The organism is Mesorhizobium sp. C120A (assembly GCF_030323105.1).
In the GTDB taxonomy this organism is placed as follows: Bacteria; Pseudomonadota; Alphaproteobacteria; order Rhizobiales; family Rhizobiaceae; genus Mesorhizobium.
Map to the genome: position 1 here is coordinate 6,347,769 of NZ_CP100476.1, position 57,671 is coordinate 6,405,439.

A 57,671-nucleotide genomic window follows, 5' to 3' on the forward strand; every position below is an offset into this window, starting at 1 on the left:
GGGTCACGATTGGCAATCATCGTGGCGCAGGAAACATAGTCCCCTTCCGGATCGGCGCGCCTTCGAAGTCGATATCTTTCGTGGCCACGCGGATCAACTGAATGGGCGGATAGGCCCGCAGCAATTCTTCGGTTGCGAGCGGGATGCGGTCCGGTTCGCTCCGCAGCAATTGCTGATCTTTGAGGTTGCGTGCGAGGTACGCCAAGTCAAAGCCTATAGCTGCTGCGACCGTGTCGAGCCCAGCGACGAAGACAAGCACGCCGATGCCGCGGACTTGGGTGTCAGTCAGCCGGCGGCCCTCGACCTGTGCCTGCACTATAAAGGTCATGAAATCGTCAACCGCCTCATCGCGGCGCATGGCTGCAAGTTCGTCGATGAATGCCACGATCGTCCGGGCAGCCACAGGTCGTTCCTTATCGTCGCCGTGGAGCAGATCTTTCCCCCAGCCGACGAATGTATCGAGTCGGTCATCAGGCAACCCCAGAAAGCGAAGAAAGGTGCTCACCGCGAAAGGAAAGGCAAAATCCTTCATCACGTCGCAGCTTGTGCGCGACGCGGCGATCCTTTCGATCAGCTCGACCGCCCGTTCGCGGACAGCCGGTTCCAAAGCCAACACCCGCTTTGGCGAAAGCAGCGGATTAAGCAGTGAGCGAAAGACGCCATGGGCCGGTGGATCGAGCTCAAGCGGGATCGTCGGCCAGTTCTCACCCAGTATGGAGGAGAAGATGCTGCGATGGCTGGAAAAAGTCTCTGCGTCCTGCAGCACCTTCCGCTGGTCCGCGGCACGGGTGATGACCCAGGTACCCCGGCCATCTTGCGTGTTGTAGCGGGAGTAAAAGATCGGAGGCCCGTCATGTACGCAAGCGACAGCTGCGTGTGGATCCCCGTTGGGTGTTGGTGGCATCCCTGGCGATGTAAACAGGCTGAAGTCCCTCACCATTTCGGGCGGGACATGATCTGGAACGGGGTTGGTCGCCATTTTGTTTTCTCTACATTGGCGTTCATGGCTCAATTGAGATTGCACCGCTGTTCATAAAGTCGATTTCCAGCATGGGCACGTCTCTTGTCGGGCGCCTTATAGATTCTGTCGCCTGATACAGCCCACCTGCACCAGCGCGGATGAGATGGGTTGCGAAGTCGATCAGAGGGGCATCTCCGCCGCGCTCCGGTCATGAAGCAAAGCGGCCGCTTCCCCGTTAGGGTTGAGAGACTGGTCAATCACCTCTGCCCTGCTGATCAAATTGTCGAAGCAAGTCGCGTGCCGGATAGGGTAGCCATGGCGGTGCACCAAGCAATGCCAGCCTGCGCTGGGTCTGCCGCTGATGATCACCTGTCCATCATTCTTATGACAACGTCCGACAACCGACATCCGTGGTCGGTTTTGTCGAGCCCGCGACATCGGGCTGTTCGGCTTGGCTGTTGCTGCACAGCCTGCCGGTCGACGAGCGAGTAGATCGCTCGCACGGCCCGGATTGAGCAATGACGCGATCCAGCGCAAGGATCGGGTGCGGTCCGAGAAGACCCGACGGCGCTTGCGCGAGACGATCGGAAATATCAAAAAGGTCAAGCCGCGCTTCGGTTCGGCGCTGATGGCGTATGCGTTTTATCGCTCGCAGGCGCTGCAAGGCTTTTCCGGCAGACGGCGATGCACTCGTGCGCACCGGTGCCGACCGGCGACCAGCTTGACTGTATAGATGCGGTCCATTCCGGCGTGCATCACCTGACCATGCGCATGCGCTACGACGGCATCCTTTCCGCTCATGGACCTAGATTTGCTCGCGAGCCGCTGTCGGAACGTGGTGCTGAGTCCTATCGCGGCCAATTCAATCCGAGGACCTGTCGGCAGTCAACACACCCCTGGAGGTCGGACCGGGAACGCGTGGCAGACTCTCGGCCAGAAACCGCCAGTCGCTGCCCTCGCGTTCGCCTTCCTTGCGCGTGCCGAAGAACTGGATGATCATCTTGCCGTCCGCGCCATAGGCTTCAATGGACGTAACGTGACCATCCCTCGTCGGCTTGCGCACGGCCCAGACCTCGCGGATGCGATGGGTCCTAAGATGCAGATGGAAGGTCTCTTCGAGCACATTGATCCGCGGCCCGATCTGCTTGACCGACCTGATCGGGCCGGAATGGATCTGAATGCAACCACGATTGCCGACAAAGCACATGATCGGCATCTCGTCTTCGGCCGCCTGTTGGAACAGGGCGCCAATGGCATCATTGTCGAGTAGCCAGGCGTCATCCTCGTCGGCCATACGCATCGCCTGGCAGCGGCTGAGCTTCAGTGTCTTCAACATATGGTAGAACTGATGCACGTCGCTTAGCCGGCCCCAGTGCTCGCGTAGGTCGTCGACCGTGGTGGCGTGGTCTGGACTCACTGCGTTATCGCGCGCCCCGCTCGCCTCGAGCGATATGATCGGCTCCTGGTCGGGGGATACAAGCTCTGCCGTCAGATCCTGATAGGCCTGCAGGTTCGAGGCGGGCGTGAGATGAGCTTTGTGCATCGCCTCGCCGGTGGCATCAAAGAATTGCAGGCTGCGGCGGATCTCGGCCCCTCGCGCTTCTCGACGGCGAAGCCATACGCCCACGCTTTCGGGAAGATGCGCAGGTCGATCTCGTCGCCGAGCAGTATGGCATGCTGGTTGCCGGTGACCACTTTGCCGTAGACGCCAATCTTTTGGTGCACGGCACTTTCGTTGCTGGTGACCGCCATCACCTCGCCGACCGCTTCGAGGCCGGTCAGCAGATCATCGACGCGCGGCTCGATGCGCACCGCGCCGTGACCACAATGCGCCGCGACCAACTCGGCTTCCGAAATGCCCAATCGAGCGGCGAGATCATGCTCCCGGATCTTCGGATTGTCTTTGCACGCCCGCCGGATTTCGTCGGGCGACGGTTTCTCGCGTTGGTCCATGCTTACCCCTGTTTCTACGACGTGTGAGGATCATCTGCCCTGCCCGGGAATCTTCAGCCGATAAGGCGCGCCGAAATGCTCGATCCTGATCTGCTGCTGGCCCATGAACAAGGTGTCGCTGGACAGCGTGCGCACGGCGTCGCACCGATGCGAAAACCGGCGAGCAGCCACATGCCGATGGCATCCCATCGAGCCGGTCGGCGGCTACTGGGCGGTAGTGAGCCAGTATGGATGTTGTCGCAATCGGCCAAGCGGGCATTCGGATGCCACGAGCGGCGCTGCTTTGCCAACAACGCGTATCTGACCACGGTCCTGACATGTTACTCCCTTGCTTCGCCCCATCCATCGCGATGGCACCCACGGCATGGTTGTGGATCGGCATGCTCTTGCCGTCTCGCCAAACGGAGCTTCAAAAACCGTGCCAATTGCGCCGAGGCAAGCTCAGAAGAAGTTCTGTCCTTGGTGATGTGAGTTCACCCAAGAACTCAGGCCAACATCCCTCGTGCCGGACCCGACAAACCCGACAGCACGTGTCGATTGGCCGACACCTTATCAGCAATCAAGAGGCACCAGTGCGAGAGATGCCGCGCTGTGTTGAAACGTTTTTTGGCTTTGGCACGGTGCATGCAACGTGATGGGCAAGCAGGTCGCGGACTGAGGAGAATGGAGCCATGATTACGCTCACCGACAACGCTGTTGCCGCCTTCAAGACTGCTCTTTGCCGTGCCAGCGAGCCGGCGGAAGGCTTTCGCATTATGGTCGAGGCCGGCGGCTGCGCAGGCTTCAAATACTTAATGGGCCTGGAGAGCGTGTCGCGCGAGGGCGACGCGATCACTGACACAGATGGGGTCAAGCTGTTCGTGGACGCGGGCTCCCAACCCCATGTAGCCGGCATGACCGTCGACTTCCTCACCGGGCTCCAATCTTCCGGTTTTGTCTTCGATAACCCCAATGCGCGCGAAAAGTGCGGCTGCGGCAAGTCCTTCAGTTAAGCGCCCGAAGCGCCTGTGCGGCCGACAGAGTGATTTTGCGGCAGAGGAGACTTATATGGCCGGCACAACAGATGTCCCCGTCCTAAAAAACAAGACAAGGTCAAAGCCGATCTCGGGACTGCCATTCGCTCCCAGTAGGATTCAAAGAACGTCGCCTCCCGAAGCAGCTCGGTTCCTGGTGGCACCCGAGCTGCTTGCGGACAAATCGCGCCGCTGCGCCAAATTCGGCTCATCGGTAGCGTTATCGCGTTCGGGCGTCCTTACCTGCCGGCTGACCTACGGCCACTGCGAACATGTCCATATCGACGGAGATCCGGTTTACGTCAAACACTCCGGGCGCCTGCGCGCACTGCCAGTTCAAATGATCATCAACGGCATGCGCCAGAGGCTCAACGAGTCGGTCTAGCGCTCGCGTCATTCTGTTTAACTGAGGATCGCACCTATGAAGCCTGTCTACCTCGACAACAACGCAACCACACGGGTCGATCCTGAGGTCGTGCAAGCGATGTTGCCGTTCTTTAGGGATCAATTCGGCAACCCTTCGTCGGCACACGCTCTTGGCGCCTCAGTCAGTGCGGCGGTGAGAAAGGCGCGGAGGCAGTTGCAAGCTCTGATCGGCGCGGAGTTCGAGGATGAGATCACTTTCACCTCGGGTGGGACAGAAAGCGACAATGCAGCGCTTCTTTCAGCGCTCGAGGCGGCGCCCAACCGAACCGAGATCGTGACGTCCGCGGTCGAGCATCCCGCCGTGCTGACGCTCTGCGAGCATCTTGAGAAGACCCGCCGCCTCAAGGTGCACAGGATCCCGGTGGATTGCCGTGGTCGGCTCGATCTCGACGCCTATATGGCCGCCCTCACCCCACAGGTTGCAATCGTGTCAATAATGTGGGCGAACAACGAGACTGGTGTGATCTTCCCCGTGGCAAGGCTTTCCGAGTTGGCCAAGGAAGTGGGCGCCCTATTCCATACCGATGCTGTGCAGGCGGTCGGCAAGCTTCCGATGGACCTGAAGTCGACCGCAATCGACATGCTGTCGCTCTCCGGCCACAAGCTGCACGGGCCGAAAGGGATCGGTGCGCTTTTCGTAAAACGTGGCGTCGATTTCCATTCGCTGATCAAGGGGGGTCACCAAGAGCACAACCGGCGTGCTGGAACCGAGAATACGCCCGGCATAGCCGGGCTCGGCACGGCGGCCGAACTCGCCTTGAAATTCATGGACGACGAGACCACACGGGTAAAGTCGCTCCGCGATCGCCTGGAGGGCGGGATCCTCCAGCGCATCCCAAGCACCTGTGTCACTGGTGATCCCTTGCAACGGTTGCCCAACACCGCAAACATCTCCTTCGAACATGTCGAAAGTGATGGAATTCCACTTCTCCTCAGCCGCATTGGCATCGCGTGTTCCTCTGGCTCGGCCTGCACCTCCGGCTCTCTGGAACCAAGCCATGTCCTAAGCGCGATGAAAACGCCACACGCGGCAGTCCGCTTCTCCTTGGCGCGGGACAACAGCGAAGAGGACATCGACCGGGTGCTCGAGGTCATGCCGGGAATCGTGGGGAAGCTGCGCAGCTTTTCCGGTTCTGGGCCGGGTAGTCCGGTCTATGCGTGAGCCGCAGAAGAACAGGCTGCCTGTCATGACCGGTCATGTCTCCCTCAACGATACGACCTTGCGCGATGGCGAGCAGGCGCCGGGCGTCGCCTTCACCACGACGGAAAAGCTGGAGATCGCTGAGTCTCTTGCGGCGGCTGGCGTGACAGAGATCGAGATCGGCACGCCGGTCATGGGCGTCGACGAGATGGAAACAATTCGCGCCGTGGTAGCGCGGCGTCTTCCGGTTCGGCTCATGGCCTGGTGCCGGATGACGTCGTTGGATCTCGATGCAGCGATCGAGAGCGGCGTCCAAGCGGTCAATTTGTCGCTGCCTGCGTCGGACATCCAACTTGCCGCCAAGCTCGGCCTCGACAAGGCGGGAGCGCTCCAGGTCATCGATCATATGGTCAGGCGCGCCGCCGATGCCGGCTTCTTCGTCGCGGTGGGCTGCGAGGATGCCTCGCGGGCCAATCGGGATCATCTCGCCCGCGTCATCGAGACGGCCGCACGCGCCGGCGCAAGCCGCGTGAGGCTGGCCGACACAGTCGGTGTTCTCGACCCGTTTTCGACCTTCGAACTTGTCGCCCAGCTCGTGGTGCAGTCTCCAATCGACCTTGAATTTCATGCGCACAACGATCTCGGACTTGCTGGCGCCAACACGCTGGCGGCGATCCGCGCAGGCGCGCGCCATGCCTCCGTCACCGTCCTGGGGCTCGGCGAGCGTGCGGGCAATGCCGCGCTGGAGGAGGTGGCCGCCGCAATGGCAGTCTTCGACGGCGCAGACACCGGCATTGAGCTGACCGCATTGCCCGGCCTCGCCGCCCAGGTGGCTTGGGCCGCCCGCCGGCAGACCGCAGCCACTAAGCCGGTCGTCGGCGCCGATGTTTTCACCCACGAATCCGGCATTCACGTCGCAGGGCTGCTGAAGGACTCGCGTACTTATCAGGGGCTCGATCCGACTCTCGTGGGCCGCTGCCGGCGGATCGTCATCGGCAAGCATTCCGGCGCGACTGCGATTGCCCATGTGCTGAGCGAAAGCGGTCGCGATCTCGACCCGGATCTGGCAGCCGCGATGGTGGCCCGCGTCCGACGCGAGGCGGCCGAGACCAAATCGACCGTCACTGCAACTCGACTGGTCGAGCTCTACGATGGAATGTGCAGCGAGGCATCCCTCATCGAGCTGTGCGGGTCCAAGTCAGCCGTGCGCGAGCGCACAGAGGCCACAGTTTTGCGACCAGGAAGAATGCAATGAATTGTTCCGCTGACAGCCGCCCCATGGATGTCACCGACATCCTCGCACGACTGAAGCGCTTGTCGGCTGCAGAGGAATTCTTCTCAGTCCTAGGCGTCGCCTATGACCCGAAGGTACTGAATGTCTCGCGGCTCCATATCATGAAGCGTGTGGGCCAATACCTCGCCGAAGAAGATTTCTCCGGTCTGCCCGACCAGGTGATTGCCGCGAGGGTGCGCGCGACGCTCGAACGCGCTTACGAGGACTTTGCGATTTCCTCGCCGCTCACGCATCGGATTTTCAAGGTGCTCAAGGACCACGATCCGAACAAACCTGCCGCGCCGGGTCACACCTTTGTTCCGTTCGACTCGGTACTGAAGCGGTTCGGACGGGAATGATCGGCGACAAGGGTGCGACGCGACAATGTCGAGCAGCCGCCAAATGCGGTCATCACCACAGCGCCGTCAGAAGCAACCAGCCGAAGTTGTAGGAAAGGGGGAGCGCAAGAGACTTGGCACGAATAATGCGGACAAAGGAGATAACCGCAATGCCGGACCCGGACAGGAGCCTAGAGAAACCGCCAATGCACATTGTAATCTGCATCAAGCAGGTGCCGGACTCGACACAGATAAGGGTCCATCCGGTCACGAACACGATCATGCGCCAGGGTGTTCCGACCATCATCAACCCTTACGACCTGTTCGCCCTCGAAGAAGCGCTCAGACTGCGCGACGCACATGGCGGCGAAGTCACTGTGCTCACCATGGGTCCGCCCATGGCAGAGGACGCGCTGCGCAAGGCGCTCGGTTACGGCGCCGACCGAGCGGTGCTCTTGACCGACCGCTATTTTGCCGGCTCCGACACGCTGGCAACCTCGTTCGCCCTTTCCCAGGCAATCGCGAAGATTGGCGAGACGTTCGGCACGCCAGACCTCGTCTTCACCGGCAAGCAGACGATCGATGGCGACACCGCCCAGGTCGGGCCCGGCATCGCCAAGCGCCTCGGACTCCTGCAACTGACCTATGTCGCGAAGATCCCTTCTGTCGACCTTGCTGCACGCGAGATCAAGGTCGAGCGCCGTTCCGAAGGCGGCACACAGATGCTGAAGAGCAGGCTCCCTTGCCTCATCACCATGCTGGAAGGCACAAACGAGATCCGCCGGGGCTCGATCCAGGACGCCTTGTGCGCCGCGCGCAGCCAGGTCTTGAAATGGAGCGCGGCCGACGCCGGCATTGAGGATCTCACCAAATGCGGCCTGCGCGGTTCACCGACGGTCGTCAAACGTGTTTTCGCCCCTCCTGCTCGAGCTGAAAAGGCGGCACAAATCGACACCGCCGAGAAGGCCTTGCGCGATGTCGCTGACGAACTCATCACCGCAATCTTCACCCGCCAGCCGGCGCTGGAACATGAGCTCGCCTTTAACGGCGGCGCGTGATGGCAAGGAGCAAAACGATGTCGACCGCGAACGGAGAAACCCCTCGCCCTGCCGCCGGCCGCGCCGGCATAAAGAAGGAATTGCCCGCCCATTTCAAGGACTATCGGCACGTTTGGGTTTTCATCGAGCTCGAACGTGGCGAGGTCCATCCGGTATCGTTCGAACTGCTCGGCGAAGGCCGCAACTTAGCAGACAAGCTTCAGGTCCAGCTTGCAGGTGTCGTGCTTGGACCGCCGGGAGAGGCCGTGGGGAACGCCGTTGCCGAAGCATTCGCGTATGGCGCTGACCTTGTCTACATCGCCGAGGCGCCCCTGCTCGCCGACTATCGGAATGAACCTTTCACCAAGGCGTTGACGGATCTGGTCGATACCCACAAACCCGAAATCCTTCTTCTCGGTGCCACCACACTGGGCAGGGATCTTGCCGGCTCCGTGGCGACGACCTTGCAGACGGGGCTCACGGCCGACTGCACCGAACTCGATGTAGATACCGACAGTTCGCTCGCCGCCACGCGTCCGACTTTCGGCGGTTCCTTGTTGTGCACGATCTATACGCTCAATTTCCGCCCGCAGATGGCGACCGTGCGGCCGAGGGTCATGCCCATGCCGCAGCGGACGGATAAACCGGTCGGGCGTGTCATCCGGCACAAGCTTTCGCTTGCCGAGGACGAGATCGCTACCAAAGTCCTCGGCTTCCTGCCGGACAATCAGTCGGCGAAGGCAAACCTTGCCTATGCCGACGTCGTGGTTGCGGGAGGCCTTGGTCTTGGCGCGGCGGAGAACCTGCAGCTTGTGAAGAACCTCGCACGAGCAATCGGCGCCGAGCACGGCTGTTCGCGTCCGTTAGTCCAGAAGAGCTGGATGCCAGCTGATCGGCAGATCGGCCAAACTGGCAAGACGATCCGGCCGAAGCTTTACATAGCGGCCGGGATTTCCGGCGCCGTCCAGCATCGGGTTGGCGTGGAGGGGGCGGATCTCATCGTGGCCATCAACACCGACCCGAACGCGCCGATTTTCGGTTTCGCTCACCTCGGAATCGTCACCGACGCGATCCGCTTCCTGCCCGCACTGACGGAAGCCTTCACCCGGCGGCTGTCGCCCCACAGTCGCGATAAGCTTTCGAGCTAAGGGGATGGACATGATCGAGGAAAACTTCGACGCCATTGTTGTTGGGGCAGGCATGTCCGGAAACGCAGCTGCTTACACCATGGCCAGCCATGGCCTGAAGGTGCTGCAGTTGGAGCGGGGTGAATACCCGGGCTCCAAGAATGTCCAGGGTGCCATCATGTACGCGAACATGCTGGAGAAGATCATCCCGGATTTCCGGGATGATGCGCCTCTCGAGCGGCATTTGGTTGAACAGCGGCTTTGGGTGATGGACGACACATCCCATACCGGGATTCACTATAGGTCGGACGACTTCAATGAGGCGAAGCCCAACCGATACACGATCATCCGTGCCCAGTTCGATAAATGGTTTTCGCGTAAGGTGCGCGCGGCCGGCGCGACCGTTCTGTGCGAGACGACCGTGACGGAACTCATCCGTGATGCCAAGGACAGGGTGATCGGCGTCCGCACAGACCGGGCGGGCGGGGCCATCTACGCGGACGTGGTCGTTCTCGCAGAAGGTGTCTGCGGACTGCTTGGCACTCGAGCAGGCCTGCGCGAGATGCCAAAGCCGCAAACCGTCGCCCTCGCCGTCAAGGAAATGCATTTCTTGCCCGAAGAGGTCATTGAGCAGCGGTTCGGCGTAAAGGGCGATGAGGGCTGCGTGATCGAGGCGGTGGGCACGACCTCCCGCAGCATGGCCGGGCTCGGCTTCCTCTATACCAACAAGGAGTCCATCTCACTGGGCATTGGCTGCCTCGTCTCCGATTTTGCCGCGATGGTCGAGAGCCCCTACGTTCTCCTTGATGCCTTGAAGAGCCATCCTTCGATCCGGCCGCTGATCGCCGGCTCGGAAGTGAAAGAATATTCCGCACACCTCATTCCCGAAGGCGGCTACAAGGCTATTCCGCAGCTCTTTGGCGATGGTTGGGTCGTGGTCGGCGATGCCGCGCAACTGAACAACGCGATTCACCGCGAGGGTTCGAACCTCGCCATGACCTCCGGCCGCATTGCGGCTGAGGCAATCGTCGAGGTCAAGAGCCGCAACGGTCCGATGAACAAACGGAATCTCGCCCTTTACAAAGCCATGCTGGACAAGTCCTTCGTGGTCAAGGACCTGAGGAAATACAAAGACATGCCGGCCTTGCTCCACACCAATTCCAGCAATTATTTCACGACTTATCCGCGGTTGATGTCGCAAGCTGCGCAGAACTTCATGCGTGTCGACGGCACGCCGAAGATCGAGAAGGAAAAGGCGACCACGGCGGCCTTCATCAAGGCGCGCTCGCGCTGGGGGCTGGTCAGCGACGCGGTCCGCCTTGCATTGGCGTGGCGCTGAGGGGAGACGATATGACCAGCGCAGCGACGAAGTCACGTGTCGAGGACAAGCTTTACCAGAACCGCTACTTGGTGGATTCCGGCCGCCCGCACATCAAAGTGCGACCGCACCAGAAGCCGAGCGCGAATTTGCTCGCGCTGACCCACGTCTGCCCGGCGAAATGTTATGAGTTGAACGACAAGGGTCAAGTGGAGATCACTGCCGATGGCTGCATGGAGTGCGGCACCTGCCGGATTTTGTGCGAGACGAGTGGTGAGATCGAGTGGAACTATCCACGCGGCGGTTTCGGAATCCTCTTTAAATTCGGATGACCGGCGCACGCACACTTAAGGCGGCGATCATCCAGTACAGCTGAGTCTCGGCCATGCCATTTTGGCTTTAATCGCCAATAAATGAAGAGAAATTGCACGAATACTGTTCTTGCATAATTCAGCCTCAGATAAAAAATGCAGGTTCACTCTGGACGACAACCGCTGAAGTCGTCTCTATGAGCCACCGGGCCGCAGATCGGGTCGACGAGGCCCTGAACCGCCCATCGAGCATGCCCTAAGCAGATACCCGCTCAGGGACTCTACGATATGTGAAGGTGCTGACCGCCCCGAGCGAGCTGGAGATTACGCTCGCCATACGCTGGCCAATTGTCGTGAACGTCCTGCCCACGTTTCTGCAGACGGGTAATTGAGCGATCGTCGTCCTGGACGCTGAAGGAGAGCCGGAGATTGCCGCCACTGCCGGCAATACCCACGCACCTCAATCAGGCACTCGCCGCCTCATATCACAGGCCGTAACAGATCAAGCGAATTGCGGCTGCCGGCCAGTCGCATCGGCGCCTCCGCAGCAAGGTATCTCCTCTTACGGCCGCATCCGAACCATGCCGCTTGTCGCCCGCATCTGACGGCACGCAACCGGCTGATCGACGCGATTGACTAGGCCGGTTGGGTTCTTCCAGGGCGGCTCGTATCCCTGGCCTCACGCCCTGGATAATCGGGTACGCCCTGCGCCGGCATGGTGTCAAGGTTAAGAAATTCGGGACGTCGTGATGACGTCAAGCGTAAGCAGCCCGGAGTGGTCTCGCTCACACTCTGCGCGCCCGAGGCTGCTAGCCTCGCGACCCTATTTGCTTGTCCACTGTCGTAAGCCCGACAAAGGTGTGTCGGAGCAATCCGAAGGAATCTGACACGAGAAGCCTATTCGTGAACCGAAACAGCTCTTTGAGCTGGCATAGCTCTTGCGCTTTGAACTGCGACATCACGCAGCAACGGAGCCGTTCATGTCTGCACCGGCAATTTCGCTTGAGAGCCTCAGCACGACATTCGGTGACCAGTTGCTTGGCACCATGAAACTCGGGGGCTGCGCGTCTTCGTCCTGCGGCTCGTCGACAAAGCCCGACGACACGGATCCGGCTGTCTGGGAGAAGATCAAGGATCACCCCTGCTTTTCAGAAGAGGCGCATCACTATTTCGCGCGTATGCACGTCGCGGTCGCGCCGGGCTGCAACATCCAGTGCAACTACTGCAATCGCAAATATGACTGCGCCAACGAAAGCCGGCCTGGGGTGGCCTCTGAAAAGCTGACGCCCGACCAGGCGCTACGCAAGGTGATCGCGGTCGCCAACGAGGTGCCGCAGCTTTCCGTGCTCGGCATCGCCGGACCGGGCGACGCCTGCTACGACTGGAAGAAGACGAAGGCGACCTTCGCCAGGGTCGCCAGGGAAATCCCAGACATCAAGTTTTGCATATCCACGAATGGGCTGGCGCTGCCCGACCATGTCGATGAGCTTGCTGACATGAATGTCGATCACGTGACGATCACGATCAACATGGTCGACCCTGAGGTCGGTGCAAAGATCTATCCTTGGATCTTTCACGATCATCGCCGCTACGTCGGCATTGAAGCCACCCGGATCCTGCACCAGCGGCAGATGTTGGGCCTGGAGATGCTGACCGCGCGGGGCATCCTCACCAAAATCAACTCGGTGGTGATCCCGGGCGTGAATGATGAGCATCTGATCGAGGTGAATAGATGGATTAAGGAGCGAGGCGCGTTCCTGCACAACCTTATGCCGCTGATTTCGGACCCGGCCCACGGCACGCACTACGGTCTGAGCGGGCAGCGCGGCCCAAACGCAATGGAGATGAAGGCTCTTCAGGATCGTGTCGAAAACGGCGCCCAGTTGATGCGCCACTGCCGGCAGTGCCGGGCAGATGCCGTGGGCCTGCTCGGAGAAGATCGTGGCCAGGAATTCACAGTCGACCGGATTCCCGGCGAGGTCACCTACGATGCCAGCAAACGCAAGGCCTATCGGGAGCTGGTCGCGGAGGAGCGCCGTGATCACGTCGAGGCTAGGAGAGAAGCGATCGGATTGGTCAAGGCAGCGAGCCCCGGCAAGTCCCTTCTCTTCGCGGTGGCGACCAAGGGCGGCGGCCGCGTCAATGAGCATTTCGGCCATGCGAAGGAATTCCAGGTTTATCAAGCCTCGCTGAAAGGGATCAGCTTCGTCGGGCATCGGAAGGTGGACAAGTATTGCCTTGGCGGCTGGGGCGCAGAAGCCGCCCTCGATGGCGTCATCGCAGCGCTTCAAGGCATAGATATCGTGCTGTGCGCCAAGATTGGAAATTGCCCGCAGGATCAGCTCGCGGAGGCTGGAATCAGAGCCACCGACGCCTGTGCCCATGACTATATCGAGACAGCAATCAGCGCGATTTACATCGCCGCATCTGGGACCCCCACACTCGCGGCGACGGCCTGAGCTGTCTCATTCATTCGGACCAGGAGTTAAAATGGCTTTCAAGATCATCGCATCCCAATGCACCCAATGCGGCGCCTGCGAATTCGAATGTCCTTCCGGCGCGATCAAGTTCAAAGGCGAGAGCTACGTGATCGAGTCACAGAAGTGCACCGAATGCGAGGGGGTCTTCGATGCGCAGCAATGTGCCTCGGTATGTCCGGTGCCGAAGACCTGCGTTCCTGCGTAACGGACATTGGACTGCCGACATGGTTGGGGGCTGTCTACGCAGGACGCCTGGAACGCCTTGTTCGGAATCTCAGCCGCAAGAGAAATCAGGGAACGGACATGTCGCTCGGACGCGAAGAGGAGATCGAAATCCGCAGGCCTCCACGATTCATGCCGGGAGAGCGGGTACGTGCCACTCGCCACATAAAGAATGACGGCACCTATCCTGGCAGGGAGATCGGCGAAAATCTCGTGCGGAAGGGGGACGAGGGATATGTGCGCGACATTGGCACCTTTCTCCAGCAGTTCTTCATCTATGCGGTCGAGTGGATCGACCGTGGCACCGTCGTCGGTATGCGAGCGCGTGAACTGATGAGCCTCGACGAGGCCGAGGCGCCCTGCAGTGCTGAAAAGCAATACCAATGAAGGGACGGCCAGATGAAAGTCATGATCCGCAGGACCGATGCTGGTTTGTCGGCGTATGTCCCCAAAAAGGACCTCGAAGAGCCGATCATCAAACTCGAGAAGGAAGAGTTGTGGGGCGGAACGGTCACGCTCAGGAACGGGTGGCGGCTCCTCCTACCCGATCTCCCACATGATACGCGTCTGCCGATCACCGTCGAGGCAAGGAAGATTTCCGAAGAGGGCTGATGCTGCCCCTAGGTGCGTCGCGAGGAAACGAGATGAACACGATCCTGACATCGGGCCACCTCGTCATTGTGCGGGACAGTTTTGCTGAAAAGCTGCTTGACCTGGCGAAGGAAGCGCTCGCCGCCGATGAGGTGATCCCCTATCTCGGTCCGGGTCTTCTTGAGTTGAACTGTGTGGAACCGCCTGTGCCGCATACCCCGGAGGTTGTTGCCGCGGCACTCAATGCACGGGCTCCAGCCCCTTCCAGGATCCGCACCAATATGTGGTCGGTTGCACAGTTCATCGAACAGCGCCGGCATCGCCGGACGCTTCAAGCTTGGATGACCGACATATTCGCAGCGCCGGTGGGGCCGACCCCCTTCCACGCCTGGCTCGCAAGGCTGCCACTCTCCCTCATCATCGACAGCTGGTATGACAGCGCGATGCGCACGGCTCTGGTAGAGACCGGCCGAACGGACGTCGTTGAGATACAAGGCGTCACGCGCGCGAATGAAATCGGCAACATTTGGACGAAAACCTACGATTTGTCCGGGAGGGAGCTCGACCCCCGATTGGGGGCCAAGACGGTTCTCTATTCACCTCACGGGAGTATTAAGCCCGCGCAAAACTTTCTCGTCGCAGATTCCGACTACGTCGAAGTCCTGTCCGAAATTGATATCCAGACACCGATCCCAGACGCTGTGAAGGAACGGCGCATCACCCGTGGATTTTTCTTCGTTGGCTGCCGCTTCAACGATCAGATGCTGCGCACCTACGCCAGACAGATCATGAAGCGCTCCCGCGGTCCCTATTGCACCGTAATGGACGCGGAAACCCTGACCAGAAACGAAGCGCGTTTTCTTGCGGCAAGCGGAATCACGGTGATCGACATGCCACTAAGTCAAGCGGCGGCTCGGCTTGTGGGAACGGGCACGGCTGCAGGTTGAGGACGGGATTAACAATGGCGGATGCCTTTGATGATGTCTGCTTCGGCTTTCCTCGAAGGCGCAAAATGCAGTCGGGAATACACCCGTGAACAGTGAAGCTGTCAGCGGCGCAACGAACGCACTGAATTCGTTGGCCCATGTTGAAGCGGCGCGCTGGGGCCGGGATTTGAGTACGCTGTTGCGCATCACGCGTATGAATCTGCGCCATCCGTGGCAGGTTGCCCTCGCTATGGGCTCGACGATCATGGCGGCAATCCTCCAGTTGCTCATTCCCCAGCTTCTCGGCCGGGCTGTCGACCAGACCCAGACAGCTATCGGGGGCGGTGTCGCGGGGGCTGCGGCAGGACAAGCGCTCTGGGCCCCGGCTCTCCTGCTGCTCGCCGTCAGCGCGCTACGCGGCGTTTTCACGATGGCGCAGAACTATTTTGCCGAAGCCGTCGGGCATCATGTCGCGTACGAATTGCGGCTCGCCTACTACGACAAGATCCAGCGTCTCAGCTTTTCCTTTCACGACCGGGCCCATTCAGGCGATCTGATAACCGCCGGAATGCTCGATCTCGAAGGCGTGCGGATGTATTTTTCCACCGGGCTCATGCGGGTGCTCCTGCTGACGATGCTGATCGGGATTGGCGCTTACATGATGATCTCGACCGATCCCGTGCTCGGCTTGGCCGCGCTCAGCTTCGTGCCTTTTGTCGCTTGGCGCTCATCGACCACACAGCTTAAGCTGCGCGCCACCTGGCTCGACCTCTATGAGCGCCTTTCGGTACTAAGCCGCGTGATGAAGGAAAATCTCGCAGGTATCCGTGTGGTCCGCGCTTTTGCGGCTCAATCCTATGAGATGCTGAAGTTCGACGGCGCTTCCAAGAACGCGCTCGACCTCGCCAACGATCTCGTTGACATCTACGTACCCAACACGTCGGCGATGACCTTGTCCTACTTTTTCGCAATGGGATTGGTGCTTGGGATCGGTGGCAACAAGCTCGTCGCTGGCGAGATCAGCGTCGGAACCATGGCGACCTTCCTGACCTTCATGACCATGCTGCAAATGCCAGTCCGCCAGATCGGTCTCATGGTCAATGCGTTTGCCCGCGCTTCTAGCTGCGGTTCGCGGCTTTTCGGTCTCCTCGATCAGGAGATCACCATCAGGGATGCTCTCGAGGCCAGACCGCTTGAGATAAGTGACGGCACTCTGCGCTTCCACAATGTCTCATTTGCCTACCCCAACGCCGAAAACCGCGCCATTCTGAAGAACCTCAGCTTTGAGGCCCGGAGAGGCGAGACGATCGCGATCGTCGGTCCGCCGGGTTCCGGCAAATCGACGATGGCTCATCTGGTCCCCCGCTTTTACGACGTGACCGGTGGCGCCATCACGTTGGACGGCCAGGACATACGCAATGTCACCCTCGAGAGCCTTCGCAAGGCGGTCGCGATTGTACAGCAGGATGCGTTCCTATTCACCACAACGATCGAGAACAACATCGCTTATGGCGATCCCTGGGCGAAGAGACAGCGAATTGAACGCGCTGGAGAATTCGCCCAGCTCCACGACTACATCCTCGGGCTCCCGGCAGGGTATGAGACGGTCGTGGGCGAACGCGGCGTTTCTCTCTCTGGCGGCCAGCGCCAGCGTCTCACGATTGCTCGCACCATGATGCTGCGCCCCTCCGTCATCATTTTCGACGACTCGATGGCCGCGATCGATGCCGGCACCGAGCTGCGCATTCGCGCGGCGATGCGGCGCTTCGCAAAGGATCGGGTGACGATCATCATCGCGCACCGGCTGAGTGCGCTTAAGCATGCCGATCAAATCCTTTTTGTCGATAACGGCGAAATCGTAGAACGCGGCACGCATGAAGAGCTTCTGGCGAAGCGGGGACGCTACAGGGCCCTTTACGATCTCCAGACGTGCCCGGGTGATAGCATTATTAGCCAGGATGGGGGCGCCCGCTGATGGACCAGGGCCGCGGCGAACTCGAAGCCGAACCTGACGACGGGAGACGCCCTCCGCGCGCGGTCGTCGGCTCGCACCGGATCGAGGAGGAGATGTTCGGCCGGGCTTTCGACAAGAGCATCCTCCGTCGCATCTGGGGCTTCGTCCATCCCTACCGGGCAAAGGTAGTTGTCACGATTGTCGCGATGCTGATCTTCACCGGGACGCAGCTTCTCATCCCCTTGATCATCCGCTACGCGATCGACCTCGGCATGAACCCGGCAAGGCCCGATCGCTCAGCCCAGCTTGCGGCCGTCGGCGCGTTCCTTTCGGCGATTTTGGTCAATTTCGCCGCCGGCTACATGCAGGAAGCCTTGGATGGGAAAATGGCCGAAACTGTCCTGTTCGACATCCGCCGCGCCATGTTTGGCCATCTGCAAAAGGTTTCGCTCTCTTTCATGGACAAGACCGAGGTCGGACGCCTGATGTCGCGCCTGCAAGGCGACGTTAACTCCATACAGGAGTTCCTGGAAACCTCGGTATATTCCCTAGGCGATGTTGCGCTTCTCTTCGGCATCGTTTTCGTAATGCTGTGGCTCGACTTTCGCCTCGGCCTCCTGACGCTATCGGTTCTGCCGATCCTGGTGATCGTCCGCATTGTCTGGTTGCCGCGTGCCCGCGACGCCTTCATGGCTGCACACGAAACCAATTCCGTCGTCAATGGCGCGCTGGCCGAAGCCATTCACGGCGTGCGGACCATACAGTCAATGGACCGCCAGCAGGTGAATTTCAGTCTTTTTGACGATCGGGCCCATGCCAACCTTAGGACCCACCTGATCGCTGCCAGATATGCACTGGTCATGGTGCCCATCGTCGATGGCATCACCGGCCTCGCCTTGGCCGCCGTTATTGTGGTCGGCGGCTCGATGGTCATGAATAGCCGTATAGATGTGGGCGTGTTGGTAGCCTACCTATTTTACATCCAGCGCTTCTTTGACCCGATCCGCTCACTCACCCTGCAATATTCGGTCATGCAGCGCGCCATGGCCTCAGGCAAGCGCCTGACGGATGTGCTCGACGTCAAGATCGATGTTAAGGACAAACCCAATGCCGAGATGCTTTCGCCCGAAATGGACGGCTCGGTCGAGTTTAGGGACGTCACCTTCGGCTACGATCCGAACCGTTCGGTTCTGAAAAATGTCTCGTTCAAGGTCAATCCGGGCGAGACGGTCGCACTAGTCGGACCGAGCGGTTCTGGCAAATCGAGTGCGATGGCCCTGGTCCACCGCTTCTATGATGTTCAGCAGGGTCAGGTGCTGGTCGGCGGACATGATGTACGCGACCTCACCCAGGAATCGCTCGGCCGCCAGGTCGCCATGGTGCTGCAGGAGCCATTCCTGTTCACCGGGACGGTCTTCGAGAACATTCGATACCAGAAGACGGAAGCCACGCGCGACAAGGTGATCGAGGCGGCCAAGGCTGTCGGCGCGCATGACTTCGTCATGAGCCTCGCCGACGGGTATGAGACCCAACTTGGCGAACGCGGCGACAACTTATCTCTCGGCCAGCGCCAGCTTATCAGTTTCGCCCGCGCCCTCGTCGCTGACGCCAAGATCCTCGTGCTCGACGAAGCTACCGCCAATATCGACAGCTACACGGAATTGCAGATTCAGAAGGCTCTGATCAAGCTGCTTGAAGGGCGGACTGGCCTCGTCATCGCCCACCGTCTCGCCACGGTCCGGGGGCCGACCGCATCATCGTGCTTCAGAATGGCCAAGTTATTGCGACTGGCAACCACGATGAGTTAATAGCCATGGGCGGCCTGTATTCCAAACTCTACTATCTCAACTACGCCTCCTTCGACGACCTTCCCGAACACGATACCACCGTCCAAGCTGGCTCTCAGACCTGACATCTTGGCGGCCTTGTGGTAGTGGCGTTGACTTTCGGGCGTGTCGGCAGACCACTCAGGCCACCGCATCCGGCCAGCAGCCAGCATTCAAGAACGAGCACTCCTCGCAATTCCTGAAGACCGGCTGCGAACGATTTCCTCCAGCATCGTATCCGACCGCGGTGCACCACCATCATCGGGCGAGCTCGCTGGAGGTGTTGGCTGGGCGTCGCAAAGCCGCTCGCGAGCGCGCCCTCAATAGCGCCGTAGCGAGTGACGGCTTTGCCACCGACGGGCCGCTGATGAAGCTGGATTAGTGGGCGCCGCACCGACGCCGCCCCGGGCGAGAAGAACCTCCTGCGGCTGGCTATGGGCAACGACTAGCGCCAGCGCGACGAGCAGACGCGTGCCGGCATCGTGACGCGCTCGGCTACCCTCTCCTTAGGATCGTGCATGTTCACACGATGGCCCAGACGCCAGCCAACGCACAAAGCTGGTATTCTGTGCCGCCTGCTCGTCGTCAGTTTGGCCTCCTCCCGATTGCCCGCCCCACCACGTGCAAGCTCGAGCACATGGTCAGCCAAGTCGAGCCATGATTTCGGATTGAATGGTCCTCGCGGTGTAAAGGGAAGCATCTAGCGGCAGATTTCCAAATGCCATTTGACAAAGCAGGTAGTTGGCACCTGCCTCTTCCAACTGATCTAGCAGAGCTTTTCGCACAGACTCTGCTGATCCTACCACGCACAATTCACTCTCGACTGCCGCATCGAAGGTCAGCGGCAAGTTTGGTGGAGTGGGGATAGCGTTAAGCTCGTAAAGGAATTGGAAGCTCTTGAGCCAGCGTGCGTAAGCAGGTGCCGCGAGCGAATAGGCATGTGTGTCACAACGCCCAATCACGACCATGCGGAGCAATCCGACAAATCTCCCTTGATCCTCCCCGCCTGCGTTGTCCTCTCGATAGGCGCGGAACGCATCAGTAGTTTTGCGAACAGAAGAGGAAGGTCCTACACACGCGATATTTGTTCCATTCGCAGCGGCCCAAGCTGTGGACTCGGGTCGATTGGCAGCGACCCATGTGGGCGGATGTGGACGCTGATGAGGTCTTAGCGTCAAAGGAACGTCATTGAGATCAAAATGGCGGCCTTGATAGCATAGCGTGCCGACCTCCCTCGAATTCACAAGTATTTGCATAAGAATTTCGCTGGCTTCGGCATAACGGCCCGGCACCGCGTCCGCACCAATCCCGAAGTAGCCCAATTCGGTCGGGAGAGCACCGCGCCCTATGCCCAGTTCGAGCCTGCCACCGCTCAACTGGTCCAGCATACAGATCTCTTCGAACGCACGCAGCGGATGATAAAGCGCAAGCAGCATCACCAAGGGTCCGAGACGCAAGCGCCGGGTGCGCTGGGCGACGCTCGATAAGAACAGATTCGGCGATGGACCTCTCCCATGGGGAGTACAGTGGTGTTCTGCGAGATGATAGGCATAGAACCCCAGCTGATCGCACGCCTCTGCTAATATCAGGCGATCTTCGTACTGCCGGCCTATATCGCGGCCATCCTCATCCAAATGATCGAAGATGCCGAAAGCCAGGTTTGAAGGAAAGACGTTTGTCACTCTTTAAGTCCCCGATTTTAAAAGCAGGCTGTTTTCTTGCTGGGATCACCAGCAAGTCGGAAGAGATGTGTGTGATCGCCGATTAGCGTCAGCGTAACGAAGAAGCAGAGCCTGACGCTTCCCTGCCTCTGGAGCTTGGCACCGTTAAGCTTCCAGCAATGTCGCCAGCGGCAGCAAGAAATTCATCCATCTGCTCTTTTGTGCCGATGCTGACGCGGATACAGTGTTCCAAGCCTTTGTCCGGAAAAAACGCGACAAGTATCTTTTGCCTCTCCAATGCTGCTTGCCACCATGAGCCGTCCTGTCCCGCGGGCACACGGGCCAGCAAGAAATTTGCGCGGGAGGGTGTTACGGAAAATCCGAGTTGCGATAGTGCAACTGTCACTCGCTCTCGTTCATCCTTGATGTGCTTGTGGTTGTCTGCGTAGGCGCCGCGATGCGCAAGCACGCTGATACCAACGGCATGCCCGATCACGTTCATGTTGAAGACGTTCTGGATGTTTCGCAGCCTTCCAATAATTTCAGGGTGACCGAAACCGAAACCGACGCGAATGCCGGCGGCGGCATAGCTTTTCGAGAATGACCTCAAGATCAGAAGGTTCGAATACCGGTTGATGAGGCGCAGTCCGTGATCGGGTGCAAAGTCGACGTAGGCCTCATCGAGGACAATCAAGCGGTCCGATTGTGCTACGAGGCGTTCGATATCGCTTATCGGGAGGAATGTTCCGGTCGGATTGTTTGGATTGGCCAACATAATAAACTTGGCGTCTTTTGCCGGACCAGAAAGCAATTGCTCCATTGGCAGGGAATGAGCTTGACATCCGATTTCGAGGAACTCAGCGCCCTGGAGCATGGCAAGTTTGCGGTTGAACGAAAACCCTGGCGACATCATCGCAACCTTGTCGCCGGGTGCGAGGAAAGCTCTGTAGATCAGTCCGAGCAGTTCAGACGACCCGTTGCCAGCGATGACCTGATCCCTGGAAACGCCATAGGCGCTGGACGCTGCTTCCCTCAGTCTGAAGTTATCGTCATCCGGATATAGATACTGGCGCTTGAGGGCCGCCACTGCACTTTGCATTATGATTGGCGGCAACGGAAACGGGTTCTCATTCGTATTCAGCTTGATAAAATTTGCGTCCGGCGCTGGTCCGTTGGACGGCAGAGCATCCAACTGTCGTGTCACTTGCGAAAGAGCCGAAAGCACAGTTTGCAGTTTTGCGTCGGACATATTGAACTCCGTTTCAGTCACACAGGGGCATCCGCATGAGCTCGCAACGAGAGCAACATGGCGGACGGGATTGGACGATGGCAGGGTTGCCTTTCACACAATGGTCGCAGCGCCGGCTGACATGGCAATTCAGCCACCTGTCCTCGGTCGAATCGAGTTGACGCGCACGCGGATCTGCATCGCTGCGCGGCGCCAAGGCGCCAAGGCGCTAAGCTGCTCAGCTCATGCCCAGGGTCATGCTTTCAAAGACGCTTGATCTCGACGCCGTATTTCCTCAGCACGTAGCCAATCTGGCGCGGGGTCAGCCCAAGCAAGCGCGCTGCCTTTGCCTGCACCCAGCCACATCTTTCCATGGCAGCAATGACGCGCTCTATATCGGGCGTCCTCGCGCCAATTGGGTGGGTTGCGCCGGCAAGTGGGTTAGTCGCGGCCGAACTGGCGGCCTCGTCCGGGGGCGTGGCCAAATTCGCTGACTCCGGCATGATCGGCGGTGGTTGCAGCGCGGCCTTGCCCGATCTGCACTTCCACAGCGCCTCGGCAAAGCATTGGCCTTGGGAGCAGGCAAAGTCGTTTCTCCCGATTGACAGTCCCTCGGCCAGGATCGCTGTCCGGTGCACGCAATTTTCAAGCTCGCGAATGTTGCCGGGAAACTCACATTTCATCAGCACTTCAATCGCACGCGGATCGAAGGTGAGCGTACAGCCGTTCTCGTCGTTGAACTTCTTGAGAAACTCAGCTGCGAGGAGCGGAATATCGCTGCGCCTTTGGCGCAATGCTGGTACCAGCAAGGGAACCACGTTGATGCGGTAGTATAGGTCGGCGCGGAACTCATTCCTTGCAACCGCCTCTTCCAGGTTCCTGTTCGTGGCGGCAATCACGCGAACATCGACCTTGATGGTCTGATTGCTGCCGACGCGCTCAAACTCCTGCTCCTGCAGCACGCGCAGTAGCTTTGCCTGGAACGAGGCCGAGATCTCGCCGATCTCATCCAGAAACAACGTCCCCTTGTCAGCGAGCTCAAAACGCCCCTTGCGGGAATTGAATGCGCTTGTGAAGGCACCCTTCTCATGACCGAACAATTCGGATTCCAGGACTGTCTCTGGGAGCGCTGCACAATTGAGTTTAACGAAGGGCCGCTTGGCGCGCGGCGACAACTCGTGAATTGCCTTGGCAGCCAGCTCCTTCCCGGTACCGGACTCACCTCGCAACAGAACTGTGGTTTTTGCCTTCGCTACGACCGCGATCTTCTCCAGCAGGGCGCTTATCGCCGGACTGTCACCAATCATCCCCTCGACGTGGACCTTTTTGCGCCGGGGTGCAGGGTGCTTAACATCAGAAAATTTCGTTTGCAGCCGATGTTCCAGCTCCGGCGTTCGCTCGCGGTCGACCGCGGAGAAACGATGCAACTTGACTGTCTGTCCCACCATGTTGGCAATCATGGTAAGCAACCGGACATCATCGTCGAGCCGATAGCTTGACCTGCTTTCCAAAACCCGGTCCAAAGTCAGCGCGCCTATGGCGTTCCCATCAACACGAATGGGAACGCCGATGAACGACACGGTGTCGGAGGCCCCAAGCACCTCGATATCAGCGGCAGTGAAGGTCGGATGCATCACTATGTCGTCGGCGACAAGCGGCGTGTCGGTCGTCACAATCTGGTCGATGGCGTTGCGCGGCAGGCGCGAGCGGGAGGGCTCATTGCCGTTCGTGCCGCAGCCGCTGGCCACTGTGATGTCCAGTCCGCCCTCGGCATCGCAGAGAGCGATGATGCCGTGCCGCATCTGCACAAACGAGTGCAGGAGATCGACTACCTTGGCCAACTTGAGTTCGAGCCGGGCGGCATCGGCGAGTACTTTCGATATTTCGAAGATGCCGGTTAGCGCGCGCTCGTGCAATGCCACACTCGCAGGATTCGTGTCGGACTTTGGACAACCCTTTATCGCATTCGGCAGCGATATGCCGCAGTCGCGGGCATTCTGTTCTGACTTGCTAATGTTGTGGTGCATGTGATCCTCGATCTCGCGCCATCAAATCTAGGCTGGCGGCATGTGCGCCGCGACATCGTGGGCACGCGCGAAAATGCTCCGACGTGAACTCGTGCCGCCGCCGTGTGGTCGAGTGCAAAGCGGGTCTAGCCCTGACGCATCGCTTGGCTACTCCCTCCACGAGGCTTGGCCATGTTATTGGCTTGCCCCGGGCAAACACACGTTGTTTTCAAAAGACTGGAGCGAGGCGGCATAGTCAATCGAGCTTTCTTTCATCTGTGAAAGGAAACCTCGCGGCCTATGATAGGATTCATCAGTTCTATCTTTGCGATGAAGCAGAAATACCTGGGCCGGCCATGCGTTGCCCGAGCGGCTGACCGCGCGGAGTGTAAATGCGGGGCCGTGCCATTCACCAGCGCCCGCGAAGGAGGGTCGGGAGCGATAATAACCGCCAACGGCACTGGTCGGTTGCGGCAACCGCCATCTTTCTCGAGTTGATCAGGCGGCGGCGATGTCGGGTGTGAAGGCGCGAAGCTGGCGTTGAGTACGACTTCCTAGGCGGTGCTCGCAACTTCTGAATCGCATCGTCGTGGTCAGCACCATCACCGGCCTGGGGCCGAAATCGGCGCACTCAATGAGCGTATCGAAAAGTCTGAACAGATTACGATGCGACCGCTTGAAAACGGCTGCCCCTGCTGCGGGCGTTGATTTGCAAAATGGGTCGTCCAAAAGGCCGTCCGAATTTATTCTGTGATTGCAGTGGCTGCATGGTCGTAGGCTGTCTAGAAACGAGCGCTTCCGAACAGGGGTAAGTTAGCCTGTCATCTGGACGGCCTTGAACAGGCGACCTATTGGTACGCGCTGGCGCCAACGATGGGGCCCGGTCCAAAGCCGGCCAACGAGGAACCCACCACGCTCTGTGCAGCAAAACCGCTAGCCAGAGGGATCGACCGGCGGCACTCTGCCACAGACCATCAAGGGCGTTGGGACCGCGGCCTTGCCCGCTGGTCTGACACCGCATTCCTCCATCATTGGCGAGCCCACATCAGTTCAGGTGATCGGATTCATCTGGCATGGGTATTGCGGCGGCGTTGGTGCAGCGTTCGACCGGAGCGCCGCGATAGGGAGAAGCCCGGGAGAAGTCACGCCACCTCGATCCGGTCAGGGAGAGAGAAACAGTGTCAGCTGCACAAGTCCGCGGCGCGAGTCCCGCGCCCCGCAAACCCTTGTACACCAAGCTCTACGCCCAGGTGCTTGCCGCCATCGCGCTCGGCGTCGCAATTGGCTATTTTTATCCGGAGACCGGCGAGAGCCTGAAGCCGCTGGGTGATGCCTTCATCAAGCTGGTCAAGATGATCATCGCGCCTGTCATCTTCCTGACAATTGCGACCGGCATTGCCGGCATGAACGATCTTCATAAGGTCGGCCGGGTCGCCGGCAAGGCAATGGTTTATTTCCTCACCTTCTCAACGCTCGCGCTGATCGTCGGCCTCATCGTCGCCAATGTCGTCCAGCCTGGCGACGGCCTGAACATCGATCCGGCCTCGCTCGATGTCCAGGCCGTGAATACCTATGCCGCAAAAGCCAAAGCGCAGTCGGTCACCGGCTTCCTGATGAACATTATCCCGCCAACGATCGTCGGTGCCTTCGCGGAAGGCGACATCCTGCAGGTGCTGTTCTTCTCGGTTCTGTTCGGCATGGCGCTTGCGATGGCCGGAGAGACGGGCAAGCCTGTCGTTTCCTTCCTCCAGGCGCTCATTGTGCCTGTCTTCAAGCTCGTCGGAATTCTGATGAAGGCCGCGCCGATCGGCGCTTTTGGCGCGATGGCCTTCACCATCGGCAGATATGGCATCGGTTCGGTAGTCAACCTCGCGATGCTGGTCGCGACGTTCTATTTCACCGCCTTCCTCTTCGTGTTCGGGGTTCTCGGCGCAGTCTGCCGTTACAACGGCTTTTCGATTTGTTCTCTCATTCGTTACATCAAGGAAGAGCTGCTGCTTGTCCTCGCAACGTCCTCCTCGGAGGCGGCGCTCCCGTCGCTGATGGAGAAAATGGAGAAGGCGGGCGCCAGGCGTTCGGTTGTGGGTCTCGTCATCCCGGCCGGATATTCGTTCAATCTGGACGGCACGAATATCTACATGACGCTAGCGGCTCTCTTCATCGCACAGGCGACGAACACGGATCTGTCCATCGGCGATCAGGTGCTGCTGCTGCTCGTAGCAATGCTTTCCTCCAAGGGCGCTGCAGGTGTGACAGGTGCGGGCTTCATCACCCTGGCGGCTACGCTCGCGGTAGTTCCGAGTGTTCCCGTTGCTGGGATGGCACTGATACTCGGCATCGACCGATTCATGTCCGAATGCCGGGCGCTGACGAATTGCGTCGGCAACGCAGTGGCATCCCTCGTCGTCGCACGCTGGGAAGGAGAGTTGGACCGAGCACAGATGAAAGCTGCCTTCAGCGGTCATCAGCTTACCGAGGCATCAAACCGGCTACCCTCCTGCAAGTAAGGTGGGCGGCCCACGACCTGTGAAGTCGCTTAGCTGGTCACATAACTGAACGACCGACCCGCAGCCTCTAAACGGCTCCTCACGGACCATGTATCAGAAGCGCTAAATGTGTGAGTGCAAATCGTCACCGCCCTTTAAGCGAATGAGCCTTTCAGTATACCCGGCCGGTTTACGTCTGCAATGATGTTCGTCCAACACGCTGTGCCCATTCGTATGGGGACGTCTTCACTTTGCCACCCGAAACCGAAACGCGTTAGGCGGACAGAGAGCCGGCCCGCGTCAAAAACCAATCAGAATAGGACCTATGACCAAGCGCCCCACAATTGCCGATCTCGCCCGCGAAGCCCGAGTCAGCGTAGCAACGATCGATCGGGTTCTGAACGCCCGCCATCCGGTGCGCGAGGAGACCGCGCGGCGGGTCCACGACGCCGCCCAGGCGATCGGCTATCATGCTGCCGGGCTAATCAAGCAGCGGTTGCGGCGAGACCTACCGCACTACCGTCTGGGCTTCATCTTGAGAAAACCGGCCCAGCATTTCTACCAAGATTTTGCGCGCGAGGTCGAAGCATCGGTCAATTTGGCCCAGTCCTTCCACGGCATTCCGCTCGTCGAATTCGCCCCGTCACATATGCCGAGCGACCTGATCGCGCCGCTCAAGGAGTTGGGCGCACGCTGCCATGCAATCGCGATGGTGGCACCGGACCACCCGAAAATCACAGCAGCGGTTGAGGACCTCAAGGCCAAGGGCATTCCGGTTTTCTCGCTGCTTTCCGACTTCGCCGCCGGCGTGCGACAGGGGTATATCGGCCTCAACAACCGCAAGGTGGGGCGCACGGCCGCTTGGATGGTGTCCAAGGTCGCAAAACGGCCCGGCAAAGTGGCGGTGTTTGTCGGCAGCCATCGTTTCCAGGGGCACGAGCTCCGTGACGTCGGCTTTCGCTCCTATTGCCGTGAGAACGCGCCCACGTTCGAGGTGCTGGATCCGGTCATGAACCTCGAGAAACGGCAGATCACCTACGAGGCAACGCTTGATCTCATGCAGCGGGAGCCCGAGCTCGTCGGCTTCTATGTCGCCGGCGGCGGCATGGAGGGCGCCATCTCCGCGCTCCGAGAAGAGGGCAAAAGTCGGGATCTCGTCGCGATCGTGAATGAAATCACACCTGAGTCTCGGGCAGCGCTTGCAGATAACATCGTCACGATGGCGGTCGCCACGCCAATGCGCCGGCTTTGCCAGGAGCTGATAACGCTGATGACACGGGCTATCGAGACCGGCACCGCTGAAACACCCGGACAGACATTTCTGCCGTTCGACATCCATCTGCCGGAAAATATATGAAGGCGGAAGCGCGAGGTAGATTGCCTAGATCCGCAGCGTCAACCTCCACCGGCTTCACTTGCCAACATGCCCCACGTTCTCGTGCAGGGGGTGTGGTCAATGATCCCGCACGGCAAGAGCCGAGCGAGGCCAGCACAGTCCATTTGGGGTCGACCTCGTCGACCGCCATCTCCTCGCCTGGCTGCACGTGAAAAGCCGCGGCACAGCCGGCAAGGTAGGAATTTAACCGGGCTAACCATCTTCTGGGACTTCGCACGCAAATCGAGGCGGCAGTCAATTCAGTAGCAGCCCGGGCGTGTGTTCTGCTCGTTCCGGCCCCTCGCACTTAGCAAGGAACTGCGCCGCTCTGCCGGGCCAAAGGCCCGACGCCCGAAGGGCAACCGCTCCTACGCGATCGCGTCCGCCTCCAGAAGCCGCCATCGAAAAGAATGCTCGCGTCGTCACCACCTACGGCCAAAGCGGGCAATCAAGGCAGCTGGCATCACTCTGCCACACATCCTCGACGAGCAACTCGCCTGAGATCAGCCCCAGAACGTAGGTAACACGCGCCGCGCCGGCGCTTGTCGAACATGCTGATCAGCCTGTCTTACAGGCGGTGATTAGGTGGGGCTCAACATCTTCCGGGACTTCGCACGCGATTTCGAGGTGGCAGTCGGTACCAAGAAACGAAAGGTCGGATCGGCGTGCCCGAGACGCTCAATGATTTCAGGCAAAGGCGCCAGGCGAGATGCCTCCTGCAACATCATTTCCCGCATCCACATGCTTGCCGGATCACTATTGTGAAGCTCAGGCCATTGGACGGCTTCCGTGAATGCAGGAGGAGGAAGTGGCGGCGGAAGTTGGACAATCCGCAGGGGTGTTGTTTTTGCGAAATGCTGCGCCAGCCGTAAGGGCATGGTCCCGATGCGGTTGGTGCCTGACAGGACGGGCGGGATCAGGCTAAAGCCCTGTACGACAACTTCGATACGTCTCTCGAAACCGTGCTCGAGCAAATACCATTCCTCCATGGTGGGCTGCCGGGTGTGCCTGAATTTGAGCACAACATGTCCCATGCACAAGTATCGCTCGAATGTAAGTGGCTCCGACAGCTGCTTGTTCGTGCCGCAGCCTACGCCTACGAGCTTATCTTCGAACAGGGCTGCGCGAGGATGTTTCGACATGAACACTTCCGGCATGATTAGAAAATCAACGTCGCCGCGCCGGAGAAGCTCCTCGGGGTCGTCGCAAATAGGCAGACATTCAAAGCGAACGGCGGGAGCTTCCCGCGCAGCGCGCTCTACTATCGTCCTAAAAAATACGAGCGTGATGTAATCGGAAAGCATGATTCGGAAGAGGCGATCCGATTGGGCCGGGTTGAAGGCGTCGGGGGAAATAATCGATAGCTGGATGTGCAGCAATGCATCCCGGACTGCTGGAGCGAGCCCGTCGGCGCGCGGTGTCAAAATGAGCTCGCGGCCGTTCATCGTAAATAGCTCATCGTTGAAATAGGCGCGTAACCGAGCAACGGCGGCGCTCATGGCCGGCTGGCTCAGGTTGATACTGCGAGCCGCGGCAGTGACTTTACGCTCCCTCATCAGAGCGTCCAGCACAACGAGGAGATTTAGATCCAGCCCTTTAAAACGCATGTCATGTTCTATCCAACGTGTGGATGCGTATCATTCAAACAATCAATTTTACGAATTTACGAGCCATGCATTAGAGGAACGTAAATGAGCGACGTCAAGCTCAAATCGACGACACGGGCCGGAACTTCGAGAGAGTGTCTGGCTCACCTTCGCCAACGACAACGGCTGAGTGCAGCCAACAACGCCGCTTTGGTCGAGTAATGCGGCCGCAAAAACCAATATGAAGAGAGGTCCTGAATGCGCCATCAGGTGCAGTGGAAGTTGTGCTGGGAAAACGAGTTGCAGCTCTCCGATCACGTTAAGCTCGCCGAGTTCTTTCGTGATACGTACGGGCCGACTGGGGCGTCCAACGCAGAACCGTTCGAAGGTAGTCGAAGCTGGGCCGGAGCCAGGCCTGAACTCCGCGTAATCGCCTATGATTCAAGCGGTGTAGCGGCTCACATGGGCATACTGCGCCGTTTCATCAAGGTCGACGCGGTCGACCTGTTGGTGGCTGAACTGGGCCTGTACGGGGTACGTCCGGACCTTGAGGGTCTGGGAATCGCCCATTCAATCCATGTCATGCTTCCAATACTGCAGGAGCTTGGCGTTCCATTCGCTTTCGGAACGGTCAGGGACGCGCTGCGGAATCATGTTGAGAGGTTCGGACGGCGATACAGCCCTATGGCCGTTTTGTCGGGAATTCGCGTGCGCTCCACCCGACCAGAGGCCCGCCTCGACCTGCCGCCCACACGCATCGATGACGCACTCACAATTGTTCTGCCAGTTGGACGGCCGATCAGCGAATGGCCCACGGGCACGATGATAGATCGGAACGGACCAGAGCTATGAGCCGGTCCGATTGCTTGTACGAAGTGCGCCGTGAGTGCTCTGACGGCACCGGCCGTCGAAGCGTTTATCTGACGTTTGACGACGGTCCCAATCCACTTTTCACACCGGAGATTCTCGACGTGCTGGCAGAGCAGCGAGTGCCGGCGACTTTCTTCGTCATCGGCGCCTACGCCTTAGAGCACCCATATCTAATCCAACGGATGATCGCAGAAGGGCACGAGGTAGGCAACCACACGATGTCTCATCCGGATCTGTACCAATGCGGTTTCGGCGAAGTGCAACGTGAGGTCTTTGAAGCGAACGACGCCATCATGAGAGCGTGCCCGCAGGCCTCGGTCCGCTTTGTTCGCGCGCCCTACGGCGCCTGGAGCGAAGAAGTCTGCACAGCATCACAGATCGCCGGGCTGGCGGCCCTTCATTGGTCCGTCGACCCTCGAGATTGGTCTCGCCCTGGAGTCGAGGCGATTATCGATAAAGTGCTCGCCTCCGTCCGTCCGGGCGCAATTGTACTCTTGCACGACGGATGCCCTCCCGGCGAGTTGAGCCAGGGCGCTCACGCCGGCATGCGCGACCAGACGGTCACGGCGCTGTCCCGGCTGATTCCAGCACTGCGTGAGCGCGGATTTGTAATCCGCTCACTTCCTCAACATCACTGAACAACGAGATCCCATGACTCTTCTTGGTACAACCAGCACTGTGGCCATTTCGCTTTATGCACTGCTCTCGACTGCCTATAAGAGCATGCAAGGGCTTTATGCTATGCCGACAAAGGATTCGTCGGGGTTGGAGGTTCTCGTCGGCTCCGACAAACTGCCCAGCGTGGATGTCATCGTCCCCTGCTTCAACGAGGATCCGCGCACGCTTTCAGAGTGCCTGGCTTCCATTGCAGACCAAGAATACGCCGGAAGACTTCGGGTCTATTTGGTTGATGACGGTTCTGGAAATCGCGAAGCCTTAGGAACTGTCCACGAAGACTACGCGCGCGACCCCAGGTTCGACATCATTTTGCTTCCCGAGAATGTTGGAAAGCGCAAGGCGCAGATCGCCGCGATACGACGCTCATCAGGGGATCTGGTGCTTAACGTTGATTCAGACACGGTACTCGCGCCCGACGTCATTTCCAAGCTTGTACCGAAGATGCGAGATTCAGCGGTCGGCGCAGTCATGGGTCAATTGACGGCCAGTAACCGAACCGAGAGCTGGCTGACCAGGCTGATAGACATGGAGTACTGGCTGGCTTGCAACGAGGAGCGCGCGGCACAGGCTCGCTTCGGTGCCGTTATGTGCTGTTGCGGCCCATGTGCCATGTACCGCCGGTCTGCGCTCCTTTTGTTACTGGACCAGTACGAGTCGCAATTTTTTCGGGGCAAGCCAAGCGACTTCGGTGAGGATCGCCATCTCACTATCCTGATGCTGAAAGCAGGCTTTCGAACCGAATACGTTCCGAGCGCCATCGCGGCCACAGTCGTTCCGAACAGACTCGGACCGTATCTGCGCCAGCAACTCCGTTGGGCACGAAGCACATTCCGGGACACGCTGCTTGGGCTGCGCTTGCTGCCTAGCCTAAATAGCTATCTCACGTTGGACGTGGTCGGACAGAATCTCGGCGCGCTACTCCTCGCCCTATCGGTATTAACGGGCCTCGCACATTTCGCACTGACAGGCACTGTGCCTTGGTGGACAGGACTGATGATTGTGTCCATGACCATGCTCCGATGCAGCGTGGTAGCATTTCGTGCTCGACAATTTCGATTTCTTGGCTTTTCGCTGCACACGTTCATCAACGTCTTTCTCTTGCTTCCGTTGAAGGCCTACGCGCTGTGTACCTTGAGCAATAGCGATTGGCTGTCGCGAAGCTCTGCTGTCGCTACATCGAACACTGGGGGAAAACAGGCCCCCACCCAAGCTCCGATCACTGGTTCCAGCAGGGCAGAACTCTCGCCCCATTCGGCTCCGCTTCGCAGGCTCAATCTTGCGCGGGATTCTTCGGAATTAGTCCTGTCGGACAACATTTGCGGCGACGACTGACCGCAATACCTAATGGACGAGAGGTGCACGAGTTTGACCCAGAACGTGAATCATCAGTTGCTTGATCGGGAATTGGCCGCTGACGATCCGTGGCGCCTCGACGGCAATCCATTCGAGCGGAAGCGCCACACGCAAATGCTCCAGCTGGCGCTTGCCCAAGGCTCCATTACAAATGCCCTCGAAGTCGGGTGCGCTGCCGGCGCATTCACGGAAAAACTAGTCCCCTACTGCCAAGGGCTCACCGTCATCGATGTCGTGGCGCAAGCGATTGCTCGAGCACGTCAACGGATAAAGGAGCCGTCGCGCATCAACTGGATAGTCTGCGATGTTCAACAGTTTTCGACCGACGAGTTGTTTGACGTGATCGTTGTGGCGGAGGTCCTCTACTACCTCGGAGACATAGCCGAGATGCGCGCGGCCATCAAAAACCTGGTGCGGGTGCTTGCGCCAGGCGGGCATCTGATCTTCGGATCGGCAAGGGATGCTAATTGCCGTCGCTGGGGTCACGCCGCTGGTGCTGAGCCGGTCATCGCCATGCTGAACGAAACGTTGATCGAGGTAGAGCGGCTTGAGTGTCGGGGCGAGTCGGTCAACGAAGACTGCTTGCTCGTCCGTTTCCGGAACCCGATTTCCGCTTCCTGATGAATCTCGAATCTATCGCCGTTAACGTGGAGACACTATGCGCATCTGTGGTACCAAGCTGACCCATGATGGGGCGATCGCCCTGGTCGAGGATGGACGGCTCGTCTTCTGCGATGACCAGGAAAAGCGGCACAACGATCCGCGTTACCAATCCATCGATAATCTCGACGCAATTGTCGCCGCTTTAGCGGAGCAGCGGCTAGATCCTTGTGATGTCGATCAGTTCGTTATCGACGGCGGGGATGGCGAAGACGAGTTACAGTTTCAGATCGGCAGGGAACCAAGCAACCGCCAGTTTTGTCGTCCCGCTCGGTAAAATGAACCCATGTCCATGATAGCGATCGACCTTACTGACGTAAGCAAAACTTATGACAAGCTCGTTGTCGACAGGCTGTCGTTCCGCGTTGCGGCGGGGGAATGCTTCGGGCTCTTGGGACCGAACGGCGCGGGCAAAAGCACGATTGCGCGTATGGTCCTCGGCATGACATCGCCTGATGCGGGGAAGATTACTGTGCTCGGCGCTCCAGTGCCGGCGCGCGCGCGTTTGGCACGTATGCGCATCGGCGTGGTCCCGCAGTTCGACAATCTTGATGCCGCGTTCACTGTACGCGAGAACCTGTTGGTGTTCGGGCGCTACTTCCGGATGAGCAGACGCCAGATCGATGCGGTCATACCATCGCTGCTTGAGTTCGCCCGCCTCGAGAACAAAGCGGATGCGCGCGTCGCCGAACTGTCCGGCGGCATGAAGCGGCGCCTGACGCTCGCGCGTGCGCTCATCAATGACCCGCACTTGCTGGTGATGGACGAGCCGACCACCGGCCTCGATCCGCAGGCCCGCCACCTGATCTGGGATCGGCTGCGATCGCTGCTGGCGCGGGGCAAGACCATTCTTTTGACTACCCATTTCATGGAAGAGGCCGAGCGGCTGTGCGATCGGCTGTGCGTTATGGAGGAGGGGCGCAAGATCGCCGAAGGTCGCCCGTCCGAACTCATTGACGAGCAGATCGGCTGTGACGTGGTCGAGGTCTACGGCGGCAATCCGCATGAACTGGGTGCGCTGATCCGGCCGTACGCACAGCGCATCGAGGTGAGCGGTGAGACGCTTTTTTGCTATGCACCCGATCCGGAGCAGGTGCTGGCGCAGCTACGCGGGCGCACGGGTCTACGCCTTCTGCAGCGTCCCCCCAATCTCGAGGATGTGTTTTTGCGGTTAACCGGGCGCGAGATGGAGGACTGAACAATGGGCGAACGTTATGCGGCGGGCATGCCCGCCAATGCGTGGAATTGGGTCGCGGTTTGGCGCCGCAACTATCTTGGATGGAAGAAAATCGGGCTTGCATCGGTTCTCGGCAACCTCGCCGATCCGATGATCTATCTGTTCGGTCTCGGCTTTGGCATCGGAACAATGATAGGTCCTGTTGAGGGCACTTCGTACATTGCGTTTCTCGCGGCTGGCATGGTTGCCACAAGCGTGATGGCATCGGCGACCGCTGAAACGGTCTACGGGAGTTTCGGCCGCATGGGCGACCAGCGCACCTGGGAAGGAATGCTATGCACTCAGCTGACGCTCGGCGATATCTTACTCGGCGAATTGGCGTGGGCAGCCACGAAGGCCCTCATGGCGGGCACAGCAATCACTATTGTTGCCACCACGCTCGGCTACGCATCGTGGCCATCCATCCTCTGCTTGCTGCCAGTCATCGCTCTCAATGGCCTCGCCTTCGCGAGTCTAGCGATGGTCGTCACGGCGCTTGCGCCCAGTTATGAATATTTCATATTTTATAATACGCTTGTTATTACACCCATGCTGTTCCTTTGCGGCGCGATGTTTCCGATCAACCAATTGCCCGGCGCTTTTCAGTATGCTGCCTCCTTATTACCGCTCGCACATGCAATCGACCTCATTCGTCCAGCGATGCTTGGCCGTCCGATTGACAAAATGGGCCTGCATATCGGCGCGCTTTGCATATACACAGTTTTGCCCTTCTTCTTTTCGATTGCTCTTTTTCGTCGAAGGCTGATGCGTTGACGCTACTCACCATTCGAATTGAATGTTTGGTCGCAACCCATTCACACGCCGCCTAGATCAAGACATGCGTTTTAAGGGACTCGATCTGAATCTCCTCGTTGTGTTGGACGCTCTGGTCAGGGAACGTAAAGTCACCGCGGCGGCCCGCAGTATTAACCTGAGCCAGCCGGCAATGAGCGCCGCCGTTGCTCGGTTACGCGCCTATTTCAGCGATGAGCTATTTACGATGAGCGGCCGCGAGCTCATTTTGACGCCTCGCGCTGAGGGGCTCGCCCCAGCAGTCAGGGAGGCATTGCTGCACATCCAGCTATCGATTATTTCCTGGGACGCCTTCAACCCAGCCCAATCGGATCGTCGCTTCCGGATTATCCTTTCCGATTACATCACGCTCGTATTTTTTAAGAAGATCGTAGAACGTGCTGCGCGGGAAGCTCCCGCCGTCCGCTTTGAATGTCTCCCTATTTCCGACGATCCCGAGGAGCTTCTCCGGCGCGGCGACGTTGATTTTCTGATCATGCCGGAAGTATTCATGTCGAAACATCCTCGCGCAGCCCTGTTCGAAGATATGCTCGTGTGCGTAGGCTGCGGCACGAACAAGCAGCTATCAGAGCCACTTACATTGGAGCGATACTTATCGATGGGGCAGGTTGTGTTCAAATTCGGGGACACCCGGCAGCTCTCCATGGAGGAATGGTATTTGCTCGAGCACGGTTTCGAGAGACGCATCGAAGTTGTCGTACACGGCTTTAGCCTGATCCCGCCCGTTGTATCAGGCACCAGCCGGATCGGGACCATGCCCTTACGGCTGGCGCAGCATTTCGCAAAAACAACACCCCTGCGGATTGTCAAACTTCCGCCGCCACTTCCTCCCGCATTCACGGAGGCCGTTCAATGGCCTGCGCTCCACAATAGTGATCCGGCAAGCCTGTGGATGCGGGAAATGATGTTGCAGGAGGGATCTCGGATGATTCCTCTGCCTAAGAGCACCGGACGTCTCAGTTGTCCCCAAATTGAGAAACTGCCCCCCCTCGACTATGAGAGGAGGCATGGATGGCGATCCCCCGCCGCCTGCGACCCCGCAACTGCTCAGCAGAAGGGCGGAGCGAACGAGAGTGAATCCATTTCGTAAATGTGTGCCTATCCAAGCAATCGATTTCTGCAATTGTCCGATGACGAATATGAACGCGCCTGAAGGTGTGGAGGCGGAAGCCTGTTCGGGCCCTTGCGGCCGACCACGATGAATCCCTTCCAAACCTTCAGCCGGACGGTGTTGTTGACCCGCTCCATTAAACGCCGGGACCAAACATATTCGGCGGGAGCACTGATCCTGAACCAGCGAGCGGATGCAGTCGGTTGCCGGTCGGGGAGCAATATAGGGAGCTGGGTCGCCAGCCTCCGGAGACTTACGTGACAACCATTCCTTAAAGGATTCAGCTTTGAGACCCTTCCCTCTGACTTCCGCGATTTGGGGCATTGTGTTGATCAGCGGCGTGGTCAACGTGCTTGCGCTCATCTCGCCGCTGTTCATGCTTCAGGTCTATGACCGCGTTCTGGCAAGTGGCAGCGTATCCACGCTGGTGGGGCTCGTCGTGCTTGCTGCGGGGCTTTATGCGTTCCAATGCCTGCTTGACATTTTGCGCGCCCGCGTGCTGCTGCGGATTGGCGAGCGTTTCGATGGACAGTTTTCCGGACGCGTTCACGATGCGATCGTTCGCCTTCCGCTTTCAACGCGCATGCCGGGCGACGGCTTGCAGCCGCTTCGCGATCTCGACAATGTTCGCGGCTTCTTAGGTGGAAACGGTCCGACAGCGTTCTTCGATCTGCCATGGATGCTGTTTTATCTTGGCATTTGCTTCCTCCTTCATTTCTGGATCGGCATGACGGCACTTATCGGGGCGGTCGGTCTCACATCTCTGACACTCCTTGCCAACACTCTCTCGCAAGGGCCGATAAGCGATACCGTTGCCCACAACATGGCACGCAATGGTCTGCTGCAAGCAGCGCGTTGCAATGCCGAGGTCGTGCAAGCTCTCGGTCTTGGAAAGCGGATCGCTGCCCGATGGCAAAAGGCCAATGCCAAGTGTCTGGCCGCCAACCGGAAAGCTGGGGACGTGGCAGGTGGGCTGGGTGCCATTTCAAAGTCGCTGCGCGTGCTGCTGCAATCGGCCATTCTTGCCGTCGGTGCGTACCTTGTCGTCAGGGAAGAGGCTACGGCCGGGGTCATGATTGCCAGTTCGATCATGATGGGGCGTGCGCTGGCTCCGGTCGACCTCGCCATTTCAAGCTGGAAACCCTTCCTCATGGCGCGCCAGGGTTGGGCGCGGCTGGAGGACCTCTTGGAAAAGGTTCCTGAAACCGCTCCTGTTATGCTAATGCCTGCACCTGAACGCGAACTGCGCCTCGAAAGCGTGACAATCGTTCCGCCCGGCGAAAGCAAGCCGACGGTGGCCGGCCTTGCGTTTGCCATTCAGGCGGGAAGCGCACTCGGGGTCATCGGCCCGTCGGGCTCGGGCAAGTCGACACTCTCGCGCGCCATCGTCGGCGCATGGACGCCGGTCGCCGGGAAGGTTCGCATCGACAGCGCAAGCCTCGATCAATGGGACCGGGAAGCACTAGGCCGTCACATCGGCTATCTGCCACAAGGTGTTGAATTGTTCGATGGCACCATTGCCGAAAACATCGCTCGTTTTGAAGATGATCCTGACCCTGAGGCTATTGTCGCCGCGGCGAAAGCAGCGGGCACGCACGAACTGATCCTCCGATTTGAGCACGGATACGAAACTCCGATTGGTGAGGCCGGATCGGCACTTTCCGCCGGGCAGCGTCAGCTTATCGGTCTTGCGCGGGCCCTTTATCGAGACCCTTTCCTTGTCGTGCTGGATGAACCCAATGCCCATCTCGACGCGGAAGGCGAAGCTGCAGTCGTTAATGCGATCGCCTCCGTGCGCGAGCGCAAGGGCATTGCGGTTGTCGTCGCCCATCGGCCGAGCGCCATCCGCGCCGTCGATTTGGTGTTGGTGATGGAAGGTGGACGGCAGCGATCATTCGGTGCGCGTTCCAAAGTCCTGAAGGCCATCGAGTCTACACAGGATAACGTGGCAGAGCGCGCTGACATGGAGGATCCCGGTGTCCGGCATTCATCAGAACAATGACGTTTCGAGTCCATTCGCCGGCACCTGGTTGCGGGCCTTCTGGCGAGCGTGATCTTTGTGGGAGGAGCCGGAGCCTGGGCGACCTTCACGAATCTCTCCGGTGCGGTTGTAGCGTCCGGACACTTTGTCGTCGTTTCCTAGTGAGAAGATACAGCACCCGACTAGCGGGGTGGTCGGAGAAATCCTGGTGAACCCGGCATTTCGTACTACCTGGTGCGCCTGTCGGTTCCGATCTCGGCTCGCGCGAACGCGCTCCCTAACGTTCCATTGCTCGCAATGGGCAGTGCCGGCGCGACTCGGCAACACAGCCCCATGCCCGTTCTTCCGAGGGCGGCCCAACCAGGACGACCGGTTGCCAAGTTTTCCTGGACCGTTCTTTGAGTGTGAATGTTCGGGCCGATTGCCTGGGGCGTGTCCCCGCCGCCTGCGAGCCCGCAACTGCTCAGCAGAAGGGCGAAGTGAACGAGAATGCATCCATTTCGTAAATGTATGCCTATCCAAGCAATCGATTTCTCCAATTGTCCGATGACGAATATGAACGACTCAGGCAGGGGCATCATTAGGAGTATTTTCAATGGCAAAGATTATCGAAGGTGGCCCGGGTTCCGAAACACTCCTCGGCACCGAGGGTGTTGACTGGATCGAGGGTTACCAGGGCGGTGACTGGCTTGACGGTCGTGGCGGCAACGACGAGATCTCGGGTGGCGCGGGCAGTGACCGAGCCATCGGCGGCGAGGGTAACGACCGCATCTTCGGCGGAGATGGCTGGGACGATCTCTCCGGCGACAACGGCCGCTTCAACGCGCGCGTCTCCGGTGAGGACAATGACAGGCTCAGCGGCGGACCCGGCCAGGATGTCCTCTACGTGGGTGACGGCCAGGACACGTTGACCGGGGGCAGCGACAGTGACACGTTCGTGTTCCAGTTCCACAATCCGGTGCCTGGGGTTGTCGGGTCGACGTCGGACATTACCACTATCACCGATTTCAACCCGGCGGAGGACAAGTTCGCCTTCGATGCGGTAGGCCTCTACAACGACGGTTTTGGCGCGAACTTCGTCAACAACGCCAGCATACAGTCCGGCTACCCGGTGAGCAGCTTCTACAGCGGTGCGGCGTCGGGTGCGAACGGCGAACACGTCGTGGTGATCACTGGTGAATCTTTCAACTCTGCTAATGAGGCGGCGAGTGCGATCTCCGGCGAGCACGCCGGCGACATCATTGTCTACCAAAGCAGCTACACTGACAGAGTTGCAACTCTGGCCTATGTCACCGCCGACGGCAGCGCGCACGAGTTCGCCCACCTGGGCGGTGTAGTCACCGTGGCCGACCTAGGCCTGACCGCGTCGGACTTCACCTTCGTTTGATCCAGAAAACCCATGCGAAACCGCGCCCGCCCCGCCCCCCCGGGCGGGCGCTTTCCCGTCCGTTTCCGCTACTTGCCATGGGCCGGGGCGCCTGGGAGCAGTCAGCGTGTACAGTGACGAAGCCCTGCGCGTCGCGCTGGTCGTGGACCGAAATCTCCTGAAGGTGTGGAGGCGGAAGCCTGTTCGGGCCCTTGCGGCCGACCACGATGAATCCCTTCCAAACCTTCAGCCGGACGGTGTTGTTGACCCGCTCCATTAAACGCCGGGACCAAACATATTCGGCGGGAGCACTGATCCTGAACCAGTGAGCGGATGCAGTCGGTTGCCGGTCGGGGAGCAATATAGGGAGCTGGGTCGCCAGCCTCCGGAGACTTACGTGACAACCATTCCTTAAAGGATTCAGCTTTGAGACCCTTCCCTCTGACTTCCGCGATTTGGGGCATTGTGTTGATCAGCGGCGTGGTCAACGTGCTTGCGCTCATCTCGCCGCTGTTCATGCTTCAGGTCTATGACCGCGTTCTGGCAAGTGGCAGCGTATCCACGCTGGTGGGGCTCGTCGTGCTTGCTGCGGGGCTTTATGCGTTCCAATGCCTGCTCGACATTTTGCGCGCCCGCGTGCTGCTGCGGATTGGCGAGCGTTTCGATGGACAGTTTTCCGGACGCGTTCACGATGCGATCGTTCGCCTTCCGCTTTCAACGCGCATGCCGGGCGACGGCTTGCAGCCGCTTCGCGATCTCGACAATGTTCGCGGCTTCTTAGGTGGAAACGGTCCGACAGCGTTCTTCGATCTGCCATGGATGCTGTTTTATCTTGGCATTTGCTTCCTCCTTCATTTCTGGATCGGCATGACGGCACTTATCGGGGCGGTCGGTCTCACATCTCTGACACTCCTTGCCAACACTCTCTCGCAAGGGCCGATAAGCGATACCGTTGCCCACAACATGGCACGCAATGGTCTGCTGCAAGCAGCGCGTTGCAATGCCGACTTGCGCCTGCAGGTGCAATCGGCCATTCTTACCGTCGGTGCGTACCTTGTCGTCAGGCAGGAGGCTACGGCCGGGGTCATGATTGTCAGTTCGATAATGATGGGGCGTGCGCTGGCTCCGGTCGATCTGGCCATTTCAAGCTGGAAACCCTTCCTCATGGCGCGCCAGAGTTGGGCGCGGCTGGAGGACCTCTTGGAAAAGGTTCCTGAAACCGCTCCTGTTGTGCCTATGCCTGCACCTGAACGCGAACTGCGCCTCGAAAGCGTGACAATTGTTCCGCCCGGCGAAAGCAAGCCGACCGTGACCGGCATTGCGTTTGCCATTCAGGCGGGAAGCGCACTCGGGGTCATCGGTCCATCGGGCTCGGGCAAGTCGACACTCTGGCGCGCCATTGTCGGCGCATGGACGCCGGTCGCCGGGAAGGTTCGCATCGACAGCGCAAGCCTCGATCAATGGGACCGGGAAGCACTAGGCCGCCATATCGGCTATCTGCCGCAAGGTGTTGAACTGTTCGACGGCACCATTGCCGAAAACATTGCTCGTTTTGAACATGATCCTGACCCTGAGGCTATTGTCGCCGCGGCGAAAGCAGCGGGCACGCACGAACTGATCCTCCGATTTGAGCACGGATACGAAACTCCGATTGGTGAGGTCGGATCGGCACTTTCCGCCGGGCAGCGCCAGCTTATCGGTCTTGCCCGTGCCCTTTATCGAGACCCGTTCCTTGTTGTGCTGGATGAACCCAATATCCATCTCGACGCGGAAGGCGAAGCTGCAGTCGCTAAGGCGATCGCCTCCGTGCGCGAGCGCAAGGGCATTGCGGTTGTTGTCTGCCATCAGCCGAGCGTCATCCGCGCCGTGGATTTGGTGTTGGTGATGGAAGGTGGACGGCAGCGATCATTCGGTGCGCCTTCCAAAGTCCTGAAGGCCATCGAGTCTACACAGGATAACGTGGCAGAGCGCGCTGACATGGAGGATACCGGTGTCCGGCATTGATCAGAACAATGACGTTTCAAGCTCCATTCGCCGCCACCTGGTGGCGGGCTTTCTGGCGAGCGTGATCTTTGTGGGAGGAGCCGGAGCCTGGGCGACCTTCACGAATCTCTCCGGTGCGGTTGTAGCGTCCGGACACTTTGTCGTCGTTTCCTATGTCAAGAAGGTGCAGCACCCGACTGGCGGGGTGGTGGGAGAAATCCTGGTGCGCGAAGGCGATAAGGTAAAAGCCGGCGACATCCTCATGCGGCTCGATGCCACCCAGGCGCGCGCTAATCTCGCCATAGTCACCAAGCGGCTCGATGAGCTGGCCGCCTACCTGGCACGACTCGATGCTGAGCGTGACGATCTCGCGGAAATCCCCTTCCCGGACTGGCTACTCGCCCGAAGAGATGTTCCGGACGTAGCTTCGGCAATAGATAGCGAGACGTTGCTGTTCGAATTCCGCAGGCAATCCCGCGACGGGAAGCAGGCGCAATTGGCGGAACGCATTACTCAATATCACCACGAGATCGAAGGACTCAAGGCGCAGGAAATTGCCTGTGAAAAAATGATCGAGGTTCTCCAAAAGGAAATTGCTGTTCTAAGTGGGCTGCGCAACCAAGGCATTGTCTCGGACCAACGGTTGAACAGCCTGAAGATCCAGGTTGCCACTTTCGGTGGCGAACGCGGTGAGAAGATCGCAGATCAGGCACAGACGGCAGCCCGCATAGCCGAAACGCGCCTGCAGATCCCGCAGATCGATCAGGATTTCAAGTCGGAAGTGGGCCAGGAGCTCAGAGAGGTTCAGGCGCAGGTCGGGGAGTATGTTGAGCGCAAGGTGGCGGTTGAACAGGAACTGCGGCGGATCGATATCGTCGCGCCGCAGTCAGGCACCATTCAACAACTCGCAATTCATACGGTCGGCGGAGTGATCACGCCCGCCGATCCGATCATGCTAATCGTGCCGGAAGGCGACGATCTTGCGCTTGAAGTACGAATCACCCCGAAGGACATCGACCAAATCCAGCTTGGTCACAAGGCCGTGCTGCGGATGTCAGCCTTCAATCTGAGAACCACGCCGATATTGAACGGATATGTCAGCCGGATCGCAGCCGATCTGGCGACCGATGAAAAAAACGGCATTTCGTACTACCTGGTGCGCCTGTCGGTTCCGCAGGCGGAACTGACGAAGCTCAAGGGCCTGACGCTCGTGCCCGGTATGCCGGCCGAAGCGATGGTCCAGACGGGTGAGCGTACGGCGCTTTCCTATTTCGTGAAGCCGCTGTCGGACCAAATCAGTCGGACATTCCGGGAGGAATGAAATAACCCACAGGAATCTATTGTTGCCATTTCTGTTGGTTGTCCGCATGCTATGTGCGTGGTAAGATCTGAAAGCACAGACATTTCTACTTGCCTCTGGGCACCGCTTGTTTCTGTAATATTCAGCTCATGTTGCAACTGAGTATCCTTGGTTTCCAACGGTTTTTACTGGTGCGCGGCTGATGGACGCGACATGAAACGCGACATGAAAACCCGCCACCAGCCGCAGCGGGCTGTTCGTTTCTCTTCTGCGGAATGAAAGTCAGTCAGTGCCGCGTGGCTGACATCGCCTCGAACATATCCCAAGCCGCATCTCGGTTTCGGTGCTTGCCGGATTGACGGCAGCATTTCTACTCGGCTGCACCGCTTCCGCATACGCTGATTGCTTGGGTGAAAGCGACTACAGGGTCTGCACAGATTCCTATTCCGGTAAAAATGGGGATCAACATGTGAGATCGTAGGATACCGAAGGGAATAACTATTCGATTGACACCGAAACTCTTCGCTTTCCGAACGGATGCCAAGAGATCACCAGTAGCGATAGCGAAGGAAACTCCACTCCATTCGCTCCTGGACAGACAGCACCGGAACTCATTCCGTGGACACTGAAGGCAACGAATGCACCATCACGCCATCAGGTACTATGATGGGATGCGGGGAATAGGTGCGATGCGATGAAGAAGTTCGGCGTCTTTGGCTGCACTGGTTGCGTAGCCGCCATTATCATAGGGTGGCTGCTCGGTGTGCGCATATTGGTAGTTCAACCGATCGGAGCCATTCCTGAGGGTGTAACTGCCATAGTATATGGGGTTCCGGATCCTCCCTACGAAAAGCAATGGCGAGTCGACTTAAAACCGTCGTAGCCGGTAGATCAATAACAATTGCTTGTTCGGATCGGACGAACCAACCTGGATGGGCAACACGACCGGGGGCTAATGCCACTTCGGTCAGGCGAACCCTCCGGGGAACCTACCGTGAGATAGCCTCTGCTTCAGGTCGTTGGCATTCAGGATGGCGGCCAGCTCTTCGGCATACTCCATGTCGGGAAGGTCGACAGATGGGTGGCCCGCTACAATAGCCGGGAGCCCGGTGAACACGTCGAATACCGTCCACGTCCCATCCGGTTCCTGCCTTTCGTCGTACCGCAGAGTTGCCATGAGGGGATCATATAGTCACCCTTAGGTGTTGGGAATATTTGGTCCACGGAGGCTCGCGATCCGGAGCGCTGATTTCGCCGCTTTGAAGATTGCCGATCTCGTCGACAGAGATCAGGCCGCTCAATCTGCGATCGAACTTTATGGGATGGAAGCACCGACCGCCGTGGCGCACTGCGCTTTGGAGGCGCATTTCGACGGTCGACCAGATGACTACCGCTTTTGGTGCGATGTCTTTCACCAACTGAGAAAACCAAACTGACGGAACTTTGCCGCAGCATCTTGTTCGGTCGCGCATGGCTAGAATAGCCGACCTTGGACCGCCTATCCCCGACAAGCCACACCAACCGCAGGACTGTGACGATCGATTTCACGCATGCCCGATCTGCGGTCAGCAGGTCGACAAACGCGATTTCCGCCAGGTGATGTGGCACGAGCAACCAGATCACGATCCGCTTGAACTGGATCAGTGAGGCAGGAACAACTTGGCAGCCTTCAGGGCCGCGTCACACTAGGAAGGAAAGCGCGGGCCGGACCCTTTGCCGCCGGCCGGCAGCGGTAAGGCATCCTCACGAGCGCTGCGGTGGACCAACTTTTCCATTTACGCGTTGTTCCTAATGCAAATGAAAGGTCGTGTCCCATCAGGTGGGTGTAGCTCGGCGGTAGCGAAGCCGCTCACGAGCGCGCCGTTAGTAGCGCTGTAGCCAGCGAGCGGGGTGTGGGTGGTCATCGGCGCTTTCCGGTAGGGTTTGGTTGTTGACGCCAACCCATTTCGGAAGGACCACCGATGACCGACGACATGATGAACCTGCGCACGCTCGTGGAGAAGACCCCGGATGCCGATCTGCTGCGGGAGATGATCGGCTTTGCCGCCGAGCGACTGATGGAAATGGAGGTGGGCGCGGCCACCGGCGCCAGCTATGGCGAGAAGAACCCGCTGCGGCTCGCCCAGCGCAATGGCTACCGCGACCGGGACTGGGAGACGCGGGCCGGCACGGTCGAGCTGCGCATCCCGAAGCTCAGGAAGGGAAGCTACTTCCCAGGTTTCCTCGAACCGCGCCGCATGGCCGAGAAGGCGCTAACCGCCGTCATCCAGGAAGCTTATGTGCAAGGCATCTCGACCCGGTCGGTTGACGACCTGGTCAAGGCCATGGGTATGAGCGGCATATCCAAGAGCCAGGTCTCGCGGCTGTGCGAGGAGATCGACGGGAAGGTGAAGGCCTTCCTCGAGCGGCCGATCGAGGGCGATTGGCCATACCTGTGGATCGACGCCACTTACCTGAAGGTCCGCCGCGGTGGGCAGATCGTCTCGGTCGCCGTTATCATCGCCGTCGGTGTCAACGCGGACGGCCGGCGCGAGGTACTGGGCATGGAGATTGGCACCTCGGAGGCCGAGCCGTCTGGACAGTGTTCCTGCGCAAGCTGACACGTCGCGGCCTGCGCGGCGTCAAGCTCGTCGTCTCCGATGCTCACGAAGGCCTCAAGGGGGCCGTCACCAAGGTGCTGTGCGCGACATGGCAGAGGTGCCGCGTCCACTTCATGAGGAACGTGCTGGCCCATGCCGGCAAGAGCGGCCGCAGGGTCGTCTCAGCCTTCATCGCCACCGCTTTCGCCCAGGAAACGCCCGAGGCCGCGTCCGTACAATGGCGCGCCGTCGCCGACCAGATCCGGCCGAAGGTGCCGAAGCTGGCGACAATCATGGACGACGCCGAGCCCGACGTGCTGGCCTACATCGACCTTCCCCAAGGAACATCGCGCCAAGCTCCACTCGACGAATCCGATCGAACGTCTCAACGGCGAGATAAAGCGGCGCACCGAGGTCGTCGGAATCTCAGGCCGAAACGATTGTCAACCAGAGGCGCTGAGGGAGCTATACCTCACGTTTGGGTGTTGCTCTTGCGCAATAGCCAAGTCGGCAAACGAAAGAAGTCGCTCGGTTTTCAATAGCCGGGCGCTCTTGCTCATGGAACAATCAGACTCAGCGCGAGTTTGAATGCGACGATGAGCAAAGATTACGCAATAGAATCATCCGTTTGTATCGAAATGGCACGGTCGCTCCGATCATGTCTGGCGGAAGAGCGAGCGCTCATGCACCATTTCCGGGAGGAACTCGCCTCGGCACGGAGTGACAGTGTTTACTCCCGCCAGGACCGCATCAGATCCGAACAGCAAAAAGCCCCTGCCGTGGGGCTAGGGCTTGATGGGATGGCCCGCGCCTGCTTCCGAGGCTGCGTGGGCCATCCCATGACGAGTGAGGGACGCATCTTGGTCACCGGCACGGACCGCTGAAGAACGAGCCGGTTGTAGCCAAACAGCCTCAGAGCGGGAATGTTCCCGCCTGACGCAAAAACACCCGTGGCTCAGCCGGCGGGCTCTGTTGCAGGGGCACTGTGCACGGGGGCGGCGTCTGCCGTCAATGCAGTTTGCCGACTAGCCGAGCGTATTCGGCTTCAGCCCTGCCATATGACCCATCTGCCAGCGCAATTAGACGCGCGCGATCAAGAATGACTACCTCTCCTCGCATTGAGCGTATCAGACCTTGGCCCTCCAAGGTTTGCAGCGCTATGGTGACGCCGGGCCGCCTGACACCGAGCATAACTGATAAGAACTCGTGCGTAATCGCAAAGCTGTTCCCGTCGACGCGATCATCACACATCACCAGCCATCTTGAGAGCCTGTCGACTATGCCGCCTGCTCGTCATCCGCCGCGCAGCACGCGCCAGATAGACCAACAGGGCGTAACTAAGCGAGGCGAGCGCCGCCGCTGCCAGCCAGTGACGCCCAATGCGCCGAGGCCCATCAACTTCCACCGGGTCACCTCGGCAGAGACCGCCTCCACCTCGGTCATGTCTTCGCTGAGCGATTCACCGCGTCTTCAGTCTCGGCAAAACGCTCCGCCAGCTTATCGGTCTTGGCGTACATCTTCGATTGGCTGGCGGCTGGGCGCTGCTCGGATTGCTCGTAAGAGAGCGCGGCTGAAGCATCGCCGTCCTTTAATGTCGCGCCGAATCTCAGTTGCGTCTCGCTGAACGCCCTCCATGGACGCCCTTCATCGTTGGGCCACCAGGGTCTTTCTTGTTGTTTGAATAGCCGCCTTCGTGCGCGAGCACTTTGGCAGGCGCTTTCTTTTCGCGCGAAATTGCCACCGTTTTAAAGCGGGAGGGTCGGGATGCAGGTTTTCGATGACATCGAGGCGCTGCTGGATGCGGGTGAAGCCTCGACGGCACTCAAGGAAGTGCTGGCGCTGGTGCATCAATTTGGGCGCGGGTCCAGTGTCTTGGCGGGCGCGATCGACGACCTCATTATCGACCTGTCGACGCTATCATTCGTCGCCGATGCTTACGGAGACCGCATCGCGGAGGCGGCGCGCATGCTGGCTCGAAAAAGACTATTGAAGATCAAGTTGCTCGCACCTCGTCAGAGCATCGGAGCCGCCAGCTAGAGATTGGTGGTCGCTACGAAAAACGTGTCGACCTGCTCGGTGCTCCGAGCGCATCGAAACCTCTCGCCATCATCGGTTCCGTACGGACGAAGAGCCGCCTGACCCTGCGACCAGATGAAAGCTTGGACTTGCGGCAGACCGCAAGCAGTTGGAGCTTGAATTGCCGACACACTCTCAGGAACCGTTGCCGGGATCGCACTCCATTGGTCGTCGGCCCAGATCCGGCGCGCGTCGCTTAAGGTGCCGGTCGAATATGGCCAGCTTCGCTTCGTAGCCGATCCGCACTCTGGACCTGCAGCTATCGCAGCTGAAACCGGCAATCGTTTTCAGCCAGGATCCCCTTCTCACCATTGGGCACGAACAGGAGGGGCATTGGAATTCTATCGGTACGTCGCGCAGTTCATTTGATAGAGGCACTGTGCATGTTCTCCTCAGCGGCACGGCCACTGCAACAAAGTAGAAGGAGAAATGTTTCCGGCTTCGGCCATTTGCGCGAGAGAATCGGACCTAAGTCTAAATGGTGAGCGGCCCAGAAACCTATTTCCCTTGCTATCGGCCTTTGCGTCGGAAATTGAACGGCAATAGCGAGGGTGATCGAAGGCGGCCCCGGGCGTGAGGCTGGCAAGTGGGCCAAGACGGCGGCGGTAAGGCGGAGCCTGTGGCGATCAAATAACCGATTCGCCTAGAATCTCCTTCACCCAGCTCATAGTTCTCAGCCCGTATGCCATTCCGGCGCAGTCGGCAAACCAGTCGAAGACACTCATGTCACGCCCTGTGACGCATTGAAGGATTTCAATCGCTGCGCCCGTTAAAGCAAGTAGAACCGCCAGCCGGACCACCTGTTGGGGCCAGCCGAGGCTACCCAAAGCTGACAAGGTGGCGAACGCGGCGGCGTGGTTGAGCTTGTCGTGATGAGACGTAAAGGCCAATCCGAGGGCGTGCAGCAGGTGGTCTGGCAATAGCGCGAGCAGCAGGACGACTGCCAACGTGGAGAGAAAGGCAGCCCTTGCCATGCTCTGATGAAAGCTGGACTGCGGCAATCTATTCGCAGCACTCCCGGTTCCTAGTTCTCGCTTCTCATACTGGTGCACTAGGAAGGGCTCCAACCTGCATCTGAGCTATGAGCGCGAACAACTGGCATGCTTAACAGGCCTCCTGATGTCATCAGGAAGTTCCATGAAACAGCCTATGTCACTCTGGATGGTTCCATAGGGCGCTGCGAATGTCGCCCTCCATTGTGATGAGGCCGAGGGTTTCCTGCCGAAAAGGCGCGGCGGAATAGGCGAGCCATTGGTACCGCTTGCGCCCAGGTGCGATGCGTATCGTGCCGGGCACGGCTGGGCTGGAGCGGAACTCTTTCCAGCCTTGGCCCGGCTGTCTTTTGCACCCTGATGTTGGGCAGCCGGGCCGACTCCCTTCTGAATTCAATTATCGTCGGCGTGGCGGCTAACAGACGAAACCGTTATTTAGTCTGGTCATCCCTGCCTTGGTGATCTCGCCTTTACAGATTCCAGTCCTGGACGCTAAGCCAGCAGCGGCCACTCGCTGCTGTCCAATCAACAAGCCCCAAACATCAGGTCGCGCTTATATACAAAAAAGCCGGCCACCTTTCGGCAGCCGGCCAGTGCAAACAAGGAAGGGAACGTTGCACTGATGGGGCAGTGCACCGTCCGAAGCGTTTTCAGGCGACAATGTTCCACCGATGAGAGAACAAAGAAGGCTTCACCGCCAGCGCACATCCCCTTAGCCGCGCTGTGTTGCCGTCGCCTAGTGTCTAAAGGCCTTTAACCAGCCACGGATCGGTGTCGTATCCGAGGCCCGGCTTTTCCGGCGTTCCACCGGCCGGCAATTTGGCGGTTCCGGTCGGCCTGCAGTCCAGCTCGAGCACCTGCTTCTTGGCCGAGTGCTTCGTAGAGCAAAGGTCCGTGGCGTCACTCACCACCACCTTCTTCTCCTTGGCAACAGCGACACCAGTCCCAGCGATCACGATCGCCGCACAAAACACAGCAACTCTCATCATACTCCCCACGTTGTGCCTCCCCAAAAAGGCTGAGGCTGACGTTACGGCACATTTAAATTAGCGCAAGCGAATATTAGCTGCCTAGTCCCTTCACATCGGCTCTGGTCGCCTCCCCCTTGCTGCCGGTGCCTTGCGATACCGGCAGCGCGATATGGTAGGATGGGCGCATGCCTGCTCATGATCGGAGGGCCGATGTTCATGACTTGAGCTCGACATGGCAGAGGGCTGCAACCGTCAAGTTTCCCAGGTCGTCGTGGCGATGAACGATCGCGTCGAGGATCGCTTAATAAGCGGCGTTTACTAAGTTCCGCTGGTCTAGCCCTACGCGATCACACCATAACCACGTGATGACAAATCAGCCATGTGTGTGGCGCGGCGGGCCTGTTCCGCTTGTGGCCGGCGCCTACCCACCCGGGTTCCCCAACCATGGCGTCGGCCATTTTCGTTCTCTCAGCGATTATAAGCCTTTGCTATAGGCCTATGTGTTGGCTGGACGGTGAGATCGCTGTTAGATCGCCTCGTTCGTTTGGATGTTTCGCTGGCGTTGGGAGGAGGCGCGGTAGTGTGCTGAGAGTTCTGCAAATTCGCTGAGAGGGGGCGGTCATGGCAGGCTGGTGATTGTTCACGTCACCTGATTCCCGCGAAGGAACGCCACCATGACCAAGACTGAAGTTAAGACCGCCAGCGCTGCCGTCAAAGACATTTTGCTTTCGAACCCGGATGGATTGCACGAAGTGCTCCGTGCGGTGATGCAGGAGGTGCTTGAGGCCGAGATGGACGAGGCGCTGGGTGCCTCGAAGAGCGAGCGCACGCCCGAACGGCTTGGCTATCGCTCGGGCTATTACGGCCGTACCCTTGTGACGCGGGTCGGCAAGCTCGAGCTGCGGGTTCCGCAGGACCGGGCCGGGCGCTTCTCCACCGAGCTGTTCGAGCGCTACCAGCGTTCCGAGCGGGCCTTGGTGGCGACACTGGCGGAGATGTATGTGCAGGGCGTGTCGACCCGCAAGGTGAAGGCGATCACGGAACAACTGTGCGGCCATGCTTTCTCGGCCTCGTCGATCTCGGCCATCAACAAGCGGCTGGACGAGAGCCTCGCTGCCTTTGCCAGGCGCCCCCTTCAAGAGCCGTTTCCTTACCTCATCCTCGATGCGCGCTACGAGAAGGTGCGTGAAGCCGGTGTTGTCATGAGCCAGGCGGTGCTGATCGCGGTCGGTATCGACTGGGACGGAAGGCGCCAGATCCTGGCCGTGGAGATGGCCAATCGCGAGAGCCGCTCGGCCTGGAGGGACTTCCTCGTCGGCCTCAAGGCGCGCGGCCTCAAGGGCGTCGAGTTGGTTGTGTCCGACGATCACGCCGGCCTGGTGGCAGCGATCGGCGAGGTGATCCCCGAAGCCGCCTGGCAACGCTGCTACGTGCACTTCCTCAGGAACGCGCTGGATCATCTGCCGAGGAAGCACGGCGACGACTGCCTGCAGGAATTGCGCTGGCTCTACGACCGGCGCGATCTCGCAGAGGCCAGGGCTGATCTTGCCGCATGGCTTGCCAAATGGTCGGCACGCTATCCGCGCCTGACAGGCTGGGCCGAGGATGCCATCGAACAAACCCTGACCTTCTTCAGGCTGCCGAGACAGCACCACAAGCATCTCAAATCCACCAACATGCTGGAGCGGCTCAACGAGGAAATCCGCCGGCGCACCTATGTCGTGCGCATCTTCCCCAATACCGAAAGCTGCCTGCGCCTGGTCAGGGCGTTGGCCGTCGAGACCAATGAAAACTGGATGGAGGCCAACCGATACATCAACATGGACGACCTGCGCGAGCACAAGAAGCTCGCTCTGCGCCAAGCCGCATGACCAGCATCATGATCGCCCATTTTGCAGAACTTGACGCACACAACCGGAGGCGCATATGTTCGCCAGCCGGCGGATACCACACCGCCCCACCGGTCAGGCCCAGCGCGCCCGCTGCAAAGTCCCGCAGACGGCTGCTGGGCCGCTGGCGGGCAGCGGCTACTTGCTGACGATCCAATCCACCAAGCCAGTTTCGATCAGCTCGAACCAATCGTGCACCAGGGCCTTGGCTAAATCGCGCCATTGACACTCAGGCGTACGGGAGACGGCAACAGTAGAAGGGTCGGCATCTTCCCAGCCTCGCGCCACGTCATCGCGATGACGTTGACGAAGGCGCATCAGCAAGGTGGCCGTAGTGGCCGCTTGAGCGATATCTATGGGCGTTGCAACCATCGCAGCCTCCTCAAAGCGATGGCAAACCCCTCACTAGTAAGCCCGCTCAGACTCTCTCTGCAATCAAAAAAAGAGTTGTCCTCGCTCCCTGTTCTGTCATCGCAATGAAGGACGACATCTTCGAGCACCCGCAGCACACCTGTCGCATGGAAAAAGCTGTAGGCGTTTATAGGTGCTTGGGGAATCCGCCGTTTGTTTGCGTTGTGGAGCGGGACAAAGCAAGTTACTCACTCAGGCTGGCTACCGTGAAGCGGGGCACCAGCCCGACTTCCACGCGTTGCCGTGGGAAGCTGAACACAGGGCCGTCAAAGAAAGGCAAGGTGGACGCGACGGCGCTCGCTGAACGCATTCGGGCGCCGGCTGCGTTCGCGTTCACACCCGGCGCTATGTCGCTTCTAGGCCCGCTCTGTCGCTACTTTGTGCGCAGCATATTGTGGGAACTCTGCCTCGGCCCACGCACTCAGTGGCTGACCAGAACGAGCGCATCATCGGCCTAACCGTTTAGGCTGTAGAATTTGTGTGTGCGCTCGTATCGAGATGCGGGTGATGTCGCAGCCGAAACGCGCTGCTTCCTTCTCGATCCGCCCCATCAGTTTGGCGCCGATACCAGCACTGCGCATCTCGGCGTCGACAACCACATGGTCGGCCTACGCCCACTTTCCGCCCATACCCGGTTTGCTGATAGAGCGGGTAGATAGCCGCGATCTCTTCGAGCTCCATGGCTGAGTGTCGATGCCTATGTCGGCGAGGTGATGAGTGCGGCCTTGCCGCCGAACACCAGCCCCAACTGGGCAGTCGCATCGCTCGACATTACGGGCGATGCAGCCACTGCGAAGGTCGAGGACGAATTTGGAACCACAAGGTTCACCGACTATCTTCTGCTCAAGATCGCAGGAGAATTGAAGATCCTTAGCAAACTCTACCACCTTCACTAATACGACCGTCCAGATCAGAGGCCAAATACCGCAAAACTGACCAACCTGTCGTAGGTCTCCCAGCGCCTTTAGAGCTTGAGCTCAGTCCTTAGCGCGTCGATTCGCTTCGAGGCCTCGGCTTTGCTTAGATCTTCGGCGTAGCTTCTGTCGTCGCCCGCCTGCTCACATAATGTTTTCAAGTAGGAAGCTTGCGACGGAGTCATTGGCTCGTCTCCCGTCGTCCATTCGTCAGGATCCTTGCTGATAGCTTCGCCTTTGGCTCGGGGTGTAGTTTGCATGACGCTCTCCATGTTGGGAACGGCACAACGTATTTGATCTGCTTTTGTTCCACATGCTTGAAGTGTCTGAGATTGCGATGGCAGGGGTGTTCACGAACGCAAGTTTACCCGTGCTGGAAGAATCCGACGAGATTGCTTAGCTTCCGCTCGCGGTCGCCAACGATGAACTCAACGCCAACTCTGCGCGAGACATCGAAAGATCCTCCGCGCCCGCAATTTACCCCAACGGTGAGGAGACGCCCCATGAAAGCAATCGTAGCGACGGACCAGACTGCAGGAACGGCCGGGATGAAGTTGGTGGAGTTGCCCGAGCCTCGGGCGGCAATTAACGACGTGGTCGTACAGGTTCATGCGGCAGGATTCGTCAACACCGAACTGGAGTGGCCCTCGACGTGGGCCGACCGAGCCTTCCGTGACCGGACCTCTTCGATCCTCGGCCACGAACTGGCTGGTGTGGTCACTGCGCTCGGCTACGGCACTACGGGGCTTTCTATCGGTCAGCGGGTGTTCGGCCTCGCTGACTGGCATCGCGACGGCACCCTCGCCGAGTATGTTGCCATGGAGGCCCGTAACCTCGCGCCGCTGCCCGGCGATGTCGACTTTACGGTGGGCGCTAGCCTGCCGATCTCCGGCCTAACCGCATGGCAGGGGCTGTTTCAGCATGGCCGCATCAAGGCCGGGCAGAGCGTTCTCGCGCATGGCGCTGCCGGTGCCGTCGGTTCGATGGTGGCGCAGCTTGCCAGGGAGGCCGGAGCCTATGTGATCGGCACCGGGCGGGCCGCCGACCGCCAGAAAGCGCTCGACTTCGGTGCAAATGAATTCCTCGACCTCGCAAAAGACACCCTTGAAGATGTCGGCGGCGTCGATCTGGTGTTCGATGTCGTCGGCGGCGATGTCCAGAAGCGATCCGCAACGCTCGTCCGGGCCGGAGGTATCCTTGTCACAGTCGTCGGACCAACGGATATTCGACCTGCAGACGGCCTGGCGGTTGACTTCGTCGTCGAGGCTGATCGAGCCCAGCTTTCTGAGATAGTGCAGCGGATCCGCGATGGACGACTGCGGACGAACATCGGCAAGGTTTCGAGCTTGGATGATGCCATCGGCACCTTCAACTCAACGGACCGACGCGCGGGCAAGACCGTTGTTCGCGTTCGTCCGTGAGAACTTGGGAGAGAGGCGGGCCCTCGCTCCTTATGGTCGCGTCGGCAGCTGACACGGTGAGGTGCAAATCAGCGCCTGTCGCGGGATTTAGCCATCGTAGGGCGGTGTTTGCGGGAACCTACTTTGTACGTTTCCGACTCTTGCCTTTTTCGGAAAGTGACCCACAGAATAGCTGATTGAGGTTCTATCTCTCTGGGAGGATGGGATGGACATTCAAGCACCTGTTCGGCCTACGCAGCAAACGGCCAAGGAGCTGGTCCGCGAGGTCCTGTTGGGCTCTCAACCCGGCGACATTATTTCCGTCAAAGCGACCATTGTAGCGGTCCGTGAGCGCGGCGGCGATCTTCTCGAAACTGACTGCCAGTTAGTCGAAATGATCGTCAAATCAGCCTCCGTTTGGGGACTGTTCATCGCCTTTGACGTTCGAGAGGCGTGATGCCCCACCGTTGGTTCAACCCTCCGGTTTATGTGAAGACTGAGCGCCCGGGGCTTCGCCTTGGTGTCAACCGGGTTGATGCCGCCGCCGAGGAGCTCCTAAAGTGGTCCAATCGTGGCCCCAAGTGGCGGCTGGCGGCCGAGGCTTGCCTATCTGCGATGGATGGCAAAATGCCGGGTAATGACTTCCGGCTGCTGTTCGAAGCCGCGGCCGATGAAGAGGAGATGCTGCTGCCGGATTAACAACGCTATACGACGAGCCCATTCGGGTCTGTTCGCGTTGCGAATTCACCGGCGCAACGGGCATTTATGCTGTCCGTCTCCGTCGTCAAACTTTAAAGTGAGACACTAACGAGCGACGACCTAGATGGACAGTTTATTCGCCGGTGCGCGTACCATATAGGGCCGCGGGTGACCGATGGAGGTCACATGGTTGATGAAGAGCATCGCCGCGAACGGAGGCAGCGGGTGCTGAAAGGCGCCTCAATCATCAGCGGAATCACAAACTCCGAGATCAGTTGCACCATTCGGAACCAAAACAGTGGCAGAGCTGAGCTCAAAGTCCCGGTGGAATCGCGTGTCCCTGAGCGGTTCGTGGTTTACGTGCCGACCGACGGCGTTGCCTACCAGGCAGTCCTGCGGTGGCGCAGGAACGACCGAATTGGGGTTCAATTTATAGGAACGTTGCCAAAGCCGCGTCTCCACTATGGCTGAGCTTGTGCCCGGGATGCACAGACCGTTGAATTGGACACTCTCCGGCGCTCGGCACGTGTTCCATGGCAGTCTCACTTTAGAGATTACCCCCCGGCGAAACTTCGCTTCAGGTCGACGCGGTCAGAAGGCTTACAAAATCGCGGGAATATTCCCCGTCCAGATATTTAGCCGGAGCGCCCCACGCCTCGGCTGGTTGGCCAGTGAACGCGTCAAACACCGCTCAGGTTTCGTCGAGTCCCTCCTGAGGTCGTATCTTTGAGAAGCCATGCCGTCGCTAGGTAAGTCTGCGGTCCAGTTCTCAAGCGGTGATCGACATTCCTGTTGGAGTGCGGGTTCTACAGGAGATTCGGTTTTGAGGATCGCGAGGGGTTGGCTCAATGCATCATGAGCGACCCAGCATTCTCAGAAACCGGCACCCGTCTGCGCAGCCCTATGATGCAGATAGGTAGAGTCAAAATCTGCGGCCCGAACGAGCCCTGCCCAGTCGGGCGCATGAAAACGCGAGCCAAGGGTAGATATCAGACCGTCGCGTCGAAGGTCCTGGAGCACTCGGTTCACGTGCACGGTGGAGAGGCCAACTGCGTCGCCAAGTGCAGCCTGCGTTATGGGGAGATAGGCCACATGATCTTCAATGCGACCTACCGAGCGAAGGCGGACAATAAGTTCGCAAAGAATGTGAGCCATACGAGAGTAGGCGTCGCGCCTTCCGACGTTGGTGACCCACTCTCGATAGATCGCCGCGTCGATCACAGTGGAGCGCCAAAACACTCTCGTTATCGAAGAGTGCTGTTCGCAAATGGCGCGAAGTTCGTCGTGCCGCATGAAGCCCACCCTAGCGGGCATGAGAGGGGTGAAAGTGCAATCCATGACCGACAAATGCAAACCATGCAGGTCGGGAATGTCGCCCGGAACAAAAAAGGAGGAGATTTGACGCTTCCCCTCCCCGGTTAGTTTGATCGACCCTATTAAGCCTTCAAGAACGACGAACGAAAGGCTCGGCTTATCGCCCTCGCGCAGAATGTCTTCGTTGGCCTGATATCTCTTCTCCTGAATCGAGATGTTCCCCAAGGTCGCAATGTCTGATTCTGCGAGTTCCGAGATGGCTTGGAGCTTGCGGATCAACATTTTGAAAGAATGATCATGTGCCATCAAGAACCTGTTCGTGTTTGCTCCCAACTTTTAGTTGGCGCTAATGTTCCCGCTGCCTAGAGGAGACGAAGGCCAATGGTCAGTGCGTCGATGATGCGCGCAAAGTTCAGCTGTCCTCAATCCTTTTCGCCTGCCGCAACCTGTTCGAAACGGCTGGATCACAACCTGCTTTCCACCGGATTAACGAGTGCTATTGCGCGCCAGGAACCTTAAGAGTTCGCAGCCGTTCAACTGTTGGGGCGCACGAAGCAGGCTTTCAATGTCATCGGGTTCCGTGCTGATCGTGGAGACGTCGAGAACTCTCTCCGGGAGGCCGGGTTCGAGGTGGTCGCCGGCTTAAAAGGGCCTTCAAGCGATTGCGACTTTCGATCGTGAGCCGGAGCGAGTTGTGGCTCTCCTGACAGATATCAGACTTGGGGACGGCCCAAGCGGGTGGGATGTGGCCCGGCACCTCCGAGGCACCGATCCTACTATGCCAGTTATATGACAGCGTTGGTCGATGCCATGGCCTGCTACGCAATTGACCGACATCAAATCGACATCCTGTCTCTCGGCTGCGTTGAATTGGAGTTCGCCTTCACCAAGGGCCAAATCGCCAAGGGCGGTATCAGGCACTGGCGAGATCATTTCTGCCGCCATGCGCCTGCAAAGCCAGAATGCACTGGGCCAAGCTGGGCTGCTGGTAGGACGAGACCGTCTACTACGCGTCGACGGACCACCTATGAAGTCTAATCCGATCGACCTCGACGACTACACCGGTCCGCCGCAGAGTTACCTGTTATTGCTGCCTCACTGGTCAAGCAACATGAGGAACGGCTGGCCGCGCTTTTCGTTGCGCCGCGTCCACCCTACAAAGCGGTGTATGGGCCAAGGTCTCAGGACCCGTAAATAGCCACCTGTTCTTCGCACGATGTCGGCTTTCAGAAACCGCCTAAAGCGATCCCGATATTGAGCGCAATGGCCATCCGTTCTGATTAAGTCGTCTTGGCCAGCCGTGGTCTTCACTCGACCCCGCATGATGAGGTATGACCAAGAAGGATGTAGACTAAACCGGAAGAGACAAGGTGCAGGTGCAAGGCATTGAGAGAAATAGCAGGAACCGAACCAATCCACAGGAATATTTTGTTGGTATTTATGTTGGTATCAGATGCGGCTAACATTCCCCTAAGTATCTGAAAGCAAAACGGGATTTTCTTCACTTGAATTCCGCCTCTGGGCACCAGTTTTCTCTGGGTCCATTCCGGACACATAGGTTACGGTTTATATCGGAGACATGGGTAACACTTTTGGCCCGAAGGGGTTTTGGAGTGGTTCGAGCCTGCATGTCTCATCATCGAAGTAGCCCAAATCATAATCCATGAAGGAAGCCAGCCAGATATGGTCCTCGACCTGTTTGATGCCGACGGTCTGGCCGGCAAAGACGAGGCTGAGGTTGATCTTCTTGCGATTGTAGCAGATGCGGCCGCAGGTGGTGACGGTGACGGCCTTGTCGTGAAACGGATAATCGAGATCCGGCAGGCCGGCATAGATGCGCGGTGACGGCGTGTAGC

The 57,671-nt window shown here is 59.0% G+C and carries 49 protein-coding genes and 9 pseudogenes (2 of these 58 cut by a window edge); 40 read left to right on the forward strand and 18 right to left on the reverse strand.

Annotated elements, in window-relative coordinates:
- The 3 genes and pseudogenes from NL532_RS30755 to hemP form a co-directional block, all read right to left on the reverse strand.
- Positions 1-979: pseudogene (locus NL532_RS30755) on the reverse strand (cytochrome P450); it reaches 238 nt to the left of the window's first position.
- Positions 980-1,823: 844 nt separating this feature from the next.
- Positions 1,824-2,914: pseudogene (locus NL532_RS30765) on the reverse strand (hemin-degrading factor).
- Between the two features lie 30 nt (positions 2,915-2,944).
- On the reverse strand, positions 2,945-3,049 hold the full coding sequence (gene hemP, locus NL532_RS30770; protein ID WP_023685012.1) for a hemin uptake protein HemP: 105 nt from the start codon (positions 3,047-3,049) through the stop codon (positions 2,945-2,947).
- Between the two features lie 536 nt (positions 3,050-3,585).
- On the opposite strand from hemP, the gene NL532_RS30775 reads away from it, so the two are divergent.
- The 16 genes and pseudogenes from NL532_RS30775 to NL532_RS30850 all read left to right on the forward strand — a co-directional run bounded on the left by NL532_RS30775 (position 3,586) and on the right by NL532_RS30850 (position 18,983).
- On the forward strand, positions 3,586-3,906 hold the full coding sequence (locus NL532_RS30775) for a HesB/IscA family protein (RefSeq protein ID WP_023672207.1): 321 nt from the start codon (positions 3,586-3,588) through the stop codon (positions 3,904-3,906).
- A gap of 55 nt (positions 3,907-3,961) precedes the next feature.
- Positions 3,962-4,312, forward strand: a complete 351-nt coding sequence (locus NL532_RS30780; RefSeq protein ID WP_155923868.1) for a hypothetical protein — start codon at positions 3,962-3,964, stop codon at positions 4,310-4,312.
- A 36-nt stretch (positions 4,313-4,348) separates the two neighbouring features.
- Positions 4,349-5,515, forward strand: coding sequence for a cysteine desulfurase NifS (gene nifS, locus NL532_RS30785; RefSeq protein ID WP_023672209.1), 1,167 nt, complete (start codon positions 4,349-4,351; stop codon positions 5,513-5,515).
- Positions 5,516-5,540: 25 nt separating this feature from the next.
- The gene (nifV, locus tag NL532_RS30790; RefSeq protein ID WP_023727119.1) at positions 5,541-6,749 is read left to right on the forward strand and encodes a homocitrate synthase; all 1,209 of its coding nucleotides are present in this window, start codon (positions 5,541-5,543) and stop codon (positions 6,747-6,749) included.
- Positions 6,746-7,126 (forward strand): nitrogenase stabilizing/protective protein NifW, encoded by a 381-nt coding sequence (nifW, locus tag NL532_RS30795; RefSeq protein ID WP_023687348.1) that lies wholly within the window; start codon positions 6,746-6,748, stop codon positions 7,124-7,126. Before nifV ends, nifW begins: the two co-directional genes overlap by 4 nt.
- Positions 7,127-7,311: 185 nt before the next feature.
- Positions 7,312-8,163 carry an electron transfer flavoprotein subunit beta/FixA family protein gene (locus NL532_RS30800; protein ID WP_023727118.1) on the forward strand — a complete coding sequence of 284 codons (852 nt, stop codon included), beginning with the start codon at positions 7,312-7,314 and terminating at the stop codon, positions 8,161-8,163.
- A 17-nt stretch (positions 8,164-8,180) separates the two neighbouring features.
- Complete coding sequence (locus NL532_RS30805) at positions 8,181-9,290, forward strand: electron transfer flavoprotein subunit alpha/FixB family protein (RefSeq protein ID WP_023829768.1); 1,110 nt, start codon at positions 8,181-8,183, stop codon at positions 9,288-9,290.
- Positions 9,291-9,300: 10 nt separating this feature from the next.
- Positions 9,301-10,608, forward strand: coding sequence for an FAD-binding protein (locus NL532_RS30810; protein WP_023687350.1), 1,308 nt, complete (start codon positions 9,301-9,303; stop codon positions 10,606-10,608).
- Between the two features lie 11 nt (positions 10,609-10,619).
- Entirely contained in the window at positions 10,620-10,919 is a 300-nt protein-coding gene (locus tag NL532_RS30815; RefSeq protein WP_023687351.1) for a ferredoxin family protein, read from the forward strand.
- Positions 10,920-11,878: 959 nt separating this feature from the next.
- The gene (gene nifB, locus NL532_RS30820) at positions 11,879-13,357 is read left to right on the forward strand and encodes a nitrogenase cofactor biosynthesis protein NifB (protein WP_023708818.1); all 1,479 of its coding nucleotides are present in this window, start codon (positions 11,879-11,881) and stop codon (positions 13,355-13,357) included.
- Positions 13,358-13,388: 31 nt separating this feature from the next.
- Positions 13,389-13,583 carry a 4Fe-4S dicluster domain-containing protein gene (locus NL532_RS30825; RefSeq protein WP_023672218.1) on the forward strand — a complete coding sequence of 65 codons (195 nt, stop codon included), beginning with the start codon at positions 13,389-13,391 and terminating at the stop codon, positions 13,581-13,583.
- Positions 13,584-13,681: 98 nt separating this feature from the next.
- Complete coding sequence (locus NL532_RS30830) at positions 13,682-13,987, forward strand: nitrogen fixation protein NifZ (protein WP_023748899.1); 306 nt, start codon at positions 13,682-13,684, stop codon at positions 13,985-13,987.
- Positions 13,988-13,999: 12 nt separating this feature from the next.
- Positions 14,000-14,212: a putative nitrogen fixation protein NifT gene (gene nifT / locus NL532_RS30835; RefSeq protein ID WP_023672220.1), complete on the forward strand. Its 213-nt coding sequence runs from the start codon at positions 14,000-14,002 to the stop codon at positions 14,210-14,212.
- Positions 14,213-14,244: 32 nt separating this feature from the next.
- Positions 14,245-15,138, forward strand: coding sequence for an SIR2 family NAD-dependent protein deacylase (locus NL532_RS30840; protein WP_023829769.1), 894 nt, complete (start codon positions 14,245-14,247; stop codon positions 15,136-15,138).
- Between the two features lie 85 nt (positions 15,139-15,223).
- Positions 15,224-17,092: an ABC transporter ATP-binding protein gene (locus NL532_RS30845; protein WP_023829770.1), complete on the forward strand. Its 1,869-nt coding sequence runs from the start codon at positions 15,224-15,226 to the stop codon at positions 17,090-17,092.
- Positions 17,092-18,983: pseudogene (locus NL532_RS30850) on the forward strand (ABC transporter ATP-binding protein). The gene NL532_RS30845 and the pseudogene NL532_RS30850 overlap by 1 nt, the downstream one beginning before the upstream one ends.
- 555 nt (positions 18,984-19,538) lie before the next feature.
- On the opposite strand, the gene NL532_RS30855 reads toward NL532_RS30850, so the two are convergent.
- The 3 genes from NL532_RS30855 to nifA form a co-directional block, all read right to left on the reverse strand.
- Positions 19,539-20,579, reverse strand: a complete 1,041-nt coding sequence (locus NL532_RS30855) for an LLM class flavin-dependent oxidoreductase (protein WP_081726232.1) — start codon at positions 20,577-20,579, stop codon at positions 19,539-19,541.
- Positions 20,580-20,667: 88 nt separating this feature from the next.
- The gene (hisC, locus tag NL532_RS30860) at positions 20,668-21,807 is read right to left on the reverse strand and encodes a histidinol-phosphate transaminase (protein ID WP_023829772.1); all 1,140 of its coding nucleotides are present in this window, start codon (positions 21,805-21,807) and stop codon (positions 20,668-20,670) included.
- Between the two features lie 242 nt (positions 21,808-22,049).
- Positions 22,050-23,813 (reverse strand): nif-specific transcriptional activator NifA, encoded by a 1,764-nt coding sequence (nifA, locus tag NL532_RS30865; RefSeq protein WP_023685026.1) that lies wholly within the window; start codon positions 23,811-23,813, stop codon positions 22,050-22,052.
- A gap of 1,157 nt (positions 23,814-24,970) precedes the next feature.
- Between nifA and NL532_RS30870 the strand changes: the two genes are divergently transcribed.
- From NL532_RS30870 to NL532_RS32490, 3 genes and pseudogenes are all read left to right on the forward strand, one after another.
- Positions 24,971-26,299 carry a dicarboxylate/amino acid:cation symporter gene (locus tag NL532_RS30870; RefSeq protein WP_023727109.1) on the forward strand — a complete coding sequence of 443 codons (1,329 nt, stop codon included), beginning with the start codon at positions 24,971-24,973 and terminating at the stop codon, positions 26,297-26,299.
- Positions 26,300-26,603: 304 nt separating this feature from the next.
- Positions 26,604-27,635, forward strand: coding sequence for a LacI family DNA-binding transcriptional regulator (locus NL532_RS30875; RefSeq protein WP_023672231.1), 1,032 nt, complete (start codon positions 26,604-26,606; stop codon positions 27,633-27,635).
- 291 nt (positions 27,636-27,926) lie between these two features.
- A pseudogene (locus tag NL532_RS32490) lies at positions 27,927-28,154 on the forward strand (IS1634 family transposase); the annotation flags it as partial.
- A gap of 80 nt (positions 28,155-28,234) precedes the next feature.
- On the opposite strand, the gene NL532_RS30880 reads toward NL532_RS32490, so the two are convergent.
- Positions 28,235-29,260, reverse strand: a complete 1,026-nt coding sequence (locus NL532_RS30880) for a LysR family transcriptional regulator (RefSeq protein ID WP_023685028.1) — start codon at positions 29,258-29,260, stop codon at positions 28,235-28,237.
- Positions 29,261-29,497: 237 nt separating this feature from the next.
- On the opposite strand from NL532_RS30880, the gene NL532_RS30885 reads away from it, so the two are divergent.
- The 13 genes and pseudogenes from NL532_RS30885 to NL532_RS30945 all read left to right on the forward strand — a co-directional run bounded on the left by NL532_RS30885 (position 29,498) and on the right by NL532_RS30945 (position 42,591).
- A complete protein-coding gene (locus NL532_RS30885; protein WP_023694280.1) occupies positions 29,498-30,091 on the forward strand; it encodes a NodA family N-acyltransferase in 594 nt (197 codons plus the stop codon).
- The gene (gene nodB / locus NL532_RS30890; RefSeq protein ID WP_023672235.1) at positions 30,088-30,747 is read left to right on the forward strand and encodes a chitooligosaccharide deacetylase NodB; all 660 of its coding nucleotides are present in this window, start codon (positions 30,088-30,090) and stop codon (positions 30,745-30,747) included. Before NL532_RS30885 ends, nodB begins: the two co-directional genes overlap by 4 nt.
- A gap of 13 nt (positions 30,748-30,760) precedes the next feature.
- Positions 30,761-32,119, forward strand: coding sequence for a chitooligosaccharide synthase NodC (gene nodC / locus NL532_RS30895; RefSeq protein ID WP_023829773.1), 1,359 nt, complete (start codon positions 30,761-30,763; stop codon positions 32,117-32,119).
- Positions 32,120-32,131: 12 nt separating this feature from the next.
- Positions 32,132-32,761, forward strand: a complete 630-nt coding sequence (nodS, locus tag NL532_RS30900) for a nodulation methyltransferase NodS (RefSeq protein ID WP_023755874.1) — start codon at positions 32,132-32,134, stop codon at positions 32,759-32,761.
- A gap of 37 nt (positions 32,762-32,798) precedes the next feature.
- Positions 32,799-33,032: pseudogene (locus NL532_RS30905) on the forward strand (carbamoyltransferase N-terminal domain-containing protein); the annotation flags it as partial.
- A 54-nt stretch (positions 33,033-33,086) separates the two neighbouring features.
- Positions 33,087-33,998 carry a nodulation factor ABC transporter ATP-binding protein NodI gene (gene nodI / locus NL532_RS30910; RefSeq protein ID WP_023685034.1) on the forward strand — a complete coding sequence of 304 codons (912 nt, stop codon included), beginning with the start codon at positions 33,087-33,089 and terminating at the stop codon, positions 33,996-33,998.
- A gap of 3 nt (positions 33,999-34,001) precedes the next feature.
- Entirely contained in the window at positions 34,002-34,790 is a 789-nt protein-coding gene (locus tag NL532_RS30915) for an ABC transporter permease (RefSeq protein WP_023698293.1), read from the forward strand.
- A 64-nt stretch (positions 34,791-34,854) separates the two neighbouring features.
- Positions 34,855-35,796: pseudogene (locus tag NL532_RS30920) on the forward strand (LysR family transcriptional regulator); the annotation flags it as partial.
- 430 nt (positions 35,797-36,226) lie between these two features.
- Positions 36,227-37,942 carry a type I secretion system permease/ATPase gene (locus NL532_RS30925; RefSeq protein WP_286487858.1) on the forward strand — a complete coding sequence of 572 codons (1,716 nt, stop codon included), beginning with the start codon at positions 36,227-36,229 and terminating at the stop codon, positions 37,940-37,942.
- A pseudogene (locus NL532_RS30930) lies at positions 37,917-38,147 on the forward strand (HlyD family type I secretion periplasmic adaptor subunit); the annotation flags it as partial. The gene NL532_RS30925 and the pseudogene NL532_RS30930, both read left to right, overlap by 26 nt.
- Positions 38,148-38,516: 369 nt before the next feature.
- Positions 38,517-39,308, forward strand: a complete 792-nt coding sequence (locus NL532_RS30935) for a calcium-binding protein (RefSeq protein WP_023673926.1) — start codon at positions 38,517-38,519, stop codon at positions 39,306-39,308.
- A 447-nt stretch (positions 39,309-39,755) separates the two neighbouring features.
- On the forward strand, positions 39,756-41,291 hold the full coding sequence (locus tag NL532_RS30940; RefSeq protein WP_502881992.1) for a type I secretion system permease/ATPase: 1,536 nt from the start codon (positions 39,756-39,758) through the stop codon (positions 41,289-41,291).
- Complete coding sequence (locus tag NL532_RS30945) at positions 41,278-42,591, forward strand: HlyD family type I secretion periplasmic adaptor subunit (protein ID WP_023698296.1); 1,314 nt, start codon at positions 41,278-41,280, stop codon at positions 42,589-42,591. Before NL532_RS30940 ends, NL532_RS30945 begins: the two co-directional genes overlap by 14 nt.
- Before the next feature lie 946 nt (positions 42,592-43,537).
- Here the strand turns inward: NL532_RS30945 and NL532_RS30950 are convergent.
- Positions 43,538-43,747, reverse strand: coding sequence for a hypothetical protein (locus tag NL532_RS30950; protein ID WP_023672260.1), 210 nt, complete (start codon positions 43,745-43,747; stop codon positions 43,538-43,540).
- Positions 43,748-43,772: 25 nt separating this feature from the next.
- On the opposite strand from NL532_RS30950, the gene NL532_RS32495 reads away from it, so the two are divergent.
- Together NL532_RS32495 and NL532_RS30955 are read left to right on the forward strand one after the other, a co-directional pair.
- Positions 43,773-44,006 (forward strand): Y4oE-related protein, encoded by a 234-nt coding sequence (locus NL532_RS32495; RefSeq protein WP_023699541.1) that lies wholly within the window; start codon positions 43,773-43,775, stop codon positions 44,004-44,006.
- Positions 44,007-44,531: 525 nt separating this feature from the next.
- Positions 44,532-45,575: pseudogene (locus NL532_RS30955) on the forward strand (IS256 family transposase); the annotation flags it as partial.
- Between the two features lie 582 nt (positions 45,576-46,157).
- On the opposite strand, the pseudogene NL532_RS30960 reads toward NL532_RS30955, so the two are convergent.
- The 3 genes and pseudogenes from NL532_RS30960 to NL532_RS32350 all read right to left on the reverse strand — a co-directional run.
- Positions 46,158-46,424: pseudogene (locus NL532_RS30960) on the reverse strand (Crp/Fnr family transcriptional regulator); the annotation flags it as partial.
- Positions 46,425-46,442: 18 nt separating this feature from the next.
- Positions 46,443-46,592 carry a DUF1515 family protein gene (locus tag NL532_RS30965; RefSeq protein WP_245265671.1) on the reverse strand — a complete coding sequence of 50 codons (150 nt, stop codon included), beginning with the start codon at positions 46,590-46,592 and terminating at the stop codon, positions 46,443-46,445.
- Between the two features lie 163 nt (positions 46,593-46,755).
- Positions 46,756-46,971 (reverse strand): glycosyl hydrolase 108 family protein, encoded by a 216-nt coding sequence (locus NL532_RS32350; protein ID WP_348524287.1) that lies wholly within the window; start codon positions 46,969-46,971, stop codon positions 46,756-46,758.
- Between NL532_RS32350 and NL532_RS30970 the strand changes: the two genes are divergently transcribed.
- Positions 46,914-47,186 (forward strand): hypothetical protein, encoded by a 273-nt coding sequence (locus tag NL532_RS30970; RefSeq protein WP_023698300.1) that lies wholly within the window; start codon positions 46,914-46,916, stop codon positions 47,184-47,186. The genes NL532_RS32350 and NL532_RS30970 overlap by 58 nt on opposite strands.
- A gap of 665 nt (positions 47,187-47,851) precedes the next feature.
- Here NL532_RS30970 and NL532_RS30975 read toward each other — a convergent pair.
- Entirely contained in the window at positions 47,852-48,226 is a 375-nt protein-coding gene (locus NL532_RS30975) for a VanZ family protein (RefSeq protein WP_286487859.1), read from the reverse strand.
- Between the two features lie 734 nt (positions 48,227-48,960).
- Positions 48,961-49,203, reverse strand: coding sequence for a hypothetical protein (locus NL532_RS30980; RefSeq protein WP_155923840.1), 243 nt, complete (start codon positions 49,201-49,203; stop codon positions 48,961-48,963).
- A gap of 659 nt (positions 49,204-49,862) precedes the next feature.
- On the opposite strand from NL532_RS30980, the gene NL532_RS30985 reads away from it, so the two are divergent.
- On the forward strand, positions 49,863-51,059 hold the full coding sequence (locus NL532_RS30985) for an IS256 family transposase (protein WP_286487860.1): 1,197 nt from the start codon (positions 49,863-49,865) through the stop codon (positions 51,057-51,059).
- Between the two features lie 156 nt (positions 51,060-51,215).
- Here NL532_RS30985 and NL532_RS30990 read toward each other — a convergent pair whose 3' ends face one another.
- Entirely contained in the window at positions 51,216-51,449 is a 234-nt protein-coding gene (locus NL532_RS30990) for a hypothetical protein (protein ID WP_050591009.1), read from the reverse strand.
- 485 nt (positions 51,450-51,934) lie between these two features.
- Entirely contained in the window at positions 51,935-52,087 is a 153-nt protein-coding gene (locus NL532_RS32355; protein WP_352496840.1) for a GNAT family N-acetyltransferase, read from the reverse strand.
- A gap of 114 nt (positions 52,088-52,201) precedes the next feature.
- On the opposite strand from NL532_RS32355, the gene NL532_RS30995 reads away from it, so the two are divergent.
- Entirely contained in the window at positions 52,202-52,384 is a 183-nt protein-coding gene (locus NL532_RS30995; RefSeq protein ID WP_023698908.1) for a nuclear transport factor 2 family protein, read from the forward strand.
- Positions 52,385-52,452: 68 nt separating this feature from the next.
- On the opposite strand, the gene NL532_RS31000 is transcribed toward NL532_RS30995, so the two are convergent.
- Positions 52,453-52,662, reverse strand: a complete 210-nt coding sequence (locus NL532_RS31000; protein ID WP_031193277.1) for a DUF3072 domain-containing protein — start codon at positions 52,660-52,662, stop codon at positions 52,453-52,455.
- Between the two features lie 243 nt (positions 52,663-52,905).
- Between NL532_RS31000 and NL532_RS31005 the strand changes: the two genes are divergently transcribed.
- The 3 genes from NL532_RS31005 to NL532_RS31015 all read left to right on the forward strand — a co-directional run bounded on the left by NL532_RS31005 (position 52,906) and on the right by NL532_RS31015 (position 54,501).
- Complete coding sequence (locus NL532_RS31005) at positions 52,906-53,823, forward strand: NADP-dependent oxidoreductase (RefSeq protein WP_023829784.1); 918 nt, start codon at positions 52,906-52,908, stop codon at positions 53,821-53,823.
- A 205-nt stretch (positions 53,824-54,028) separates the two neighbouring features.
- A complete protein-coding gene (locus NL532_RS31010; RefSeq protein ID WP_023669678.1) occupies positions 54,029-54,259 on the forward strand; it encodes a hypothetical protein in 231 nt (76 codons plus the stop codon).
- Positions 54,259-54,501 carry a DUF982 domain-containing protein gene (locus tag NL532_RS31015; protein WP_023669677.1) on the forward strand — a complete coding sequence of 81 codons (243 nt, stop codon included), beginning with the start codon at positions 54,259-54,261 and terminating at the stop codon, positions 54,499-54,501. Before NL532_RS31010 ends, NL532_RS31015 begins: the two co-directional genes overlap by 1 nt.
- Before the next feature lie 873 nt (positions 54,502-55,374).
- On the opposite strand, the gene NL532_RS31025 is transcribed toward NL532_RS31015, so the two are convergent.
- The gene (locus tag NL532_RS31025) at positions 55,375-56,121 is read right to left on the reverse strand and encodes a Crp/Fnr family transcriptional regulator (protein WP_023829785.1); all 747 of its coding nucleotides are present in this window, start codon (positions 56,119-56,121) and stop codon (positions 55,375-55,377) included.
- 1,260 nt (positions 56,122-57,381) lie between these two features.
- Positions 57,382-57,671, reverse strand: partial view of a helix-turn-helix domain-containing protein gene (locus tag NL532_RS31030; protein ID WP_023755075.1) — the 3' portion only. It continues 898 nt past the right edge of the window; the window shows 290 of its 1,188 coding nt (coding positions 899-1,188); its start codon lies beyond the right edge, outside the window — the gene reads right to left on this strand; the stop codon is at positions 57,382-57,384.

Coding starts and splice junctions, on each gene's coding strand:
- nodC (WP_023829773.1), top strand. CDS start 30,761: ATGACTCTTCTTGGTACAACCAGCACTGTGGCCATTTCGCTTTATGCA.
- nodS (WP_023755874.1), top strand. CDS start 32,132: ATGGACGAGAGGTGCACGAGTTTGACCCAGAACGTGAATCATCAGTTG.
- hisC (WP_023829772.1), bottom strand. CDS start 21,807: ATGTCCGACGCAAAACTGCAAACTGTGCTTTCGGCTCTTTCGCAAGTG.
- NL532_RS30875 (WP_023672231.1), top strand. CDS start 26,604: ATGACCAAGCGCCCCACAATTGCCGATCTCGCCCGCGAAGCCCGAGTC.
- NL532_RS30775 (WP_023672207.1), top strand. CDS start 3,586: ATGATTACGCTCACCGACAACGCTGTTGCCGCCTTCAAGACTGCTCTT.
- NL532_RS30810 (WP_023687350.1), top strand. CDS start 9,301: ATGATCGAGGAAAACTTCGACGCCATTGTTGTTGGGGCAGGCATGTCC.
- NL532_RS30995 (WP_023698908.1), top strand. CDS start 52,202: ATGAGTGCGGCCTTGCCGCCGAACACCAGCCCCAACTGGGCAGTCGCA.
- NL532_RS30815 (WP_023687351.1), top strand. CDS start 10,620: ATGACCAGCGCAGCGACGAAGTCACGTGTCGAGGACAAGCTTTACCAG.
- NL532_RS30915 (WP_023698293.1), top strand. CDS start 34,002: ATGGGCGAACGTTATGCGGCGGGCATGCCCGCCAATGCGTGGAATTGG.
- nifV (WP_023727119.1), top strand. CDS start 5,541: ATGACCGGTCATGTCTCCCTCAACGATACGACCTTGCGCGATGGCGAG.
- NL532_RS31000 (WP_031193277.1), bottom strand. CDS start 52,662: ATGCAAACTACACCCCGAGCCAAAGGCGAAGCTATCAGCAAGGATCCT.
- NL532_RS30780 (WP_155923868.1), top strand. CDS start 3,962: ATGGCCGGCACAACAGATGTCCCCGTCCTAAAAAACAAGACAAGGTCA.
- NL532_RS31015 (WP_023669677.1), top strand. CDS start 54,259: ATGCCCCACCGTTGGTTCAACCCTCCGGTTTATGTGAAGACTGAGCGC.
- NL532_RS30990 (WP_050591009.1), bottom strand. CDS start 51,449: ATGGTTGCAACGCCCATAGATATCGCTCAAGCGGCCACTACGGCCACC.
- nifA (WP_023685026.1), bottom strand. CDS start 23,813: ATGCACCACAACATTAGCAAGTCAGAACAGAATGCCCGCGACTGCGGC.
- nifS (WP_023672209.1), top strand. CDS start 4,349: ATGAAGCCTGTCTACCTCGACAACAACGCAACCACACGGGTCGATCCT.
- nodB (WP_023672235.1), top strand. CDS start 30,088: ATGAGCCGGTCCGATTGCTTGTACGAAGTGCGCCGTGAGTGCTCTGAC.
- NL532_RS30980 (WP_155923840.1), bottom strand. CDS start 49,203: ATGAGAGTTGCTGTGTTTTGTGCGGCGATCGTGATCGCTGGGACTGGT.
- NL532_RS31025 (WP_023829785.1), bottom strand. CDS start 56,121: ATGGCACATGATCATTCTTTCAAAATGTTGATCCGCAAGCTCCAAGCC.
- NL532_RS30880 (WP_023685028.1), bottom strand. CDS start 29,260: ATGCGTTTTAAAGGGCTGGATCTAAATCTCCTCGTTGTGCTGGACGCT.
- NL532_RS30840 (WP_023829769.1), top strand. CDS start 14,245: ATGAACACGATCCTGACATCGGGCCACCTCGTCATTGTGCGGGACAGT.
- NL532_RS30800 (WP_023727118.1), top strand. CDS start 7,312: ATGCACATTGTAATCTGCATCAAGCAGGTGCCGGACTCGACACAGATA.
- nifT (WP_023672220.1), top strand. CDS start 14,000: ATGAAAGTCATGATCCGCAGGACCGATGCTGGTTTGTCGGCGTATGTC.
- nodI (WP_023685034.1), top strand. CDS start 33,087: ATGTCCATGATAGCGATCGACCTTACTGACGTAAGCAAAACTTATGAC.
- NL532_RS30985 (WP_286487860.1), top strand. CDS start 49,863: ATGACCAAGACTGAAGTTAAGACCGCCAGCGCTGCCGTCAAAGACATT.
- NL532_RS30885 (WP_023694280.1), top strand. CDS start 29,498: ATGCGCCATCAGGTGCAGTGGAAGTTGTGCTGGGAAAACGAGTTGCAG.
- NL532_RS30970 (WP_023698300.1), top strand. CDS start 46,914: ATGCAGGTTTTCGATGACATCGAGGCGCTGCTGGATGCGGGTGAAGCC.
- NL532_RS30830 (WP_023748899.1), top strand. CDS start 13,682: ATGTCGCTCGGACGCGAAGAGGAGATCGAAATCCGCAGGCCTCCACGA.
- nifW (WP_023687348.1), top strand. CDS start 6,746: ATGAATTGTTCCGCTGACAGCCGCCCCATGGATGTCACCGACATCCTC.
- NL532_RS31010 (WP_023669678.1), top strand. CDS start 54,029: ATGGACATTCAAGCACCTGTTCGGCCTACGCAGCAAACGGCCAAGGAG.
- NL532_RS30825 (WP_023672218.1), top strand. CDS start 13,389: ATGGCTTTCAAGATCATCGCATCCCAATGCACCCAATGCGGCGCCTGC.
- NL532_RS30805 (WP_023829768.1), top strand. CDS start 8,181: ATGTCGACCGCGAACGGAGAAACCCCTCGCCCTGCCGCCGGCCGCGCC.
- NL532_RS31005 (WP_023829784.1), top strand. CDS start 52,906: ATGAAAGCAATCGTAGCGACGGACCAGACTGCAGGAACGGCCGGGATG.
- NL532_RS30935 (WP_023673926.1), top strand. CDS start 38,517: ATGGCAAAGATTATCGAAGGTGGCCCGGGTTCCGAAACACTCCTCGGC.
- nifB (WP_023708818.1), top strand. CDS start 11,879: ATGTCTGCACCGGCAATTTCGCTTGAGAGCCTCAGCACGACATTCGGT.
- NL532_RS30950 (WP_023672260.1), bottom strand. CDS start 43,747: ATGGCAACTCTGCGGTACGACGAAAGGCAGGAACCGGATGGGACGTGG.
- NL532_RS30965 (WP_245265671.1), bottom strand. CDS start 46,592: ATGACCGAGGTGGAGGCGGTCTCTGCCGAGGTGACCCGGTGGAAGTTG.